This window comes from Streptomyces sp. CRN 30 (genome assembly GCF_034105845.1).
This window is the reverse complement of the sequence record NZ_JAVRHI010000474.1, coordinates 1-48,756: the sequence shown is the minus strand read 5'-3', so window position 1 is coordinate 48,756 and position 48,756 is coordinate 1. Positions and strand designations below refer to the sequence as shown.

Annotated in this window: 38 protein-coding genes, 1 tRNA gene and 1 pseudogene; 22 read left to right on the top strand and 18 right to left on the bottom strand. The window is 73.6% G+C overall.

Annotation, left to right across the window (positions count from 1 at the left end):
* On the top strand, positions 1-463 hold a 463-nt coding region (locus tag UW392_RS53665), incomplete at its 5' end, for a DUF2087 domain-containing protein (RefSeq protein ID WP_320782753.1).
* Between the two features lie 38 nt (positions 464-501).
* Here UW392_RS53665 and UW392_RS53660 read toward each other — a convergent pair.
* Entirely contained in the window at positions 502-1,461 is a 960-nt protein-coding gene (locus tag UW392_RS53660; RefSeq protein WP_320782752.1) for a D-2-hydroxyacid dehydrogenase family protein, read from the bottom strand.
* A 37-nt stretch (positions 1,462-1,498) separates the two neighbouring features.
* A tRNA-Arg gene (locus UW392_RS53655) sits at positions 1,499-1,574 on the bottom strand.
* A 321-nt stretch (positions 1,575-1,895) separates the two neighbouring features.
* Between UW392_RS53655 and UW392_RS53650 the strand changes: the two genes are divergently transcribed.
* The 6 genes from UW392_RS53650 to UW392_RS53625 all read left to right on the top strand — a co-directional run bounded on the left by UW392_RS53650 (position 1,896) and on the right by UW392_RS53625 (position 9,672).
* Positions 1,896-3,503 carry a dynamin family protein gene (locus tag UW392_RS53650; protein ID WP_320782751.1) on the top strand — a complete coding sequence of 536 codons (1,608 nt, stop codon included), beginning with the start codon at positions 1,896-1,898 and terminating at the stop codon, positions 3,501-3,503.
* Positions 3,504-3,506: 3 nt separating this feature from the next.
* Entirely contained in the window at positions 3,507-5,696 is a 2,190-nt protein-coding gene (locus tag UW392_RS53645) for a YfjP family GTPase (RefSeq protein ID WP_320782750.1), read from the top strand.
* A 169-nt stretch (positions 5,697-5,865) separates the two neighbouring features.
* The gene (locus tag UW392_RS53640; RefSeq protein ID WP_320782757.1) at positions 5,866-6,375 is read left to right on the top strand and encodes a single-stranded DNA-binding protein; all 510 of its coding nucleotides are present in this window, start codon (positions 5,866-5,868) and stop codon (positions 6,373-6,375) included.
* A gap of 271 nt (positions 6,376-6,646) precedes the next feature.
* On the top strand, positions 6,647-8,062 hold the full coding sequence (locus tag UW392_RS53635) for a TQXA domain-containing protein (RefSeq protein WP_320782749.1): 1,416 nt from the start codon (positions 6,647-6,649) through the stop codon (positions 8,060-8,062).
* 45 nt (positions 8,063-8,107) lie between these two features.
* Positions 8,108-8,578: a hypothetical protein gene (locus UW392_RS53630; protein WP_320782748.1), complete on the top strand. Its 471-nt coding sequence runs from the start codon at positions 8,108-8,110 to the stop codon at positions 8,576-8,578.
* A gap of 371 nt (positions 8,579-8,949) precedes the next feature.
* Positions 8,950-9,672 (top strand): alpha/beta hydrolase, encoded by a 723-nt coding sequence (locus tag UW392_RS53625; RefSeq protein WP_320782756.1) that lies wholly within the window; start codon positions 8,950-8,952, stop codon positions 9,670-9,672.
* A 29-nt stretch (positions 9,673-9,701) separates the two neighbouring features.
* Here the strand turns inward: UW392_RS53625 and UW392_RS67185 are convergent, their stop codons facing one another.
* Positions 9,702-9,827: a hypothetical protein gene (locus UW392_RS67185; protein WP_414497565.1), complete on the bottom strand. Its 126-nt coding sequence runs from the start codon at positions 9,825-9,827 to the stop codon at positions 9,702-9,704.
* Between the two features lie 278 nt (positions 9,828-10,105).
* On the opposite strand from UW392_RS67185, the gene ettA reads away from it, so the two are divergent.
* From ettA to UW392_RS53605, 3 genes are read left to right on the top strand one after another with little or no spacing between them, the layout of a single operon-like run.
* On the top strand, positions 10,106-11,770 hold the full coding sequence (gene ettA, locus UW392_RS53615; protein WP_320782747.1) for an energy-dependent translational throttle protein EttA: 1,665 nt from the start codon (positions 10,106-10,108) through the stop codon (positions 11,768-11,770).
* Between the two features lie 6 nt (positions 11,771-11,776).
* The gene (locus UW392_RS53610) at positions 11,777-12,226 is read left to right on the top strand and encodes a thioesterase family protein (RefSeq protein WP_320782746.1); all 450 of its coding nucleotides are present in this window, start codon (positions 11,777-11,779) and stop codon (positions 12,224-12,226) included.
* Positions 12,223-12,894: a hypothetical protein gene (locus UW392_RS53605; protein WP_320782745.1), complete on the top strand. Its 672-nt coding sequence runs from the start codon at positions 12,223-12,225 to the stop codon at positions 12,892-12,894. The genes UW392_RS53610 and UW392_RS53605 overlap by 4 nt, the downstream gene beginning before the upstream one ends.
* A gap of 14 nt (positions 12,895-12,908) precedes the next feature.
* On the opposite strand, the gene UW392_RS53600 is transcribed toward UW392_RS53605, so the two are convergent.
* Positions 12,909-13,313: a globin gene (locus UW392_RS53600; protein ID WP_320782744.1), complete on the bottom strand. Its 405-nt coding sequence runs from the start codon at positions 13,311-13,313 to the stop codon at positions 12,909-12,911.
* An 83-nt stretch (positions 13,314-13,396) separates the two neighbouring features.
* Here UW392_RS53600 and UW392_RS53595 point away from each other — a divergent pair, with 83 nt between their 5' ends.
* Positions 13,397-14,404, top strand: a complete 1,008-nt coding sequence (locus UW392_RS53595) for a methyltransferase domain-containing protein (RefSeq protein WP_320782743.1) — start codon at positions 13,397-13,399, stop codon at positions 14,402-14,404.
* 65 nt (positions 14,405-14,469) lie between these two features.
* On the opposite strand, the gene UW392_RS53590 is transcribed toward UW392_RS53595, so the two are convergent.
* The 8 genes and pseudogenes from UW392_RS53590 to UW392_RS53555 form a co-directional block, all read right to left on the bottom strand.
* Entirely contained in the window at positions 14,470-15,849 is a 1,380-nt protein-coding gene (locus UW392_RS53590) for an FHA domain-containing protein (protein ID WP_320782742.1), read from the bottom strand.
* Between the two features lie 72 nt (positions 15,850-15,921).
* Positions 15,922-17,268, bottom strand: coding sequence for a VWA domain-containing protein (locus tag UW392_RS53585; protein ID WP_320782741.1), 1,347 nt, complete (start codon positions 17,266-17,268; stop codon positions 15,922-15,924).
* Between the two features lie 109 nt (positions 17,269-17,377).
* Positions 17,378-18,865 (bottom strand): protein phosphatase 2C domain-containing protein, encoded by a 1,488-nt coding sequence (locus UW392_RS53580; protein ID WP_320782740.1) that lies wholly within the window; start codon positions 18,863-18,865, stop codon positions 17,378-17,380.
* A 3-nt stretch (positions 18,866-18,868) separates the two neighbouring features.
* Positions 18,869-21,379 (bottom strand): annotated as a pseudogene (locus tag UW392_RS53575) (tetratricopeptide repeat protein); the annotation flags it as partial.
* Positions 21,380-22,038: 659 nt separating this feature from the next.
* Positions 22,039-23,346: a hypothetical protein gene (locus tag UW392_RS53570; RefSeq protein ID WP_320782739.1), complete on the bottom strand. Its 1,308-nt coding sequence runs from the start codon at positions 23,344-23,346 to the stop codon at positions 22,039-22,041.
* 84 nt (positions 23,347-23,430) lie between these two features.
* A complete protein-coding gene (locus UW392_RS53565) occupies positions 23,431-24,483 on the bottom strand; it encodes a glutamate ABC transporter substrate-binding protein (protein WP_320782738.1) in 1,053 nt (350 codons plus the stop codon).
* A 29-nt stretch (positions 24,484-24,512) separates the two neighbouring features.
* The gene (locus tag UW392_RS53560; RefSeq protein WP_414497564.1) at positions 24,513-25,934 is read right to left on the bottom strand and encodes a hypothetical protein; all 1,422 of its coding nucleotides are present in this window, start codon (positions 25,932-25,934) and stop codon (positions 24,513-24,515) included.
* Positions 25,935-26,181: 247 nt separating this feature from the next.
* Positions 26,182-27,294, bottom strand: coding sequence for a mechanosensitive ion channel family protein (locus UW392_RS53555; protein ID WP_320782737.1), 1,113 nt, complete (start codon positions 27,292-27,294; stop codon positions 26,182-26,184).
* A 304-nt stretch (positions 27,295-27,598) separates the two neighbouring features.
* Between UW392_RS53555 and UW392_RS53550 the strand changes: the two genes are divergently transcribed.
* Positions 27,599-28,135 carry an HNH endonuclease gene (locus tag UW392_RS53550; protein ID WP_320782736.1) on the top strand — a complete coding sequence of 179 codons (537 nt, stop codon included), beginning with the start codon at positions 27,599-27,601 and terminating at the stop codon, positions 28,133-28,135.
* 51 nt (positions 28,136-28,186) lie between these two features.
* Here the strand turns inward: UW392_RS53550 and UW392_RS53545 are convergent, their stop codons facing one another.
* Together UW392_RS53545 and UW392_RS53540 are read right to left on the bottom strand one after the other, a co-directional pair.
* Positions 28,187-28,771 (bottom strand): Uma2 family endonuclease, encoded by a 585-nt coding sequence (locus UW392_RS53545; RefSeq protein ID WP_320782735.1) that lies wholly within the window; start codon positions 28,769-28,771, stop codon positions 28,187-28,189.
* Between the two features lie 33 nt (positions 28,772-28,804).
* Positions 28,805-28,966: a hypothetical protein gene (locus tag UW392_RS53540; RefSeq protein ID WP_320782734.1), complete on the bottom strand. Its 162-nt coding sequence runs from the start codon at positions 28,964-28,966 to the stop codon at positions 28,805-28,807.
* A gap of 157 nt (positions 28,967-29,123) precedes the next feature.
* Here UW392_RS53540 and UW392_RS53535 point away from each other — a divergent pair, with 157 nt between their 5' ends.
* From UW392_RS53535 to UW392_RS53520, 4 genes are all read left to right on the top strand, one after another.
* A complete protein-coding gene (locus UW392_RS53535) occupies positions 29,124-29,396 on the top strand; it encodes a hypothetical protein (protein ID WP_414497563.1) in 273 nt (90 codons plus the stop codon).
* The gene (malQ, locus tag UW392_RS53530) at positions 29,397-31,487 is read left to right on the top strand and encodes a 4-alpha-glucanotransferase (RefSeq protein WP_320782733.1); all 2,091 of its coding nucleotides are present in this window, start codon (positions 29,397-29,399) and stop codon (positions 31,485-31,487) included. It abuts the gene before it with no gap.
* Between the two features lie 72 nt (positions 31,488-31,559).
* On the top strand, positions 31,560-31,847 hold the full coding sequence (locus UW392_RS53525) for a hypothetical protein (protein WP_320782732.1): 288 nt from the start codon (positions 31,560-31,562) through the stop codon (positions 31,845-31,847).
* 110 nt (positions 31,848-31,957) lie between these two features.
* Complete coding sequence (locus tag UW392_RS53520; protein WP_320782731.1) at positions 31,958-33,430, top strand: FAD-dependent monooxygenase; 1,473 nt, start codon at positions 31,958-31,960, stop codon at positions 33,428-33,430.
* Between the two features lie 73 nt (positions 33,431-33,503).
* Here UW392_RS53520 and pepN read toward each other — a convergent pair whose 3' ends face one another.
* Positions 33,504-36,074: an aminopeptidase N gene (gene pepN / locus UW392_RS53515; protein ID WP_320782730.1), complete on the bottom strand. Its 2,571-nt coding sequence runs from the start codon at positions 36,072-36,074 to the stop codon at positions 33,504-33,506.
* Positions 36,075-36,152: 78 nt separating this feature from the next.
* Entirely contained in the window at positions 36,153-37,181 is a 1,029-nt protein-coding gene (locus UW392_RS53510) for an aspartate-semialdehyde dehydrogenase (RefSeq protein WP_320782729.1), read from the bottom strand.
* Between the two features lie 384 nt (positions 37,182-37,565).
* Here UW392_RS53510 and UW392_RS53505 point away from each other — a divergent pair, with 384 nt between their 5' ends.
* Complete coding sequence (locus UW392_RS53505; RefSeq protein ID WP_320782728.1) at positions 37,566-38,069, top strand: sigma-70 family RNA polymerase sigma factor; 504 nt, start codon at positions 37,566-37,568, stop codon at positions 38,067-38,069.
* A gap of 1 nt (position 38,070) precedes the next feature.
* A complete protein-coding gene (locus tag UW392_RS53500; protein WP_320782727.1) occupies positions 38,071-38,769 on the top strand; it encodes a hypothetical protein in 699 nt (232 codons plus the stop codon).
* Positions 38,770-38,836: 67 nt separating this feature from the next.
* Here the strand turns inward: UW392_RS53500 and UW392_RS53495 are convergent, their stop codons facing one another.
* A complete protein-coding gene (locus UW392_RS53495; protein ID WP_320782726.1) occupies positions 38,837-42,145 on the bottom strand; it encodes a S8 family serine peptidase in 3,309 nt (1,102 codons plus the stop codon).
* Between the two features lie 298 nt (positions 42,146-42,443).
* Here UW392_RS53495 and UW392_RS53490 point away from each other — a divergent pair, with 298 nt between their 5' ends.
* Both UW392_RS53490 and UW392_RS53485 read left to right on the top strand, forming a co-directional pair.
* Entirely contained in the window at positions 42,444-42,923 is a 480-nt protein-coding gene (locus UW392_RS53490) for an NUDIX hydrolase (RefSeq protein WP_320782725.1), read from the top strand.
* Positions 42,924-43,132: 209 nt separating this feature from the next.
* Positions 43,133-44,899, top strand: a complete 1,767-nt coding sequence (locus UW392_RS53485; RefSeq protein ID WP_320782724.1) for a TIGR03767 family metallophosphoesterase — start codon at positions 43,133-43,135, stop codon at positions 44,897-44,899.
* Between the two features lie 27 nt (positions 44,900-44,926).
* On the opposite strand, the gene UW392_RS53480 is transcribed toward UW392_RS53485, so the two are convergent.
* Positions 44,927-45,682, bottom strand: coding sequence for a hypothetical protein (locus tag UW392_RS53480; RefSeq protein WP_320782723.1), 756 nt, complete (start codon positions 45,680-45,682; stop codon positions 44,927-44,929).
* A gap of 245 nt (positions 45,683-45,927) precedes the next feature.
* Between UW392_RS53480 and UW392_RS53475 the strand changes: the two genes are divergently transcribed.
* Complete coding sequence (locus tag UW392_RS53475) at positions 45,928-46,656, top strand: Crp/Fnr family transcriptional regulator (RefSeq protein ID WP_320782722.1); 729 nt, start codon at positions 45,928-45,930, stop codon at positions 46,654-46,656.
* Positions 46,657-46,815: 159 nt separating this feature from the next.
* Positions 46,816-48,756: ATP-binding protein (locus UW392_RS53470; RefSeq protein WP_320782721.1), on the top strand; the 1,941-nt coding region annotated here is incomplete at its 3' end.

The window sequence follows — 48,756 nt, the reverse complement described above, 5'->3', positions numbered from 1 at the left end:
GCGCGAGGCGGGCACGGTGGTCCCCGCCGCCGACGGGGGCCTCGTGGTGGCCCACGACCGCTTCCGGGACGCCGCGCGGGCGGCCCGCCCGGCCCCGGCCGCGGACGACGGGGACCGCGCCGACATGGTCGTACGGACCTTCGTACGGGACGGACGGCTGGTCCGGCTCCCGGCCCGCTGGACCCGCAAGAAGCTGGTCCTGCGCCACATCGCCGAGCGGACGTTCGCGCCCGGGGTGGAGTACCCGGAGCGCACGGTCGACGAGAAGCTGCGCGCCTGGACGGAGGAGGGGGAGGTGGACCATGTGACGCTCCGGCGCCACCTGGTGGACCTGGACCACCTGCGCCGGAGCGACGGGGTCTACTGGCGCCCGAGCCACTCTCAGGAGACGGACACGGAGACGGCGGCGGAGACACGGCCACAGAAGCGGACCGCGACGGCGACGGCGACGCAGACCGCCTGAGGGCTGCTCCTCTGCCCCTCCGGAAGCCCGCGCTCAGGTCAGGGCAGTCGGCGCACCGGCGCACCGGCCAGATACGCCCGGACGGCCTCGACGGCCTGCCCGTAGTACGTGGCGTAGTTGCCCCGGGTCACGTAGCCCAGGTGGGGCGTGGCGAGCAGGCGCGGGGCGCTGCGCATCGGGTGGTCGGCGGGCAGCGGCTCGATGTCGAAGACGTCGACCCCCGCCCCGGCGATCCGGCCCTCGCGCAGGGCGGCGAGGAGCGCGTCCTGGTCGACGATGGCGGCGCGCGAGGTGTTGACGAGGTAGGCGGTCGGCTTGAGGAGGGCGAGTTCGGCCGCGCCGAGCAGGCCCCGGGAGCGGTCGCCGAGCGCCAGGTGGACGGAGACGAAGTCGCTCTCGGCGAGGAGCGTCTCCTTGTCCGGTACGTACTCGACGCCGACCTCGTCGGCCCGCTCCGGGGTGAGGTTCCGGCTCCACGCGCCGACCTTCATCCCGAAGGCGAGGCCGACCTGCGCGACGCGGCTGCCGATCTTGCCCAGGCCGAGCAGCCCGAGGCGCCGTCCGTGCAGATCGGCGCCGACCGTGCGCTGCCAGGGACCGCCCTCGCGCAGCCCGTTGCTCTCCTCGACGAGACCGCGGGCGAGGCCGAGGAGCAGTGCCCAGGTCAGCTCGACGGGCGGCGTGGAGGAGGAGGCGGTACCGCACACGGTGACGCCGTGCGCCTCGGCGGCGGCGTAGTCGATGACGCTGTTGCGCATCCCGGAGGCGACGATGAGCCGCAGTCGCGGCAGCCGGGCGATGACGGACGCGGGGAAAGCCACCCGTTCGCGCAGCGTGACCACGATGTCGGCGTCGGCGAGCGCCGCGACGAGCGCGTCCTCACTGCCGGGATGCGCGGCGAGCGACACGACGTCGACGTCGTCCGCGACGGGCGTCCAGTCGGCGACCTCGGTCGCCACCCGCTGGAAGTCGTCGAGAACGACACACCGCAGACGCACCTGGTGGGTTCCTTCGCCATCGGTCGACAACGGGCAGTGGCGCCCCCGGCAGGACTCGAACCTGCGGCCAAGCGCTTAGAAGGCGCCTGCTCTATCCACTGAGCTACGGGGGCCTGGTGTGGTGGCCTCTGTCGTGGTGCCCGGGTCAGGGCTGATCCGTGACGTTGCCGGGGACAAGGATAGGGCTCCCGGCTCCGTGTCCCTGTTGCTTCCCCTCCGTGGCTCGATGTGGAGGTTCGGTGAAGCAGCATCGATAATCGCAGGCAGGTACGAATCGTGCATCGCTTTTGGCATCTTGCGCATCGGGTGTTGTGCACTCGTTATGCCTGGACTGTGTTCCCGTCCCACTCGCCCCTTCCGTCCCAAGTGTCAGGTCGGCGCGCAGACATACTCATATGCTTCAGAATTCCCCTAAAATTGGGCATTCTTCACACGTGGTGACCTTGGACGTACGGCCTCAGCTGCTCGACGCACTCTCCGCCCTGCGCGACCGTGTCGCGGCCGCACGCTTCCCGCTGCCCCTGGCGGGGGCCCCACGCGCGCGTGCCAACCGTGACGAACTCCTCGCCCAGCTCGACGACTATCTGGTGCCCCGGCTCAGAGAGCCCGAATCGCCGCTGCTCGCCGTAGTGGGCGGCTCCACCGGGGCCGGGAAGTCCACGCTGGTGAACTCGCTCGTCGGCAGACGCGTCAGCGAGGCCGGCGTGCTGCGGCCGACGACCCGGACCCCCGTGCTGGTCTGCCATCCGGAGGACCACCACTGGTTCAGCGGCATGCGCGTGCTGCCCGACCTCACGCGCGTGTGGGTGCCCCACCAGGAGCCGGGCGACGACCTGCTGCTCCCCGGCGAGAACCCCGCGCGCGTACTGCGCATCGAGACCGCCGACACCCTGCCGCCGGGCGTCGCCCTGCTCGACGCGCCCGACATCGACTCCCTCGTCGCCGACAACCGCACCCTGGCCGCCGAGCTGATCTGCGCCGCCGACATCTGGGTGATGGTCACCACGGCCGCGCGGTACGCCGACGCCGTGCCGTGGCACCTGCTGCGCACGGCCAAGGAGTACGACGCCACCCTGGTCACCGTGCTCGACCGGGTGCCGCACCAGGTGGTGTCCGAGGTGTCCCGGCAGTACGCGGCGCTGCTCACCAAGGCCGGACTGGGGGACGTACCCCGGTTCACGGTGCCCGAGCTGCCCGAGTCGGCCTGGGGCGGCGGACTGCTGCCCGCCACCGCCGTCGCCTCGCTGCGGACCTGGCTCGTGCACCGCGCGCAGGACCCCGCCGCCCGCCGGCACGTCATGGCCCGTACGGCGTACGGCCTCCTGGACTCCCTGAAGTCCCGGATGCCCGAGCTGGCCGGTGCCGCCGCCGCCCAGTACTCCGCCGCCCTGCGGCTCACCTCCGCCGTCGACGCCTCGTACGACAGCGAGCACGCGCGCGTACGGGGCCGGCTCCAGTCCGGCGCCGTGCTCGCCGGGGACGCGCTCAAACGCTGGCGCTCCTTCCCGCTCGACTGCGCCCCCGGGGAACTCCTCGACTCGCTCGTGGAGAGCCTGAGCGCGCTGCTGCTGTGCGCCGTCACCGCCGCCGACGAGCGCGTCGACGAGGCGTGGCGGCGCGAACCGGCCTCCGCCGCCCCCGCCCTGACGGTTCGTGACCCCGATCCGGACGGCGCCGAGCACCGGATCGGCCTGGCGGTGCGGCGGTGGCGGCGCGAACTGGAGGAGTACTCCGAGGAGGAGGTCCGCGAACTCGACCGCAGCCTCGCCCCCGACCCCGAGGTGATCGCCGCCCTCGTCGCCACCGTGCTGCTCGGCGGACGCCGCGCGCGGACCGCCGGGGAGGGACTCGCCGAGCGGATCGGCGCCCATGGCGCGCTGCGGCTGCGGGACCGCGGCGGGAGCCTGCTCAGCGAGCACGTCGACCGGATCATGCACACGGAACGCGAGCGCCGGCTCGCCCCGCTGGACGCCCTGGACGTCCACCCCGAGCCGCAGGCCGAACTGATCGCCGCGCTGTCCCTACTGCAGAAGGAGAGGTGACCGGTGACCGCCGTCACTGATCAGGACCCCACCGAGCACACCGATCACCCGGGGGGCGAGGGCGGAGCCGACGCCGGTGACAGTCGTGGTGCCGCCGCGTCCGAGGAGCACTCCGAGAGCAGGAAAGGGCTGCGGGCCTTCCTGCGCCGGGACGGCTCGGGGGGCACCCGCGGCCGTACGGGCTCCGCGCGACGTCCGGACGAGCACGCGGACAGGCACACGGACGGGCACGCCGACAGGCCGGGAGGCGGGCATGCCGACCGGCAGCCGGGCGGGCACGACGGGCCGCTGGACGGGCCGGTGGACGGGCGGGTGGACGGGCGGGTGCGCAGGCACGCGGGCCGGCCCGCGGACGGGCACGCCGACGGGCGCGTGGACGAACCCCACGCGCGCGTGGAGCGCCGTGAGGACCGCGCGGAGGACGAGGAAGGCGCCTGGGACGACGGACTGATCGCGCGGCGCGTGACCGGCGCCGACGAGGGCACCACCGCGATCGTCGGCGGGATCGGCGCCGCCGAACCCTTCCCCGTCACCGAGCCCCGTACGTCCTCCGGCGTCCCGTCCGTGACCCCGCTCGCCTACGACGGCCCGCTCCGCTCCCGGCTCGACGCGATGCGCGAACTGGTGGGACTCTCCCGCACCCGCCTCGACAGCAGGACCCTCGCCGAGGCCGGCCGGGTCCTCGACGAGGCCGCCGCGCGGCGACGGCTCTCCGGACAGCACACCGTCGTCGCGCTCGCGGGCGCCACCGGCAGCGGCAAGTCCCAGCTGTTCAACACGCTGGCCGGGGTGAACATCTCGGAGACGGGCGTACGCCGCCCCACCACGGCCGCGCCCATCGCGTGCAGCTGGAGCGACGGCGCCGCGACCCTCCTCGACCGGCTCGGCATCCCCGGCCGCCTCCGCAGACGGCCCGTGCAGCCGCCGGACGGCGACACCCAACTGCGCGGACTCGTCCTGGTGGACCTCCCCGACCACGACTCCGCCGCCGTACAGCACCGCGAGCAGGTGGACCGCGTCCTCGCCCTCGTCGACGCCGTCATCTGGGTCGTCGACCCGGAGAAGTACGCCGACGCCGTACTGCACGAGCGCTATCTGCGTCCGCTCGCGGGCCACGCCGAGGTCACCTTCGTCGTCCTCAACCAGGTGGACCGGCTGCCCGGCGAGGCCGCCGAGCAGGTCCTCGACGACCTGCGGCGCCTGCTCGACGAGGACGGCATCGCGCTCGGGGAGTACGGCGAGCCGGGCGCGACCGTACTGGCGCTGTCCGCGCTCACCGGCGACGGCGTCGGCGAGCTGCGCGAGGCGCTCGGCCAGTTCGTGGCGAGCCGCGAGGCACCGGCGCTCCGCATCGCCGCCGACGTGGACGCCGCCGCCTGGCGGCTCCGCCCCGTGTACGTCACCGGCCGGCGCACCGGCCTCAGCGAGGAGGCACGGGAGGAGTTCGCCGGGCGGCTCGCGGACGCGGTGGGCGCTACCGCCGCGGGCGAGGCCGCCGAACGGGCCTGGCTGCGCAACGCCAACCGCGCGTGCGGCACGCCCTGGCTGCGGCTGTGGCGCTGGTACCACGACCGGCGCGAACCCCCCACGGGCCGGCTTCCGCTGCGCAACCAGGCGGACGAGGAGGCCACGGCCCGCCAGCGGGTGGAACAGGCGGTGCGTACGGTGGCCGACCACGCGTCGACCGGACTGCCCGCGCCGTGGGCGCAGGCGGTGCGCGAGGCGGCGGTCCGCGGCTCCCAGGGGCTGCCCGAGGCGCTCGACGAACTGGCGGCGCGTTCGGGTCTGCCGCCGGGGCGTCCGCCGCGGCCCGGCTGGTGGCCGATGGCCGTGCTGGCGCAGGCGTCCATGACGTTGCTGCAGGTGGTGGGCGGCCTCTGGCTGCTCGGCCAGATCATCGGGGTCATGTCGCCCAACCTGGGCGTGCCGGTGCTGCTGATGGTGTGCGGCATCGTCGGCGGCCCGCTCATCGAGTGGAGCTGCCGCATGGCGGCCCGCGGCCCGGCCAGACGGTACGGCCAGGACGCCGAGCGGCGCTTGCGGGAGACGGCGGCCGGGTGCGGGCGGGCCCGCGTCCTGGACCCGCTGGCGGCGGAGCTGCTGCGGTACCGGGAGGTACGGGAGCAGTACGGGCGGGTGACGGGGGCGGGCGGACAACTCACTCTTACGGGTGACGAAGTTATCCACAGGTGAGAGGTGGTCCACAGGCCCCGGCGGGTTCGCCGGGGCCTCGGCATTCTGGCCGTGCGGCGATCGCGACGGACGCGGTCGGCACGGCCGTACGGGACTGTCCCGTCGGCCCGCTCGCCCGGTGCCGAGCCGGTGGTGGCCCGGCGCACGGGTGGGGGAGGGGATGGCGAAGATGAACGAGACGACGGTGTGCGTGGTGGGGAACGTGGCGACGCGACCGGTCTACCGGGAGCCGGCGAGCGGCCCGTCGCTGAGGTTCCGGCTAGCGGTCACCGCCCGCTACCGGGACCGCGAGAAGAACGCGTGGACGGACGGCCACACCAATTTCTTCACGGTGTGGGCCAACCGGCAGCTCGCCGCCAACGCGTCGGCGTCGCTGGAGGTGGGGGACCCGGTCGTCGTGCAGGGCCGGCTGAAGGTGCGCAGCGACGTGCGCGAGGGACAGAGCTGGACGTCGGCGGAGATCGACGCGGTGGCCGTCGGCCACGACATGGCCCGCGGGACGTCGGCCTTCCGGCGGGCGAGCCGCCCGGAGGGCGCGGCCGTGCCACCGCGCCCCGAGCCGGACTGGGAGACACCGGAGGGTGGCGGTGGCGGTCGTGACGGCGGTGGTGATGGCGACGGGGACGCGGATGCTGCCGTTCCCGGCGCACGGCAGCCGGAGCCCGCGGCGGTGACCTGACTCCCGGATTCCCGATTACTGCGAACTGCTGGCGAGTTGGTGGCTTATCGGCGGATGTGAGCCGGCCGAACCGGACCGGATGCGTCGATAAGCCCTGCTCACGAACGGTCTCGCGATAACGATTCCGAGAAGGATCCGTGAGCGTGACGGCCCTACGGGAAAGCACGGTCCGGCAGATCCTTAGGATGCCGAACAGGCCTCGTGGGGCCGCTGATTCTGCAGGTGGGACCGTGCCCCCCATGTCAACAGGTCCTGCTCGAAGGGAAATGTGGTGCTTGCTTCGCTGTCTCACCTGTCCGCGCACCGACGAGGCGCGGCGCGCCTCGCCGCCTCCACGCTGGTGTCCGCGCTGGCCGCCACCGCCGTGGTGACCGGCGCCGGCCGCGCGGCCGCGGAGGAAACGGCACCGCAGGGCCAGGGCGGCGCCACGGCCACCATGGACGGCCTCAAAACGTACGGCACCGCCGTGATCCACGACGACGAGACCGGCGACCAGGAGGTGTCGGCCGGCCTGTTCGAGATGTCCGTGGAGGGCGGCGGCATGCTGCAGACCTACTGCGTCGACCTCCTCAACCCGACGCAGAAGGACGCCAAGTACCACGAGACCGCCTGGAGCGGCACCTCACTGGGCGTCAACGAGGACGCGGGCCGCGTCCGCTGGATCCTGCAGAACTCCTACCCGCAGGTCAACGACCTCGCGGCACTCGCGGAGAAGGCGGGCATCCGCAGCGGGCTCACCGAGGAGGACGCGGCGGCCGGGACGCAGGTGGCGATCTGGCGCTACTCCGACCAGGCCGACGTGGAGGCCCTCGACCCGCAGGCGGAGCGGCTCGCGGACTACCTGGAGAAGAACGCCCGCTCCGTCGCCGAACCGAAGGCGTCCCTCACCGTCGACCGGCCCGCGGTCTCCGGCCGGCCGGGTGAGCCGCTCGGGCCGGTGACCGTGCACACCAACGCGGGGAGCGCCGTCGTGACGCCGCCCGCCGACTCCGCCACCAGCGGGGTACGGATCGTCGACGAGGAAGGCACCCCGGTCACCACCGTCGCCGACGGCGGCCAGGTCTGGTTCGACGTGCCCGAGGACGCGGCGGCCGGTACGGCCACGCTGAGCGTGCACGCCTCGACCACCGTGCCGGTCGGCCGGGCCTTCGCCTCGGACAGCCGCAGCCAGACCCAGATCCTCGCCGGTTCCAGCGAGTCGACGGTCACCGCGACCGCGACGGCGAACTGGGCGAAGGGCGGCGCGATACCCGCCCTGTCCGCGGCGGAGAACTGCACCGCGGACGGGCTGGACATCACGGCGGTCAACGAGGGCGACGAGGCGTTCACGTTCCAGCTGGCGGAGGACGAGTACACCATCGCGGCCGGGGAGACGAGGACGATCACCGTCCCGCTCCAGGAGGACCAGCCCTACGACTTCACCGTCAGCGGCACGGACGGCTTCGAGCAGCGCTTCACGGGTGTCCTCGACTGCCACACCCGCGTCGACACGGCGGGCGACGCGACTCAGACCCTGGGCGAGCCCAGCCCCGTGACGACGGTCGCGGCCCCCTCGGACGTCAACCTCGCCGACACCGGCGGCTCGGAAGTGACCCCGCTGATAGGCGCACTGGCCCTGACCTTGGTCACCGTGGGAGGCGCGACCCTGCTCGTGATACGGCGCAAGGGGGCCCGGTCCGAGTCCTGAGAAAGTTACTGATCGTCCGGGTGTCCCTGTGGCACGATCCGTGCCGTGGAGTGGACGACGCTGGTGGGGACGGGCCTGGGAGCCGTGTTGGGTGTGGGAGCCACACTCCTCGGCGAGCATGTGCGATGGCGGCGCACCGTCAAGGACAACCGGCTGCAGGATCGCCGGAACCTGTACGTGGACTGCCTCGTCTCGCTCCGCAGGGCCCACGAGGCCATGCGGCTGGCGGCCGACGAAGACTACGACACCCCGCAGGCCAGAGCGGTCAAAGTCCGGCAGTTGTTCGTGGAGTCGGGTTGCGACGAGGCGCGTGAGCGGCTGATCCTCACGGCGACCGACGGGGTCATGGCGGCGATCGACGCTTCGTACCACTCGCTCCGGGAGGTCCGCGAAATACTCGCCGCCGGCAGTACGGTCGCGTCGGAGGACTACCAGGTGGCGCGGCAGGCACACGGGGACGCGACTCGGGCCGCCCGGGTCGTGCTCCGGCGGGAACTGAGCGCGCTGGAGGTCTGACGCGTCCGGTCGGGAGCGGTGCGCACCCGTCGGACACACGTAGGCAGGGCGGGTGACGATTGTCGTATCAGCGCTGGGTCGGCGGCAGCGCCGAAGTCGAGCACGGCCTGTTCGCTCCGCCGCTCCGCACGAGCGAACAGAGGAGGCGATCGCCCGGTTCAGCCGCCATCGCCCAGCCGCGGCCGCCGGACCACGCGGAAAACCCGTTGGCCGTCCGCGACGACCCCTGTTAGTTTCTCCCCGGCCGTGCGAGAGACGAGGAGGTGGTACCCGTGAACGCAGTTTCGACATGGGTGCTCCCCTCCGGGGTCACGGTCGGGCGGTAGGTCGTCCGGGAGCGCCGTCGCAGCGCACTCCCGAAAGGCATGACCATGCGCTTCATCTCCGAACAGCGGCTCGACGACGCGGTCGTCGAGCGTGACTTCACCCTCGGCGAGATCCCCGGCACGCTGTGGACGCCGGAATCCATCACGCCGGTTCCGCTGATCCTCATGGCCCACAACAACGGCCTCTCCCGGCGGGAGCCGCGGCTGGCTGCTCGCGCCCGGCACGCCGTGGCGCAGGGCTACGCGGTGGCGAGCATCGACGCGGCCGGCTGCGGCGAACGGCCCCGGACCGCCGCCGAGGAGCAGGCCCGCGCCGAGCTCCGCCGGGCGATGCGGGCAGGCGAGCCGGTGGACGACATCTTCGAGTCCCTCGTCGGCCCGCTGGTCGAGAAGGCGGCCCCGGACTGGCGCACCGCCCTCGACGCGCTCCTCGCGCTGCCCGGCATCGGCGGCGCGGTCGGCTACTCGGGCTGGGCCGCCGTCGGCATCCGCCTGGCGGCGACGGAACCGCGCATCGCGGCCACCGTCCTCTTCGCCGGGGGTTACGTCCCCCGGGCCCAGCGAGAGGAGGCCCGGACGGTCACCGTCCCCCTCCTCCTTCTCCTCCAGTGGGACGACGAGGGAAACCCCCGCCAACGGGCGCTGGACCTGTTCGACGCCTTCGGCACCGAGGAGAAGACCCTCCACGCCAATGTGGGCGGCCACACCGGCACGCCGTGGTTCGAGACGGAGGACGGGTACCGGTTCTTCGACCGCCACCTGAAGTGAGGCGAGCCCGCCGCGGAGCCGACCCGGTCTCACGTCACTGATGCCACCCAGCCGGCGAGTGCCGCCAGATCGGCGCCGGTGAGCCCGCTCGCCGGGGCGACGCGGTGCAGCAGCGCGGGCCCGGGACGCTCGGCGGCGACCCACAGGTGATCCATGGCGCCGATCTCGTCGTCGACCCAGCCGAACGGACGCCGACCGGCCCACGCGACCAGCGCAGGAGTCTTCCCCTGCAGGCCGCGCGGGCCGTCACCGGGCCGTCCAAGGCCCCCGACGTCGACCAACAGTGACCGACACCGACAGACGACCGTCCGGCCCCCGCCCAGAACCCCCAGGTCAGAGCCTCCCCCCGGAACACGTTTCCGCCCAGGGGTGGCGGTGCGGCAAGATGGGGTGTATCTGCCCACTGCCTGATTACGCTGCCGGACGGTTTCTCTTGGCTGAGTTCATTTACACCATGCGCAAGGCGCGCAAAGCGCACGGCGACAAGGTGATCCTCGACGATGTCACCCTGAGCTTCCTGCCGGGGGCGAAGATCGGCGTGGTCGGCCCGAACGGTGCCGGTAAGTCGACCGTCCTGAAGATCATGGCGGGACTGGAGCAGCCGTCGAACGGCGACGCGTTCCTGTCGCCGGGCTACACGGTCGGCATCCTGCTCCAGGAGCCCCCGCTCAGCGAGGACAAGACCGTCCTGGAGAACGTCCAGGAGGGCGTCGCCGAGGTCAAGGGCAAGCTCGACCGGTTCAACGAGATCGCCGAGCTGATGGCGACCGACTACTCCGACGCGCTGCTCGAAGAGATGGGCAAGCTCCAGGAGGACCTGGACCACTCCAACGCCTGGGACCTCGACGCGCAGCTGGAGCAGGCCATGGACGCGCTGGGCTGCCCGCCCGGCGACTGGCCCGTCAGCAACCTCTCCGGCGGTGAGAAGCGCCGCGTCGCGCTCTGCAAGCTGCTCCTTGAGGCCCCCGACCTGCTGCTCCTCGACGAGCCCACCAACCACCTGGACGCCGAGTCCGTCAACTGGCTGGAGCAGCACCTCGCCAAGTACGACGGCACCGTCGTGGCCGTGACCCACGACCGGTACTTCCTGGACAACGTCGCCGGCTGGATCTGCGAGGTCGACCGCGGCCGCCTGCACGGCTACGAGGGCAACTACTCCAAGTACCTGGAGACCAAGCAGACCCGTCTCAAGGTCGAGGGCCAGAAGGACGCCAAGCGCGCCAAGCGGCTCAAGGAAGAGCTGGAGTGGGTGCGGTCCAACGCCAAGGGCCGCCAGGCCAAGTCCAAGGCCCGCCTCGCGCGGTACGAGGAGATGGCCGCCGAGGCCGACAAGATGCGGAAGCTGGACTTCGAGGAGATCCAGATCCCGCCGGGCCCGCGCCTGGGCAACGTCGTCGTCGAGGTGAACAACCTCAGCAAGGCGTTCGGTGAGAAGGTCCTCATCGACGACCTCTCCTTCACGCTGCCGCGCAACGGCATCGTCGGCGTCATCGGCCCGAACGGCGCCGGCAAGACGACGCTCTTCAAGATGATCCAGGGCTTCGAGGAGCCGGACTCCGGTTCCATCAAGGTCGGCGAGACCGTCAAGATCTCCTACGTCGACCAGAGCCGCGAGAACATCGACCCCAAGAAGACGCTGTGGGCGGTCGTCTCCGACGAGCTGGACTACATCAACGTCGGACAGGTCGAGATGCCGTCCCGCGCGTACGTCTCCGCCTTCGGCTTCAAGGGCCCCGACCAGCAGAAGCCGGCCGGCGTCCTCTCCGGCGGTGAGCGCAACCGCCTCAACCTCGCCCTCACCCTCAAGCAGGGCGGCAACCTGCTGCTCCTCGACGAGCCCACCAACGACCTGGACGTCGAGACGCTCAGCAGTCTGGAGAACGCGCTCCTGGAGTTCCCCGGCTGCGCCGTGGTCGTCTCCCACGACCGGTGGTTCCTCGACCGGGTCGCCACGCACATCCTCGCCTACGAGGGCGAGAGCAAGTGGTTCTGGTTCGAGGGCAACTTCGAGTCGTACGAGAAGAACAAGGTCGAGCGGCTCGGCGCCGACGCCGCCCGCCCGCACCGTGCCACCTACAAGAAGCTGACCCGGGGCTGATCGATCTTGCGGCACATCTACCGCTGCCCGCTGCGCTGGGCGGACATGGACGCGTACGGGCACGTCAACAACGTGGTCTTCCTGCGCTACCTGGAGGAAGCCCGCATCGACTTCCTCTTCCGTCCGGACAAGGACTTCCAGCAGGGGTCGGTGGTGGCGCGCCACGAGATCGACTACAAACGCCAGCTCGTCCACCGGCACCACCCGGTCGACATCGAGCTGTGGGTCACCGAAGTACGGGCCGCGTCCTTCACCCTCACCTACGAGGTGAAGGACGACGACCTGGTCTACGTCCGGGCGTCGACGGTGATAGTCCCCTTCGACTTCGAGGCGCAGCGGCCCCGCCGGATCACCGCCGAGGAACGGGAGTTCCTCGACGAGTACCGCGACGACCGGGCCGGTGACGGCAAGGGCGACGAGGACGACAAGAAGAAGGAGGAGGCCGTCGCCGCATGACGGTCCTCCACCTCGCCGACGAGGGGGAGGCGGCGGACCTCGCGGCCTTCCTCTCCCGGCTGCTCCACTACGACCGCGGGGCCGCCGTCCGGCTCCAGGCGGCCGGCACCACGCTCGCCGTCTTCGGCCGGCCGCCCTCCTTCGAGGTGCTGACCATCCGCGCGGTACGGCTGGCCAAACCGTACGAGGACGGGCTCGACGCCACCCTCGACGTGACCGTCTCCGCCGGTGAACTGCTGGAGGCGGCCGACGAGAAGGCCGCCACCGCCGCCGTGCCCGGCGCGGTCACCGGGCCGCCCTGGGCGGGTGTACTGCCGCCGCGCGGCGGCTGGCGGCCGGAACCGGGGCTGCCGCCCCTCGACGCCCTGCGCTCCCTCGTGGCCGCGGGCGTCGCGGAGTTCCGCGCCCGCACCGGGGAACTCGCCCCCGAGCACCGCACCCGCGCCGAACTCGACCGCATCGGACGGGACATCTGGTCCCGCACGGTGGCCGGGACCCGGCTGCCGGTCCGGGCCGTGCACGCGGCCCAGTCCCTCGGCTTCCTCCGCGCCGGCGAGAGCGGCCTCGGACTGGTCTCCTCCGGCACCTGGCTGCGCCTGCGCACCGCCTACGGCTCCGTCGCCGTACGCCGGATAGGCACCGCCACCCTCGGCATCAGCGTGGCCTGAGCCTCACTGACCGGTCAGCCCGGGGTGTTGACCATGGATGCCGCCGCGTACGTCAGGTAGTTCCAGAGCGTGCGCTCGTGTTCCTCGGAGAGGTCCAGGTCGTCGACGGCGGCGCGCATGTGCTTCAGCCAGGCGTCGTGGGCCGCCTGGTCCACGGTGAAGGGGGCGTGCCGCATGCGCAGCCGGGGGTGGCCGCGGTTGTCGCCGTACGTCGTCGGGCCGCCCCAGTACTGCATCAGGAACAGCACCAGACGCTCCTCGGCCGGGCCGAGGTCCTCCTCGGGGTACATCGGCCGCAGGAGCGGGTCCCCGGCGACGCCCTCGTAGAAGCGGTGGACGAGGCGGCGGAAGGTCTCCTCGCCGCCGACCTGCTCGTAGAAGGTCTGCTCCTGAAGCGTGCCGCGCCGAATCTCATTCACGTTTCCATGGTCTCAGACCAGGGGGACCAGGACCTGGGCCCTAGGACCCGCTCCGTCCCGGCCGCCGACCGTACTGTGGAGACATGGGCGGATACGTTCCCGGAAGCGGGAGGAACGGCGGTGGTGGGGACGCGGAGTCCCTCGCCGGTCCGGCGCGGGGGGCGCTGGTGCGCGAGATCGAGCTGAGCGGCGCCTGGGCGGCCGACCCGGTATGGCGTTCGGCGTTCGCCACGGTCCCGCGCCACCTCTTCGTGCCGTACTACTACGTCGGCGTCGCCGGCGGCTACGAGCGCCGCTGGGAGGGGCACCCCGACCCGGCGGCGCGCGAGCGGTGGCTGCGCGGCGCCTACGCGGACGTGCCGCTGGCCACCCGGCTGCGCGACGGCGAACTGCTCTCCTCCAGCAGCCAGCCCTCCCTCATGGCGATGATGCTGACCGAACTGCGCGTCCGGGACGGCGACCGCGTCCTGGAGATCGGCACCGGCACCGGCTACAACGCGGCGCTCCTCGCCCACCGGCTCGGCGACGACACCCTGGTCACCACCGTCGACCTCGAACCGGAGATCACCGAGTCCGCCCGCCACCACCTCGCCGCCGCCGGACACCGGCCGGCCGTCGTCACCGGCGACGGCGCGCGCGGCGTCCCCGAGCACGCCCCGTACGACCGGATCATCGCGACCTGCACGCTGCCCGCCGTGCCGCGGGCCTGGCTCGGACAGTGCCGGCCCGGCGCCCGGATCCTGGCGCCCTTCGCCACCGGGCTGCTCGCGCTCACCGTGGACGACGCGGACCGCGCGGAGGGACGCTTCCTGCGCACCGCCGCCTACTTCGTCCCGCTGCGCGGCGGCGGCCGGCCCGAACCCCGGGCACCCGGGCTGAGCGGGGTGCCGCGGCGGGCCCGCGAGGACGACCTGTTCCGGTTCCTGCTGGCCCTGACCCGGGGCGGGCTCGACCCGCAGGAGGCGTACGCGCTCTGGGAACGCGAGCGCGCGCCGCGCCGGGAACGGTTCGGAGTCACCGTCCGCGGCGAGCGCGCGTGGGCCTGGCTGGACGACCCGGAGGGGCCGTACGTCTGGCCCCTCCCGAGCTGAGCCGGTTCCCTCCGGCCCCGCGCAGGCCAGCCGCGCAGGCCAGCCGCGCAGGTCGGCCGCGCCGGTCAGCCGCGCCGGATCGTGATCGTCGTCCACGCGCCGACGTGCACGCGGTCCCCGTCCTGGAGCGGGACCGGCACGAACGGCTGGATCGGCTCCTCGCCGCCGTTGACCGTGGTGCCGTTGGTCGAGTTCTGGTCGACGACCGCCCAGCTCCCGTCCGGCTGCTGCACCAGCACCGCGTGCTGGTGCGAGACGCCCGGGTCCTCCGGCGGCACCGACAGGTCGATGTCCGGGGTGTCGCCGGTGGAGTGCCGGCGGCGGCCGATCGTCAGCTGGTTGCCGGTGAGCGGACGCTGCTGCTCCGGCGAGTACGCGGGGAGGTTCAGACCGGCGGCCTCCGGGCCCGAGCGCTGCATCATCGCCATGAAGTAGTCGCGGTCCGGACCGATGGTCGCCGTCCAGGGCCCCTGCGGCTGCTGAGGCGGCTGCGGCTGCTGGGGAAAGCCGGAGGCGGGGGGCGCCTGGTGGCCGCCGGGCTGCGGGTAACCGTAGCCGCCCTGCGGGCCGGGACCGCCGGGAGCACCGGGGCCGGTCGGGCCGCCGCCGGGCGGGGCGATCTGCCAGTCGTCGTCACCTCCACCGCCACCGCCACCGCCGCCGAAGGGCTGCTGCGGCCGGTTGGTCTCCTGCGGGAACGCGGGGGGAGCCGGCGGGCCGGCCTGCTGCTGGAAGGAGGGCGGGGGCGGGGGCGCTGACGGGTTACTCCCCGGACCGGTGGGTCCGCCGCCAGGGCCGCCAGGGCCACCGGAGCCAGGGCCGTAGGGGTTGGGGCCGCCGGGCTGGGGGGCGCCGGGGCCGTAGGGGTTCGGGCCGCCCGGCTGTGGGACGCCGGGACCGCCGGGACCGCCGGGGCCGGTGGGTCCGCCCGGGTTGGTGCCGTGCGGGCCGGGGCCGCCGGGGTACGTCCCGCCGGGGCCCGGCTGGGGCGGGAGCGGGCGGGACGGGTCGCCGCCGAAGCCCGGGGGGCCCGGTGGGATCGGTTCGGCGGGGCGGTTCACCTGGGAGGGGCGTGAGCCCTGGTACTCCGGCGGGCGGGCGCCCGGGTAGGCGTCACCGCCGTACGAGGGCCCCGATTGCTGCTGGAAGTGGGGCGGCGGGGCGGACGCCGGCCGGGGCGCGGCCGGGGTGTACGACGTCGCCGTGTTGGTCAGGAAGTTCCACCGGCACTCCTCGCAGAACGGCGCACCGCCCTCACGGGGCGTGCGGCACTGCGGGCACAGCTCGGGGCCGGCTCCGGGGCCGCCGGGTGCCGGCGGCGGGAAGCCGTACCCGCCCGCCGGGGGCGGCGGGGGAGGCGGAGGCACGGCACCGGCCATGCGGTGACCGCAGACCTCGCACCAGTCGTCGGAACCCGACTGGTGTCCGTTCGGGCAGGTCGGCATGTCGGCGCGTCCCCCTTTCCTGCAGGGTCCTACTACGGCAGCGCGTACGACACTTCGTACGTCACTCGTACGTCACTTCTTTACACGAACAGTCTTTGTGGACCGGGTTTCGAGAGTCATCTCGTCGGCCTCCTCGACCTTCGCCTTCAGTCGCACAGTACCTGCCGCGGCGTCGACCACGTCCACCACCTTCGCAAGCAGTTTCGCAGTATCCGCGTTCCCGGAGGCGCTGGCGAGCTGAACCGCACGGCCCAGTTTGGCCGTTGCGCCGTCGGCATCTCCCGATTTACGCAGATCCAACCCCTGTTGGATGACTTGTGCCAGTTCCGCTTGCCCCGTGTAGTGGGCGACCTGAGGGTTGATGGACGTGGACGCGGCCATGTCGTCCGTCCACACCGCCCGTACGAGACCCTGTGCCCCCAGGTTGTGGACGGACCCGTCGGGCTGCGGTACGACCAGCGCCACCCGCGCCGCCAGCATCTCCTGGCCCAGACCGGCGGCGGAGACCTCCACGCAGACGTGGTAGTCGCGGGACTCGTCGCCCCAGGAACCCGTGGGATAGTCACCGGCCCGCGGTGTCACCTCGGTGCGGCGGGCGGTCAGTTCCTCGACCGTCGGCGCGACCTGTTTGACGAACTTCACGGTGGAGCCGGCCGGTGTCCACAGCCGCAGGGCGACGTCCGCGACCTCCTTGCCCATGGCCGTCTCCATCATCCGCGTGAAGTCGGCGGCGAGACCGGCCGGATCGGCGACGATGTCGGCGGTGCCGAGCAGCGCCGAGGCGACGCCTGTGACTTCTTTCACTTCCCAGTCGGTGCCCACGCCCCGGGCGTCACAGGTGAACCGCCCGGCACAGGCGTCCAGCGTGGCCTTCAGGTCCTCGGCCGACTCGTGCTCGTTGCGGCCGTCGGTGAGCAGGATGCCGTGCCGGATGGCGACGTCCGCCGGGGACAGCAGCCGGTCGGCCAGCCGCAGCCAGGTGCCGATCGCGGTGCCGCCCCCCGCGCTGAGCTTGCGCAGGGCGAGTTTCGCCTGCTCGCGGGTAGTGGCGTCGGCGACCGCGAGGCGCCCGCCGCCCGGGTAGACCTCCTTGGCGACGTGGGTGCCGCCGATGACCGAGAAGTGCGTCCCGTCGCGCAGGGTGTCGATCGCGGCGGCCGTGGCGTCGCGCGCGTTGCGCATCTTGGTCGGCGGGTAGTCCATCGAGCCCGAGCAGTCCACCATGACCGCCACGGCCGCCGACGGGCCCTGGCCGGGTGCGTACAGGTGGGGCGCCCCGACCGCGGTGCCGACCGTGCCGCCGCCGGTCGCCGACACCGTCACGATCGCGTTGACCTCGCGGCCGCCCTCGGGCAGGTACTCGTTCTGGTAGACGTCCACCGAGAACTGCGGCACGTTCGACTTCGAGAAAATGGCCATGCCCGTTCGCATCCCCCTCGACGACATCCCCACCGAGGTGGGGCGGTGGCGTTGAGCGGACCGCCCCCTGCGGCCCGCGAGGCCCCGGGCACGCGGACGGGCCGGTGCCTCAGGCCGATCCTGCCCCCTGCCGCGGGAGCGGGAACGGCACCACCGCCACTGTTACGTTGTCGTGGCCCCCGCCGTCCAGGGCGTGACCGACCAGGACGCGGGCGCTGTGCAGCGGGCGGTCGGCGGCGTCGGGCGGCACGGCCTCGGCCATCTCCCGTGCCGACTCGGCGTAGTTCCACAGCCCGTCGGTGCAGACCACGACCACTCCTGGGCGGTCCGGCTTGAACGACGCGGTGTGCGGCTCGAGCTCGTAGGCGTCCGCGCCGAGCCAGCCGGTGATCGCGTGGGCGCGCTCGTCGGCGTACGCCTCGGCCTCGCTCATCAGGCCCGCGGCGACCATCTGGGCGGCCCAGGAGTCGTCCTCGGTGAGCCGGGCGGCCGGTGCGGTGCGGTCCGCCGGGACCCAGTAGACGCGGCTGTCGCCGACCCAGCCGACGACCAGCAGGCCGGCGGCGACGACGGTGCCGACGAGGGTGCAGGCCGGGGCGTTCTGGTGCGGGGAGTGCTCGCGGGCCTCGGCGGGCTCGTCCGCCAGCGCGTCGACCGCGTGCGCGGCGGCGACGATGGCGTCGTGCATGGCCTGCTGCGGGTGGGTGCCGCGGGGCAGGGCGGCCAGCAGGGTCTCGCGGGCCGCGCGGGACGCGGCGAGGGACGCCTCGTCCGGGCGGGTCGCCGAGGAGACGCCGTCGCAGACGATCGCCACGGAGGCCGGGGTGCCGTCGGGCAGCGCGGTGTGGCCGATGCCGAAGGCGTCCTCGTTGCGGTGGTGGCGCAGGCCCCGGTCGCTGACGGCGGCCAGCGGGCCGCACTCCTGCTCCATGTGGTCGCGCTCGCGGGGCTGGGCGTGCCCGCAGTTCTCGCAGTAGCCGTCGTCGTCGACCCGTCCGGCGCGGCAGGCGACGCACAGCGACTCGGCGGCGACGGGGGTGCTCGCACCGACGGGGGCGCTTTCGCCGGCGGGAGTGCTTCCGCCGACGCGCGGGTCGGGTGCCTGGAGGAGGTACTCGTCGGGTTCCTGCGCCCGGCCGGCCCGTTCCTCGGTCCCGGTTCCCGTCCCGGGCGGCACCGTCACCGGAGCCACCGACGGCAGCGGCGGGACCGTCGGCATGGGCGGAGCCCCGGCGGGCAGCGGACCGCCGGCCGGGGCCTGCCGGGGCAGGGAGCCGTTGTCCGGCCGCTCGGGGGGCAGGGAGCCGTCGTCCGGGTGCTCGGGAGGCAGCGGGCCGCCCTCCGAGTCCGTGCCCGGGAGGTCCGTCGGGCGGTGGGGTGGTTCGGGGCGGGCGGGGGCGGTGGCCGGGGGCCAGTCCACGTTCTCCGGCGGCCCAGGGGGCGCCGCGCCGTTCATGACGATCGTGGGGCTGTCCGTCGCGGCGGGCGCGGCGGACAGGTCCACCCCGCACGCACCGCAGAAACGGTCCCCCGATTCCAGGGGCTCCGCACAGCTGGGACACTTCGGCACAGCGGCCTGCCGGGGCATCTGCGACATCAACTACACCCACGTCCGGGGGCGGTAACGGTTGGCACGTTCCACCAGGTCGATCCTCTCCTCGCCGCCTCGGGCCAGCCGGGCCAGCGTGCGGTACGAACGCTCCAGCCCGAAGCGCAGGCCCCGCTCGTCCAGACTGCTGCCGAGCAGCGACCGGTCCCCGTCGGCGTCGCCCGGGGAAGAGGCGGAACCCCTGCCCCCGGAGAGTACCCAGTCCAGGGCGGAGCCGAGGACTTCGGCCGACAACTGTTCCCGGCGCGCCGGGTCAAGACCGTACTGGTCCAGCGCCTCGACCTGCCGGGCGGCGGCCGTCAGGTCCGCCAGGAACGGTACGTCGCCGGCGGTCGCCGTCCGCTGCCGCAGCCGCGCCCGCACGGCCGCCATCCGCGCCGCCGTGTAGTGGATGGACGACTCCGGCACCGACTCCAGCGTCCGTACGGCGCCCTGCCGGTCACCCGTCGCCAGCCGCACCCGCGCCAGGCCGAACGCGGCGCTGACGTAGCTCGGGTCGGTCGACCAGACCAGCCGGTAGTACTCGGCGGCGTTGTCCAGCTGCCCCAGCACCTCGGCGCACAGCCCGAGTCCCAGCTTGGGCGCGGTCTCGCCGGGGAAGGCGTCGTAGATCGCGTCGAAGGAGAGCGCGGCGACCTCGCGGTCGCCGGTGACCAGCGCGGCCACGCCCCGGTACCAGACCACCCGCCAGTCGTCGGGCCGTTCCGTCTCCAGGACGGCCAGCGACGCCAGCGCGGCGGCGGCCTCGCCCTGCTCCAGGCGGGCCCGGATCTCCCGCAGCCGCGTCTCGACCGACGGAGCGGGCGCGGCGGCCAGCGCCCCCAGCAGCTCACCCGGCGCGGAGGTCATCAGCCCCGCCAGGAAACCGGCGTTGGGATCGGTGGGGTCGACCCGCGGGACGGGCAGCGCGAGCGCGGCCTGCGGGGAGTCGGCCTCCTTGACCAGGCGGGGCGCCGGGGGAGGACCCGGCGGGGCGGACCGGTCCCTGGGCCGCGGCGGGCGGGTGCCGAGGCGCGACACCTCGCCGTCCAGCTTCGGGAACAGTTCGGTGTCGGTGATCCGCAGCTCGGGTCCGAAGAGGGTGGACAGGGCGGGCCTGGCCCGGCCCGACTGGAGCGAGACGACCTCCCGCAGCACCCCCGTCAGCTGCTCCGACATCTCCTGCGCGGAGGCGAACCGGCGGGCCGGGTCGGGGTCGGTGGCCCGCACCAGCAGCCGGTAGAAGGACTCGTACCGGCGGAAGACGTCGATGGTGTCGGGGTCGGGGAGGGAGTCGGCGTACACGTTGGTGTAGCCCTGGAAGTCGAAGGTCAGCACGGCCAGGGTGCGGCCCACCGTGTACAGGTCGGAGGCGAGGGACGGGCCGGTCACCGCGACCTCGGGCGCCTGGTAGCCGACGGTGCCGTAGATCGCCGACTCCTCGTCGTCCATCCGCCGGACCGCGCCCATGTCGATCAGCTTGAGCTGGTCCTCGGTCTGGATGGCGTTGTCGACCTTGAAGTCGCAGTACAGCAGGTTCCGGCTGTGCAGGTGCTCCAGGGCGTCGAGGGTCTCGATGCCGTACGCGCAGGCCTGTTCGACCGGCAGCGGGTCGCGCCGGCCCTCCGGGGTGCGCCGCGCGTTGGCGATCTCCTTGAGGGACTTGCCGCCGACGTACTCCATGACGATGTAGCCGTCGAGGGAGCCCGTGCGCTGGTCGAGGTGTTCGACGAAGTTGTAGATCCGCACGATGTTGGCGTGCTCGATCTCGGCGAGGAACCGGCGCTCGGAGATCGCCGCGGCCATCGCGTCCTGGTCGCCGGTGTCCAGCAGGCCCTTGAGGACCACCCAGCGGTCGGAGACGGCCCGGTCGACGGCGAGGTAGATCCAGCCGAGCCCGCCGTGCGCGAGGCAGCCGACCACCTCGTACTGGCCGTGCACCACGTCCCCCGAGACGAGCTTCGGCACGAACGAGTACGGGTGGCCGCACTTGGTGCAGAACCCCTCGGTACGGCCCGGACGGGCGGCCCGGGACCGGCCGACCGGCGCCCCGCAGTCCGCGCGCGAGCAGAACCGCTTGCGCTCGGGCACCTCCGGGTTCTCCAGCACCATCGACCGCGGGTCGGGGCGCGGGATCGCCGGCACCTGCACCAGCCCGGCGCCGAGCCGGCCGCGCGCGGAGGACCCGGCCGACGAGCCCGAGCTGCGTACCGACACCGAGCGGCTCGTGCGGCCCGACACCGAACGGGAGAGCCGGCCCGACACCGAGCGCCGGGACTTCGAGGACTGCGACGACGTCCGTGAACTGCCGCTGCCGGAGCGGCCGGAGCCGGGGCTGCCGGAGCCGGGGCGGCGCGACCCGTGCGAGCCGCTGCCCTCGGCGGTGACGCCGGTGGGTGTCGAGCCGACCAGCCCGGACGGGGAGACCACGGGCGCCAGTCCGCAGGTGTCGCAGTAGAGTTCGCCGCCGCCGACGTCCTCGTAACTCCCGTCGCAGCCGGGACGCTGGCAGGCGCGTGGCGCACTCGGTGAGACGGCGCTTCCCGAAGCGGGGCTGCCCGGAGCGGCGCTGCCCGGAGCGGCGCTCCCCGAAGGGGCGCCTCCGGGAGCTGCGCTCCCCGAAGGGGCGCCTCCGGGAGCTGCGCTCTCCGACGCGCTGGGCTCCGAGGAGACGGGCCCCGTACCGTCGGGCCCCGTACCGTCGGGCCTCGCGCCGTCGGGCTCCGCGCCGTCGGGCCGCGCGGCAGCGGGTTCCGAAGCGGCGGGCTCCGACGTACCGGGCCGCGGCTGCTGCCCCGCCCCGCCCGTCGGGGACTGCCCCGCTCCGCCCGTCGGGGGCTGCTCCGCTCCGCCCGTCGGGGGCTGCTCCGCCCCGCCCGTCGGGGTCTGCCCCGCCCCGCCCGTCGGCGGCCGCTTCGTCCCGACCGCCGCGAGCCCGCAGGTGTCGCAGTAGAGTTCGCCGCCGCCGACGTCCTCGTAGGCGCCGTCGCAGCCGGGGCGCCGGCAGGCGCTCCCCGCCCGGTCCGGTGCCTTCGTCCGCGACCCGCCCGCCTCGCTCATCTCCCCGTCGCCCCCTCGTCGTCCGCCCCGTACACGCGCCCGGGGTCGCTCACGCGCGCGGTGCCGTCCACGCGCGCGGTGCCGTCCACGTGCCCGGTGCCGCTCACGTGCCCCGGGGCCGCTCACGCGCCCGGCCCCGTCCCCTGTGTCCGGTCCGCCGGGCCGTTGGGCTGGCCGGGGACCTGGGGGGCGGCCAGCAGTTCCACGGCTGCCCACTGGTAGCGCAGCACCGTCTCCTCGGCGACCCGCAGGTCGCAGGGGGCGCTCCAGAGCATCCGGCGGGCCTTCTCGTACTTCTCCACCAGTTCGGGGTCCTCGGCGAGTCCGTGCCGGGCGACCTTGGCCTTGTAGGCGTCGAGCCGGCCGCGCAGCTCGGCCCGCACGGCGAGCGGCGCGGTCACCGCGGTCAGCGACTCCCGGGCCCGGATCAGCTCGTCCTCCGCCTTCTGCTCCAGGGATTCGAGGAGCGGGGAGAGCCGGTGCCACTGGGCGTGCCGGCGGTACTCGGCGGCCGCCGCGAGCTGCTCCTGGAGCACGGTCGGCGGGCCGCTGACCACCGGCACCTCCGTGGCCGCGATCTTCGCCAGGACCTCGCCGCGCGCCGTGCGGGCCTCGGCGAGGGTGCGGTCGGCGCGCGAGAGCACGTCCCGCAGCCGTACGATCCGCTGCTCCGCGTCCTGGCGGACCGTCAGCACCGCGTCGATCTCCCGGCGCACGTCCTCCAGGGCGCGCGCCTCGCGGTCGTAGACGGTGGTGTCCGGACGGCCGCCGCCGGGCGCCGAACTGCCCTCGGCGGGGACCCAGTAGGCCAGCGGGTCGGAGATGACCTGCTCGCGCAGCCGGGTCAGGGTGTGGGTGATGCCCTCCAGGTCGTCGCCGGCCGGGTGCTCGCCGGGCCGGACGCCCACGGAGTGCGCGAGGCGCCGGGTGCGCTGCAGTTCGGCGGAGAGCAGGTCGATCCGGGCGGGCAGCGCCGACCAGACGGCGTCGGCGGCGACCACCATGTCCAGGGAGGACGCGTACAGCTCGTTCATCCGGTCCACGAGCGCGGCCAGTGAGAAGTGCTCGCTGAGCCGTCCGTCCCCCGCGCCGGCCAGCGTCACCGACTCGCCGCGCAGCAGCTCCGTCAGCTCCACCAGGTCCTCGCGGCTGGACCAGCGGCGCCGGGCGCGGACGTCCCGGGCGGTGCGCAGGGCGGCGGCGTAGGCGTCGAAGTACGACCACAGCAGGGTGATCGACGCGTCCGTGTCCTTCCAGCGCTCCGCGGTGACGCCCGTCAGCTCGGCGCCCTCCAGTAGTCTGCGGCCCGCGTGGTCCTGGAGGGCGAGGAGCGAGGTCTCGATCGCCTCGTGCTCCGCGCCGAGCCGGGCCAGCGCACGGTCCACCTCGTCCCGGTCCATCACCGGCCCGGTGGGTCCCGTGACGCCCATCGATCACCCCTCGCTACGGTCGGTCTCGCGGTCTCTCGATCTCGCGGTCTTGCGGTCTCGGTTGACGGTTCGGCTGCCGGTCGGTCAGTTGTCGCGCAGGTACTGCGGCTCCGGCGGCTCCGACTTCGCCATGTCCTCGTCGGTCCCGCCCAGTGTCGCCGACAGCCAGCGCTCGTACGAGCGCTGCCAGCCGTCGGGTTCCTCGCGGAAGTTCACCAGGACGCTGTTCACCCGGCGTACCAGGTCGTCGGCGTCCTTCCGCATCGCCACGCCGTAGTACTCGGTGGTGAACGCGTCGCCCTTCAGCTCGACCGTGGGGTCCTGCGCGGCCTGGCTCGCGGCGAGCGCGCCGTCGGTGACCACCGCGTCGACCTGGCCGAGCTGGAGCCGTACGAGGCAGTCGAGTTGGTTGGGGACGGTGGTGTCCAGGTTCGCGGACGCCACCAGGTCGCCGTCGGCCCTGTCGGCCTCCAGCGTCTCCTGCGCGGTCGAACCGGCCGCCGTGCAGATCCTCTTGCGCGCGAGCGTCGCGTCGTACCCGGTGATGTCGGAGGACTTGGGGGCGAGGAGCTGCTGCCCGGTGCGGAAGTACGGGGCGGAGAAGGCGACGTCCTGGAGGCGGTCGCAGTTGATGGTCATCGTGCGCACCACCATGTCGACGCGGCCCTCCTGGATCGCCGGGATGCGCTGGTCGGTGGGGATCGCCTTGAACAGCACGGCGTCCGGGTCCCCGAGGATCTCCTCGGCGATGCGGTGCACCAGGTCGATGTCGAAGCCCTCCAGTGCGGCGGTGCCGCCGCTGTTGGGGTCGCGGTAGCCCCAGCGGTAGCTGTTCTGGTCGACGCCCACGACCAGCTTGCGCTTCTCCGCCGGGCGGCTCTTGATCTCCTCGATGGTCGGGCCGTCGGCGTCGGACGGGGAGAGGGTCTGCTTCTCCGGGTCCGCGCACTCCGCCGCCGCGCGCGCCTGGCTGCCGTGGGAGACCCGGGAGGAGCCGCCCGTGCCGCCCGTCCCGCGGTCCTCGGACCGCACCTCGGGCAGCAGCAGCGCGAAGAGCAGCGCGAGGGCGCAGCCGATGGCCATCGCGCCCACGCCGCCCCAGCCCTTCAGCCGGGCCCGCAGAAGTCGTGCTCGCATCCTCGCGCCCCCTCTCCGGTGTCCGCCGCTCACCGGTACTCCGACAGCCTGCGGCCTATGCCGAGGACCGCACCGGCCGCGCCCAGCACGGCCAGCGCGGCGGAGCCCTCGGGCAGGCCGGTCAGGGCGCCGAGGCCGTCCCCGGCCGCCCGCTCGAACTCCTTCTCCTCGTGCGTCAGGGCCTGGGCGAGCCGGGTGTCGACGCCGTCGAAGCACTCGGCCGTGGCGCCGTCGCCGCCGATCACCAGTTCCAGGGCCCGCTGGTAGTCGCCGTTCTCGTCCTCCGCGCGGGCGGCCTTGTGGCGTTTCTGCCACTCCGCCATGTTCCCGGCGGCGGCCACCACCGGGGCGCGGCCCGCGGTGTCGTCGGCGAGCCGCCGGGCCGCGGTCAGTCCCTTGTCGAGGCTTCTCATGTTGGCCTGGTAGTCGAAGTCGTAGGCGTCGACGCTCTTCCCGCCCACATCCTTGCTCTCCGCTCCGCGCGCCACCAGGGTCAGGTTCTCGTTGCCCCGGGCCTTCAGGGAGGCCAGCCGCGCCTCGTGCAGCACGTTCAGCGAGCGGACGCCGTGGTCGTAGGAGCCGTCGAGGTTCGAGCGGGCGACGGTGTGGCCGACGGCCAGCCAGATCAGGACGACGCCGGTGGCGGCCGTCGCCGCGACCAGGCCGTGGTTGAGGACCCGGTTGGTACGCCGGTAGCTGCGGTGCTGGGCCCAGGCCAGCACGGCCAGCGCGAGGACGCCGAGGGCGATCGCGGCCCAGGGGCGGCTCTCGGCGTCGCCGTAGTCGTCGTTCAGCCGGTCGTTCTCGGTGAGGTAGAGGGTCTCCGCCTGGGGGAGCATCTTGGTCTGCATCGTCTCGTTGGCGTAGCGCAGGTAGGCGCCGCCGACGGGGAAGCCCTGGCGGTTGTAGGTGCGGGCGCGCTCTATGAGGCCCTTGTACTCGGGCAGCAGGCGGTTCAGGTCGGCGATCGTCGCCGCGGACGCGGAGCCGGGCTCGGAGTTGGCGGCGGCTGTCACGAGCCCCTCGGCGGCGGTGCGGATGCCGCGCTCGTAGTCCTCACGGGACTCCTCCGTCTCCTGGCCGCCGGCGAGGAACCCGGTGGAGGCCGCGGTGTTGGCCTCGGCGAGGGAGCGGTAGACGGCGGCGGCGTCGGAGGTGAGCGGCTGGCTGCGGTGGAGCACGTCGTCGGCGGCGCTCGCCCGCTCCGTGGTCTGCCAGGCGGTGACGGCGCCGAACGCGACGACGAGGAGGGCGAGGAGCGCGCCGATGGCGCGGAGCCGGCCGGGTTCGGTGACGGCGGCGTCCCGCAGCCGCTCGACGCCCTCGGCGAAGGCGGTGCGGCGCGGCGGTACGGGGCCGGGCGGGACCGGCGGCGCGGGAGGCTGCGCGGGCACGGGCGGGGGGAGCACGGCCGGGCCCGGCGGCGCGCTGCCGTTCGGCGGTCGAGTCACTGCTGACCTCCCCCATGGTCATCCGTCGCCGCAAGTATCGCTGTCCGGGCCGGGAAGCGCACCGGCCTTCACACGATCTTGTACGGCCCCTCCCGGCCACGACCGTTCGCGTGCTCGCTCGCGTACTTGCTCGCGTACTTGCGTGCGTGCTCGCTCGCATGCTCGCGGGCGCCGTTTTGTACCACCCCTGCCCATCAATACGCCCCGGGAACCGGTTCGGTTCCCGGGGCGCAGGGTGGACGAGGGCTCACTTGGCGATGTTCGGGGGCACCAGGGGGGAGGCCGCGGCCGACTGGGGCGAGGCGGTGTTGGAGTAGACGGACGGGGCGGCGACGGCGGCCGTCGGGTCGGGCGGCAGCTCGGAGTGTTCCACCGGCGCGGTGGCCCCGCCGACGATGTCGATGTCGGCGGCGTCGAAGGCCCGCTTGATGCGCCAGCGCAGTTCGCGCTCGACGGTGAGGGACTTGCCCGGCATGGTCTTCGCCGAGACCCGGACGACCATGGAGTCCAGCAGGACCGAGTCCAGGCCGAGAACCTCGATGGGGCCCCAGAGCATCTCGGTCCAGGGCTCCTCCTTGCTCATCCGCTCGGCGACCGCGTCGATGGACTCCTTCACCTTGTCGAGGTCCTCGCCGGAGCGGACGGTGACGTCGACGCCGGCCGTGGACCAGCCCTGGGAGAGGTTGCCGATGCGCTTGACCTCGCCGTTGCGGACGTACCAGATCTCGCCGTTGTCGCCGCGCAGCTTGGTCACGCGCAGCCCGACCTCGATGACCTCACCGGAGGCGACGCCCGCGTCGACGGTGTCGCCGACGCCGTACTGGTCCTCCAGGATCATGAAGACGCCGGAGAGGAAGTCGGTGACGAGGTTGCGGGCGCCGAAGCCGATGGCGACGCCCGCGACACCGGCGGAGGCCAGCAGTGGGGCCAGGTTGATCTGGAAGGTGGAGAGCACCATGAGGGCGGCGGTGCCGAGGATGAGGAAGCTCGCCACCGAACGGAGCACCGACCCGATGGCCTGTGAGCGCTGCCGGCGCCGTTCGGCGTTGACCAGGAGACCGCCGAGCGCCGTGCCGTCCATGGTCTGCACGGTCCGGTTCATCCGGTCTATCAGCTTGGTGATCGCACGCCGCACGACCACCCGGAGGACCGCGGCTATCACGACGATCAGCAGGACGCGCAGGCCGATCGCGAGCCAGGTCGACCAGTTCTCCTCGATCCACCCGGCGGCGTTCGAGGCGCTCTCCTGGGCGTCCTGGAACGAGGGCACCGAGGGGGTCGACGAGGACGGCGACGGGGAGAGCGACGAGGTGGGATCGGCGGCCGCGAGAACGGCGGAGCGGACGGCGGACGGGGACAAGGCGGAACCTCCAGGGGCAAGCGGTCCGCCCTGCCGCGGTGATCCGAGGTCACGAAAAGGTCACTGTGCGGGCGGAGGAACCACACTAACGGGGCACGATGTGCGGACCGGTGGGATGAGCTGAGGAGAGACGGTGCTCACCCGCGCTTGAACTGGTCAGCCACCGGGGGATGTATCGGATGTGGTCGAAAACACTCCCAGCCCGTTACCGGGACATGCTGGCGCTTCCACCAGGCATGAGGGGAGACTGACTACGGATCGTCCCGGCGCGAGCCACGCGCCGCCGGCGTACAAGGAGGCATCCGTGCCGCATGTCCTGGTCCTCAACGCGTCGTACGAGCCACTCGGCGTCGTACCGCTCCGCCGCGCGCTCGTCCTCGTCCTGGAGAACAAGGCCGTGTGCCTAGAGGAGTCCGGCGCCTTTCTGCACAGTGCGACCGTCACAGTCCCCGCACCCAGCGTGGTCCGGCTCAAACGCTTCGTGCGGGTCCCTTACCGGGGGCCCGTTCCGCTGACCCGCCGGGCGCTGTTCGCCCGCGACGGGGGCCGGTGCATGTACTGCGGTGGCGTCGCAACCAGCGTCGACCACGTCGTCCCGCGCAGCCGCGGGGGCAAGCACGTCTGGGACAACGTGGTGGCGTCGTGCCGCCGCTGCAACCACACCAAGGCGGATCGCCATCTCACCGAGATCGGCTGGCGGCTGCGCCACAAACCCGCCCCGCCCACCGGTCTGGCCTGGCGCATCATCGGCACGGGCCATAGGGACCCGCGCTGGCTGCCGTACCTGCAGCCGTACGGCGCGGACGACGCACTGGCCCGGATCGACGGCATCTCCGCCTGATCGAGATCCGGGCCTTCGTGTACCTGCGACGCCGAGCGGCTGGAGGCGGGTTCAGCGCACCCAGTTCTTCAGCGGCTCGGTGTCCAGGGTGATCCCGACGGGCTCGGGCAGCGCGACCTCCTTGCCGAAGGGCAACGTCTGCACGGTCTCGTACCGCCCGCCGTCGGGCCGGCTGTGCACCTTGACCTCACAGGTGTCCCGGTCGATCAGCAGGTAGACCGGAATCCCGGCCCCGGCGTACGCCCGGGGCTTGTCGACGCGGTCACGCCGGTCGGTGTCGGAGTCGTACGAGGTGACTTCGACGGTCATGAGGACGGGGGTGGGGTCGGCCCATTCGCCTTGGCCGACGAAAGCATCCGCCGGGGCCAGGGAACCGTCGGGACGGGCTCGGCCCTCCCGGTAGGTCTCGACCACCAGTCCCTGTGTGGGGTCCAGCCACAGATCAGGCCGGTGCTGCATGCAGATGCGAGTCAGCCACTGAATGATGCGTCCGTGATCGCCGTCAGGCACTGCTTTTCCCCCGATGTGTCCGCTGATGAACTCAAGCCGGGCGCCTTCTATGCTCCGGGCGGCGTGCCGGGCGAGTTCCTCGAACTCGGTGACAAGCATCTGGGGCCGGTCAGCGGTCACGGTCACAAGGCTCCTCCGGATTCGCGGGGGTCCACGGGTTCAGGGTAGGGGAGACAGGGCCTGGTCGGTGACCGGTCGCGGGCGCGGCAGCCGCTCACCGCGCGGGTCGCTGACCTCGACCCGCAGGGCGCACCGGTCGAGGCTCACCGCCACGCGGACGAGCCATCCCCGGAGGCTGCCGTGCAGCAGGGCGTTGGTCATCAGCTCCGACGAAGTCCTGGGCGCGGTTCGCCGCCTCGGTAGGGTGAGATACCTCGGACGAGTGTGACCAGGGTCACGTTCGCCACGTCAGGGCGTCTGCTTCCGCGCCCTTTGGGTAGGGCTGGATATCCCCGGCCGTCTCGACAAGGAGGCCCACGTGGCCGCACATCTCACCTTTCCCTCTCCCTGCAAACCCGTGGCGGAGGAGTCCGCCGACGCCGAGATCACGCCCCCGTTCGGCACCCCGATGGCGTACGTGGAGCCGCCGCTGACCAGCGAGCCGCCGCTGCCCGACGCCGAACCGCTCACCAGCGAGGCGCCCTTCCCCGACGTGGTGCCGCTGACCAGTGAGTCCTCGCCCGAGCTGACGGCGGTCGTGCCGGAGCAGGGCGGGCCCTCCTTCGCCGTACCGGAAGCCACGAGGCCGTAGGTGACGGGTCCCCGGTCCGCCGAGCCGCCGTCCGAGGAACTGACCCGGCTCGCCGAGCTGCACGGCGTCGCCGCCTCCTACCGCCCGTCCCCCGACCGCGTCGTCACCGCCTCCGCCGCCGCCCTCACCCGCACCCTGGCCGCCCTCGGCGTCGACGCCCGGTACCCCGAGGCCGTACGGGCCGCGCTCGCCGCCCGCGAGGCCGAGCTGAGCACCGCCCTGCTGCCGCCGACCGTGGTGTGGTGGAGCGGCGGACCCCTGCCGGCCGCCCTGGCGGCGCTGCCCGCCGGCACCCGGATCGGCGTGGAGACGGAGGAGGGGGAGCGGCGGGACACCACCGAAGGGCTGCCGGCCGGTGTGCACCGGGTCACCGCCACCGCGCCGGACGGGCACGTCGCGCGGTGCCACCTCGTCGTCGCCCCGCCGCGGCTGCCCACCCCGGCCGCCCGCTCCTACGGCATCCTCGTCCAGCTCTACTCCCTGCTCTCCCGCCGGTCCTGGGGCATGGGCGACCTCGGTGACCTCGGTGAGCTGGCCGCCTGGGCCGGACGCACCCTCGGCGCCGGGTTCGTGCAGGTCAATCCGTTGCACGCCGCTGTGCCCGGGGCTCCGACCGACCCCTCTCCCTACCGGCCCTCCTCCCGGCGCTTCCCCGATCCGGTGCATCTGCGGGTCGAGGCGCTGCCCGAGTTCGCGTACGCCGACGACCCCGGGCCCCTGCGCGACCTGCTGGAGCGGGCCGGGCGGCTCCGGGAGGACGTCACCGAGCGCGACGCCCTCATCGACCGGGACGCGGTGTGGGAGCTGAAGCGGGAGGCGCTGCGAACGCTGCGCGAGGTCCCGCCCGGTCCCGGGAGGCGTGCCGCCTACTGCGACTACCTCGCCGAGCAGGGACAGGCCCTGGAGGACCACGCCACCTGGTGCGCCCTCGCCGAGGTGCACGGCTCCGACTGGCGGAGCTGGCCCGCCGGCCTGCGCGACCCGCGCTCCGGGGAGACCGCCCGCGCCCGCGCCGAGCTGATGGACCGCGTCGACTTCCACGCCTGGCTCACCTGGCTCACCGAGGCCCAGCTCGCCGACGCCCAGCGCACCGCCCGCGAGTCGGGCATGGAGCTGGGCATCGTGCACGACCTCGCGGTGGGCGTCCACCCGGTCGGCGCCGATGCCTGGGCGCAGCGGGAGCACTTCGCCGCCGGCATGTCGGTGGGCGCCCCGCCGGACGCCTTCAACGCCCGCGGCCAGGACTGGGGCCTGCCGCCCTGGCGCCCGGACCGGCTCGCCGAGTCGGGCTACGCGCCCTTCCGCGACCTGCTGCGCGGCCTGTTCCGCTACGCCGGCGCCCTGCGCATCGACCACGTGATGGGCCTCTTCCGGCTCTGGTGGGTCGCCGAGGGCCACCCGCCCACCGAGGGCACCTACGTCCGTTACGACGCCGAGGCCATGCTCGCCGTGCTGGTGCTGGAGGCGTCCCGGGCGGGGGCGGTCGTGATCGGCGAGGACCTCGGGACCGTGGAACCCGGGGTACGGGAGACGCTGCGCGAGCGGGGCGTGCTCGGCACCTCCGTGCTCTTCTTCGAACGGGACTGGGAGGGTGACGGGCGCCCGCTGCCCGCCGACGCCTGGCGCGCCGACTGCCTGGCCACCGCCACCACCCACGACCTGCCGCCCACCGCCGCCCGCCTCACCGGCGAGCACGTCGGCCTCCGCGACCGCCTCGGGCTGCTCACCCGGCCGGTCGAGGAGGAGCGGGCCGAGGCGGCGGCGGACGCGGGGGAGTGGCTGGACCTGCTGGCCCGGCTGGGGCTGCTCCGGGGCACCGGCGGCGGCACCGACCCCGCCTCCGAGGAGGCCGGCGTCCAGGCGCTGTACCGCTTCCTGCGCGCCACCCCGGCCCGCATGGTCGGCGTCTGGCTGCCCGACGCGGTCGGCGACCGCCGCCCGCAGAACCTGCCCGGCACCTGGGACCAGTACCCGAACTGGCGGCTGCCGGTCGCCGACGCCGAGGGCCGCCCGGTGACCCTGGAGGAACTGGCGGCCTCCCCCCGGCTGCACGCCCTGTTCGACGCCGTACGCGCCGGCCCCGGCCGGTGAACGCCGCCCGCCCGGGGCCCCGTACGGCACCCCGGGCGCGCGGTGTCGATCGGCGTTCGCTAACTTGGGGACGTGGACAAGAAGAACGCCTTGCGCGCCGGCACCCTGGCGGCCGGTACGACGCTGATGATGCTGCTCATGTCGTCCCCCGCGCTCGCGCTGACCCGCGACGACGGTGACGACCCCGGCTCCGGTCTCAGCGTCATCGAGACGCTGGGCCTCTACGTCTTCGCCCCGGTCGTGCTCTTCGCGGTGATCGCGGGCCTCGTCATGGTCCTCGACCGCTCCAAGGAGGAGCACCGGGTGACCACCCGCAACATCAAGACCCGGGAGACGATGAAGGCCGACGCGAAGGCCTGAATCCGCTTCTCCTCGCCGAGGGCGTCCGCTGGGAAAGCGGGCGCCCTCGACGCGTGTGCCGATACCTTGGCGGCCGGCGTACTGTCCCCGGCACCGTCCAGGAGGCTCAGATGCACGGCACCGAGATGTCCACCGCGGCCGCAAGCTCCGTGATCGTCGTCGGCGCGGGTCCCACCGGTCTGCTCCTGGCCGGGGACCTCGCCGCCGCCGGCGTCCCCGTCACCCTCGTGGAGAAGCGCCCGCCGGGGATCAGCAACCTCTCCCGCGCCTTCGTCGTGCACGCCCGCACCCTCGAACAGCTCGACGCCCGGGGCCTCGCCGACGACGTGGAGACCGTCGGCCGCCGCCTGGACCGCATCGGCTTCTTCGGCAGCCTCACCGTCGACCTCTCCGTCCTGCGCTCCCGCTTCCCGCACCTCCTCGTCGTCCCGCAGTACGAGGTGGAGAAGGTGCTGCACCGGCGGGCCGCCGAGGCGGGCGTCGAGTTCCGCGACGAGACCGAGGTGACCGGGCTCCGCCAGGACGCGGACGGCGTCACCGTCGAGGTCCGGGGGCCCGGCGGCGCGGCGGGCGAGCTGCGCGCGGCGTACGCCGTCGGTACGGACGGGATGCGCAGCGCCGTACGGCAGGCGGTCGGGCTGCCCTTCCCCGGGCGCTCGGTGATCCGCTCCGTGGTCCTCGCCGACGTACGCCTCGCCGAGGAGCCCGGACAGCTGCTCACCGCCAACGCGGCCGGCGGCACCTTCGCCTTCCTCGCCCCGTTCGGCGACGGCTACCACCGGGTGATCGGCTGGGACCGCGCCCGGAACGTCGCCGACACCGAACCCCTCGACCTGGACGAGATCCGGGGCATCACCCGGACCGCGCTCGGCCGGGACTACGGCATGCACGACGCCCGCTGGATGTCCCGCTTCCACAGCGACGAACGGCAGGCCCCGGCCTACCGCGCGGGCCGCGTCTTCCTCGCCGGGGACGCCGCGCACGTCCACTCCCCGGCCGGCGGCCAGGGCATGAACACCGGACTCCAGGACGCCGCCAACCTGAGCTGGAAGCTGGCCGCCGTGCTGCGCGGCCACGCCCCCGACGGCCTCCTCGACACCTACCAGGCCGAACGGCACCCCGTCGGCCGGACGGTACTGCGCAGCAGCGGCGGCATCGTCCGGCTCGCGATGGCCGACCGCCCCTTCACGCGCGGGCTGCGGGCCGCCGCCACCACCGTCCTGGACCACGTGGGCCCTGCCCGCCGCAGGATGGCCGGGCAGGTCACCGGCGTCGGCGTCCGCTACCCCGCGCCGCGCGGCGCCCACCCCCTCACCGGCGCCCGGGTCCCCGACGTGGCCCTCGCGGGCGGCGGCCGGCTCTACGAGGCGCTGCGCGGCGGCCGGTTCGTGCTGATCACGCCGGACTACCTGAAGAGCGACGACATGCGCGGAGAGGGCCACGACGGCCGGCTCGCGGTACGGCACTGGGTCAGCGGCCGGCGTACCGCGCTGCTGGTGCGGCCCGACGGGTACGCGGCCTGGGCGGCCGACGACGCGGAACGGGCGGCGACGGAGGCGGCGGTCAGCCGGTACGTGGGCTGAGCGGACGGAGACGACGGGTACGGGGAGGGGCGCCCGGAATGCTCCGGGCGCCCCTCCCCGTACCGGAGAACCGTCAGCTCGCCGCCGCGTCCGCCGCCTGGGCGCGCAGCGCGCGCTCCACACCCGAGCGGGACTCCGAGACCAGCCGGCGCAGGGCCGCGCTCGGCCGGGCGGAGGCCAGCCACGCGTCGGTCCTGCGCAGCGTCTCGTCGGTCACCTGCACCGCCGGGTACAGGCCGACCGCGATCTGCTGGGCCATCTCGTGCGAACGGGAGTCCCAGACGCCCTGGAGCACCTCGAAGTACCGGTCCGTGTACGGCGCCAGCAGCTCGCGCTGGTCGGTCTGGACGAAGCCGGTGATCACCGCCTCCTGCACCGCGTTCGGCAGCTTGTCGGAGTCGACGACCGACGCCCACGCCTCGGCCTTGGCCTGCTCGGTCGGCCGGGCGGCCCGCGCCGCCGCGGCGTGCCGCTCACCGGCGGCGGTACGGTCCCGCTCGTGCTCGGCGGCGATCTCCGCCTCGTCGAAGCGGCCCACCGCGGCGAGACGGAGCACGAACGCCCAGCGCAGCTCCGTGTCGACGGCGAGGCCCTCCACGGTCTGCGTCCCCTCGAGGAGGGCGTCCAGCAGGTCGAGCTGTTCCGGGGTGCGGGCCGTCGCCGCGAACGCCCGCGCCCACGCGAGCTGGTGGTCGCTGCCCGGCGTCGCGGCCCGCAGGTGCGCGAGGGTCGCCTCGGTCCAGCGGGTCAGCAGCGTCTCGCGGGCGGCCGGGTCGGCGTAGCTGTCGATCGCCAGCTTCACCTGCCGGTGCAGCGACTGCACGACGCCGATGTCGGACTCCTTGCCGATGCCGGAGAGCACCAGGGCGAGGTAGTCACGGGCGGCCAGCTCCGCGTCCCGGGTCATGTCCCAGGCCGACGCCCAGCACAGCGCGCGCGGCAGGGACTCGGCGAAGTCGCCGAGGTGCTCGGTGACGAACGCCAGCGACCGCTCGTCCAGGCGGACCTTGGCGTAGGACAGATCGTCGTCGTTGAGCAGCACCACCGAGGGGCGGCGGGCGCCGACCACCTGCGGCACATCGGTCAGTTCGCCGTCGACGTCCAGCTCGAAGCGCTCGCCGCGGACCAGCTTGCCGGCCGGGTCGAGGTCGTAGAAGCCGATCGCGATGCGGTGCGGACGCAGCGTCGCCTCGCCCTTCGCGCCGGCCGGGAGCGGCGGCGCCTCCTGCCGGACGGCGAAGGAGGTGATGACGCCGTCCGCGTCGGTGTCGATCACCGGGCGCAGGACGTTGATGCCGGCCGTCTCCAGCCACGCCTTCGACCAGGACCTCAGATCCCGCCCGGAGGTCTCCTCCAGGGCGCCCAGCAGGTCGGACAGGCGGGTGTTGCCGAACGCGTGCCGCTTGAAGTACGCCTGCACGCCGCGGAAGAACTCGTCCTCCCCGACGTAGGCGACGAGCTGCTTGAGGACGGAGGCGCCCTTGGCGTACGTGATGCCGTCGAAGTTGACGAGCACGTCGTCGAGGTCGCTGATGTCCGCCATGATCGGGTGCGTGGAGGGCAGCTGGTCCTGCCGGTACGCCCAGGTCTTCATCTGGTTGGCGAACGTCGTCCAGGAGTGCGGCCACTTCGAGCCGGGCGCGTACGCCTGGCAGGCGGCCTCCGCGTAGGTGGCGAACGACTCGTTCAGCCACAGGTCGTTCCACCAGGTCATGGTGACCAGGTCGCCGAACCACATGTGGGCCAGCTCGTGCAGGATCGTCGCGGCCCGGCCCTCGTACGCGGCGTCCGTCACCTTCGAGCGGAAGACGTACTGGTCGCGGATGGTGACCGCGCCCGCGTTCTCCATCGCGCCCGCGTTGAACTCCGGCACGAAGAGCTGGTCGTACTTCTCGAACGGGTACGCGTAGTCGAACTTCTCCTGGAACCAGTCGAAGCCCTGCCGGGTCACCTCGAAGATCGCGTCCGAGTCGAGGTGCTCGGCGAGCGAGGGACGGCAGTAGATGCCGAGCGGCACCGTGCGGCCGTCCTTCTCGTACACGCTGTGCACCGAGTGGTACGGGCCGACGATCAGCGCCGTGACGTACGTCGAGATCCGCGGCGTCGGCGCGAACACCCAGAGGTTGTCGCGCGGCTCGGGGGTGGGCGAGTTGGAGATCACCGTCCAGCCCTCGGGGGCCCGCACGGTGAACTGGAAGGTGGCCTTCAGGTCCGGCTGCTCGAAGGAGGCGAAGACCCGGCGGGCGTCCGGCACCTCGAACTGGGTGTACAGGTAGGCCTGCTCGTCGACCGGGTCGACGAACCGGTGCAGACCCTCGCCGGTGTTGGTGTAGGCGCAGTCGGCGACCACCCGGAGGATGTTGCGGCCCTCCAGCAGGCCGGGCAGGGCGATCCGCGAGTCGGCGAAGACCTCGTCCACCGGGAGCTGGTCGCCGTTGAGGACGACCTCGTGCACGGCCGGCGCCACCAGGTCGATGAAGGAGGCGGCACCCGTCTCGGTGACGTCGAAACGCACCGTGGTCACGGACCGGTACGTGCCCCCCTCCTGCGCGCCCGAGAGGTCGAGATCGATCTCGTACGCGTCAACGGTGAGCAGCTTCGCCCGCTGCTGCGCCTCTTCGCGGGTCAGGTTTGTGCCAGGCACGCGGTCATCTCCTCGTATGTGTCGTTTCCGCCATCCTTCCACGGGCGGGCGGCGCGGAAGGACGGCGGAACCGAGGAATTACTCGCCGGCCTTCCCGGACAGCTCCGCCGCCACCAGCTCCGCGATCTGCACCGCGTTCAGCGCGGCGCCCTTGCGCAGGTTGTCGTTGGAGACGAACAGCGCCAGACCGTTGTCGACGGTCTCGTCGCGCCGGACGCGGCCGACGTAGGAGGGGTCCTGGCCGGCGGCCTGGAGCGGGGTCGGGACCTCGGTGAGGGCCACGCCGGGGGCGCCGCCCAGCAGCTCCTTGGCGCGCTCCACGCTGATCGGGCGGGCGAAACGGGCGTTGATCTGGAGGGAGTGCCCGGTGAAGACGGGGACGCGCACGCAGGTGCCGGAGACCTTCAGCCCCTCGATCTCCAGGATCTTGCGGGACTCGTGGCGGAGCTTCTGCTCCTCGTCGGTCTCGTGCAGACCGTCGTCGACGATCGAACCGGCCATCGGCAGCACGTTGTACGCGATCGGCGCGACGTACTTCTCCGGCTTCGGGAAGTCGGCGGCACCGCCGTCGTGGGTCAGCTTCGGCGCGTCCTCGCCGACCTTCTTGACCTGCTCGAACAGCTCGTCCACACCGGCGAGACCGGACCCGGACACCGCCTGGTACGTGGCCACCACGAGGGCTTCGAGACCCGCCTCGGCGTGCAGCGGCCGCAGCACCGGCATCGCGGCCATCGTGGTGCAGTTCGGGTTGGCGATGATGCCCTTGGGGCGGGAGGCGATCGCGTGCGGGTTGACCTCGGCGACCACCAGGGGCACCTCGGGGTCGCGGCGCCAGGCCGAGGAGTTGTCGATCACGACGGGGCCCTGCGCGGCGACCTTCTCGGCCAGCGCCTTGGAGGTGGCGCCGCCCGCGGAGAAGAGCACGATGTCCAGACCGGAGTAGTCGGCGGTCGCCGCGTCCTCGACCGTCACGCCGTCCAGCTCCCGGCCCGCGGACCGGGCGGAGGCGAACAGGCGCAGCTCGGTGACCGGGAAGGCCCGCTCGTCGAGAATCCTGCGCATGACCGTGCCCACCTGACCGGTGGCTCCGACGATTCCGACCCTCACGGCGACTCCCTTTCGTACATGCGTGCGCCCGACCTGTGCGGCCGGGACTTTTCCATCATGCGGTCATCCCGGGCCCGCCTGTCCACCGCATTGCCCGGCGGCGGGGCGAAGGCGACCGCGGCGGCTCGGGCGGCGGCCGGTGTCCCTGCGGCCGCGCCCCCGCCGAGCTGCAGGAATTCACCCGCAACGGCGTCCGCGCCGCAAGCTGTGCTGCCTCGACCCTGCCCCTTTCGTTCCGGACCACACCAGGTGTGACGTACGCCTCTGCCCCACCGGTCCGCCCGGCGCCGAACGTTTCCGCCCCCTGCGGCGTCATAGGGGAAACGCGGCGAGGGGAGGGGTGGCGTGCTGCGCGTGAAAAGACGCCGCGGGGCGGCGAGGTCCATGGGCGGGCCCCCGGGTGACGATCCGCTGGACGCGGCGCAGGAACGCCGGGTGCGGGCGGTGCTCGCGCTCGGCGGGGTGCCGCAGGCGGACCTGCCGGACGGGGTGCAGCAGGTCCGCCTGCGACTCCTGGAGCGGGCCGCGAACGGGCAGGAGGCGCCCCGGGACGTCTCCGCGTGGGCGGCGGTCGTCGCCTCCAACCTCGCCATGGACTGGCACCGGGCCCGGCGCCGCCAGGAGCGGATCGGCGAGCGCCTCTCCGCGCTGCGCCAGAGCGACCTGCCCTCCGGCGAGGAGACCAGCCTGCTCTCCCTCGCCGTCGCCCGGGGCCTGGACGAGCTGCCCGACGCCCAGCGCCAGGTCGTCGTGTTGCGCTTCTACGCCGATCTGCCGGTGCGCGGCATCGCCGAGGAACTGGGCGTCCCCGAGGGCACGGTCAAGAGCAGGCTGCACACGGCGGTACGGGCCCTGCGCGCCCGCCTGCACGAGGACGAGGTGGTGTGACGTGACCGCCGAACGCAAGGGCACACCCGACGGGCGCGCGCCCGACGACGCGCTGATGGCCGCGATCCTGGGCGAGCCGCTGCCGCCGGACTCCGCCGAGGCGGCCGACGTGGCGGCGCTCCGGGAACGGCTGCGGATGATCGGGGACGCGCTGGGCGAGCCCCCGCCACCGCCGGAACCGGTGCCGGCGCGCCCGGCCGCCCGCCCCCGCCCCCGTCGCCGCCCGCTCAGCGTGGCCCTCGGCGCACTCGCCGTGGCCTGCGCCGCCGCGGTCCTGGGCGGCGGGGCGTGGCTGCTGACCCAGGCGGGGGGCGGCTACGCCGAGGACTCCGGGGCCGGGGTGGAGGCCGGTTCCAAGGCGGCCGGCGGGTCCTTCGGCGACCCCCGCTACCTGGCCTGCGCCCGCCTGGTCGCCGAGGCCACGGTGACCGCCGCCGAGGCGGTGCCGGGCGCGGACGCCGAGCGGATCACCGTACGGGTCACCCGGGCGTACGCGCCGCGGGACGGGGCGCCGGACGAGGCCGTCTTCCTGGTGGAGGAGAGCCCCGGCCGCCCGGCCGTCGGCGACCGGGTGCTGTTCGGGCTGTCGCCCGGGGGCGAGTACGTGGACGAGCTGTTCGTCGGCGGGAAGGAGATCGCCCCCCAGCTGCCCCGTCTCCTCGCGTCCGCCGCGGAGGCCCGCGCGCTGACCTGCGACTGACCACCGGCCGCCGGACGTGAAAGGGGGCGGGCGCCGAAGCGTCCGCCCCCTTCCGTGCCGTACCGGACTACGGCACGACCTTCTCGATGGCCACGCTGCCGGTGCCCGCGACCGTGCCGCGGGCGTTCACCAGCTGGACGCGGCCGAAGAACGCGCGGCCCTCCGGCGCGGCGGCCAGCGCGGTCACGCTGCCGGAGACGGTGGCGGACTCACCCGTGGCGAGCGACACCGGGGCGTCGTCCACGGTGACCGCGCCGAGGGTGGCGGCGAAGTACACGTCCCGGTAGTCGTACTCCGTGGAGCCGGCCGGGACGGAGTACGCGTAGACCTCGACGGTGTACGTGCCGGCGGCCGGGTCGGCCACCGAGACGGACTCCTCCGAGTCGCCGTCGGCGCTCTGGCCGACCGCGTCGCCGTCCGCGTCGTAGACCGTCAGGTCGAGGTCGGCGGCGGCGTCCGAGACGCCCCCGATCGCCACGTCGAGCGCGGTCGCGCCCTCGGGGACCTCGACCGTGGTGGTCTGCGTGGCGCCGTCGGCGATGGTGGGACGGGTGGTGAGGGAGGAGCCCAGCGGGCCGCCCACCAGCTTGCCGCCGTCGATCGCGGCGCCCTGGTTCGTCACCGTCCAGGAGGCGTCGACCGGGGTGCCGGCCTTGGCCTCGGGCACGGTGACGACCTCCGGGTCGAAAACCGCCCCGAGCAGGGACACGTCCAGCGTGTACGGGTTGTCGAGCAGCGGCGACGTGCGGCGCGACTCGACCTCGATCTCCCAGACGCCGGGCTGCGGGTCGGCGTACTCACGCACGTCGGGCTTGCAGCCGTTGCCGTCGAGGTAGTTGTTGTAGCAGTACGGCGTGGAGGTGTTGTCGAGCGGGACGCCGTACGGGTGGATCGCGATGAACCGGGTCTGGCTCGCGCCCTTCAGGCCGCCGATGGCGACCTCCAGGGTCTTGGCGCCCTCGGGGACCGTCACGAAGTAGGACGTGGTGCTGTTGCGCTGCACCGTGTCCGACGCCGAGTAGGTGTACTTCTGGGCGGCCGTGAGCGGCGCGGAGACCACGACGGTGGTCATGACCAGCTTGTCGGTGCCCTCGGTCTTCGGGTCGTCGACCTCGAGGATCGCGCTCTTCAGCCCGGCGGACTTGGGCGCGGCCTGGACCTCGACGGTGACCGGCTGGTTCAGGCCGAGCTTCACGGTGTCGTCCCCGACGACCTTGAAGGTGTTCCCGGCGTTGTTCTCGAAGTGCAGCTCGTGCCGGATCGCCTTGTCCGCGCCGGAGGTGCGGGTCAGGGTGATCTCGTACGTCTTCTTCTGCCCGGCCTTCAGGCCGCCCTCGCGGTCGTAGAGGCCGGTGCCGAAGCCCGGGGTCTTCAGCGCGTAGTCGATCGCGGTGTCGACGGGGGCCTTGACCGTGTACTCGTGGGCGGTGGCGCCCTTGCGGATCGACTTCCAGGCGTCCACGACGTTGATCAGGCCGGCGCCCTCCTCGTACGCCTGCACATCCTTGATGTGGTCGGCGGTCGAGGTCAGCGCGGTGCGCAGCTTCGCCGGGGTGAGGTCGATGTGCTTCTGCTTCGCGGCGGAGAGCAGCAGCGCCGAGGCGCCGGCGGCCTGCGGGGACGCCATCGAGGTGCCCTGGAGCATGCCGTAGCCGGCCGGCAGGGAGTAGCCCGCCTCGGCGACCGGGTAGCCCGGCATCCAGGTCTGGATGGTGTTGATCGCCGCGCCCGGCGCGGTGAGCGTCGGCGTGAAGCCGCCGTCCTCACGCGGACCGCGCGAGGAGAACGGCATCATGGCGTACTTCTTGCTGACCGCCGAGCCGTAGTTGACCGCCCAGGTGTCCTTGGAGATGGACGCGCCGACCGAGATGACCTTGTCGGCCAGGCCGGGGTCGCCGATGGTGTTGGCACCGGGGCCGGAATTGCCGGCCGAGATCACCAGCTGGACGCCGTACTCGTCGATGAGGCGGGTGTACAGCTCCGCGCGGGCGTTGTTGCCGTCGTTGAGGGACGGCAGGCCGCCGATCGACATGTTGACGATGTCGACGCCGCGGTTGACGACGAGGTCGATCATGCCCTCGGTCAGCGCGACGTTGGTGCAGCCGCCGGTCCAGGTGCAGGCGCGCGAGGAGACGATCTGCGCGCCGGGGGCGGCGCCGTCCATCTTCCCGCCGAACAGGCCGTTGGCGGCGGTGATGCCCGCGACGTGGGTGCCGTGCTCGGACTCGATGACGCCGATGTTGACGAAGTCGGCCTTCGAACCGGCGGAGTTGTAGACGACGTCCTTGCGGATCTCGACGACGAACGGCTGGCGCTCGGCGACGTCCGTCTTCGGGTCGTCGGTGCCGAAGTACCCGACCTGGAAGCCGTCCTTGTACGGCTTCATCGGGGTGTCGTCGGAGAAGTCGTGGTTGTCGTTCAGGTCGACGCGGACCGTGCCGGCCGCCGCGTCGTAGAGCACGCCCCAGGAGTCGGTGGTGTCGCCGTCCCGGTTGGCGTCACCGGCCGCGTCGCCGCCGGTGGTGTACGACTCCAGGAAGGTGGAGACCTTGTACGAGCCGGCGGGCGCCGTCCAGGTCTGGCCGCCGTAGGTGAACGTGCCCCCGGAGACGGAGGCCGTCATCGGCCGCCAGGTCCGGTCCTCGTCGACGACCGGGTCGGTCGCCGTCACCCAGTCGACGATCTTCCGCTCGCCGGTGGTGGTCTTCTGCAGCGCCGGGTGGGCCAGGTCCACACCGGAGTCCAGGATGCCGATGGTGATGCCGCGGCCGTCCGCCTTCGGGTTCTGCTTCACGAAGTCGACGGCGCCCGTCTCGAAGGACGGGTTGTACGGGTTCTCCGCGGGCGTGTTCTTCCCGGGAGCCTCGGCGGTGGCCGTCGCCTTCGTGGCGGCGCCCTTCGCGGTGTCCGCGCTCGGCGTCGGGTCGTCCAGCTCGATCTCCTCGCGTAGATCGATGCCGTGGACGGAGGAGAGCTTCGCGGCGGCGGCGATCGCCGCGTCGGCCTTCGCGGTGGGGACGGTGGCGCGGACGTAGCCGAGCTCGTCGTAGGCGCGGCCCACCGTGCCGCCCTCGACCGCGTTCAGCTTCTTCGCGACCTCGGCGGTGCCGCCGGGCGCGGTGGCCACCATCATGGTGACGTTCTTCTCGCCGTCGGCCTTGGCCTCGGCGAGCCGGTCCGCGTCGTCCGAACCCAGCTTCTCGGGTGCGGACTTGACGGACGGGTCGGCCGGCGCGGTGGTGGCGGGGCCGTCGGCGGCGAGGGCCAGGGGTATCGGCCCGACGGCGCTGAGCGCGGCGACGAGGCCGGCGGCCACGGCGATACGGGCCGCGCGTCTCGCGCCCGGTATCGGCTCGCGCTGGGGAGTGTGGGTCATCGGCATCCCTCGTGGTTGTTCGGTATCCCTGGTCGGTGCGGCGATGCGGGGACGTACGGGCGGAGTGACCGAGGTCGATCGGGCCTGGCCACTCCAGTCCGGAATGCGATCCCGGACGACCGCTCAGCTTTACGTAAGAGGTCATTGTTTGGGGAGGGATGACCGGGACGGGACGGGACCATGGCGTACTTCCGCCATACGCCACCGGGGACACAACGGGCGGTACATGACAATCCCGCGGTCCCGTCGCCGACGAGGCCCACTGCCGTCCGTCCCGCCGACGGGTTAGCGTCCCGACGTGCGACAGAACCTGCGGGTGGCGGCCTACGCCGTATGCGTACGGGACGGACAGGTACTGCTGGCCCGGCTGTCCGGGAGCGGTCCGGGGGAGTGGACCCTGCCGGGCGGCGGCATGGACCACGGCGAGGACCCGCACGCCACCGTCGTGCGGGAACTGGCCGAGGAGACCGGTTACCGCGTCGAGGTGAGCCGCCTGCTCGGCGTCGACTCCCAGCGGGTCGTCGGACGGCGGCGGTTCGGCCGCTCCGCCGACCACCACGCGCTGCGGATCGTCTACGAGGGCCGGGTCGCCGGCGGCGAACTCCGCCACGAGGTCGGCGGCTCCACGGACCTGGCGGCGTGGCACGCGCTGGAGGCGGTGCCCGCCCTCACCCGGGTGCCGCTCGTCGACACGGGCCTCGCCCTGTGGCGGGACCGTCCGGCGGACGGGAGGGCGGCGAGTCTCTCCCGGGGCCACGGCCCCTACCCCGGCAGATGAACGCCGCGTGACCGCCCACCGGCCACCCGAGGAGCGTTCGCGAACGCGCAGACGGGCGCGTGATCCACGTACGGTGATCGGCGTCACGCGTTGCCGCCCCGTTCACACACAGGTCATCCCCGGTGCCAACGATCCGGTACGAGCGGGTGTTCGCGGATGCGACCGCCCGCGGTCACTGCCGACGCGTTCGCACTCGGGGAGAGAAGCGCATGTCGCGCACACGCACCGTCACCGGCGACCGGCCGGGCGTCCACCGCCGTACCGTCCTCGCGGCCTCCGCCGCCGTCGCCCTCGGCGGGGGCGCCGCCGGCTACGCCCTGCGGCCCGAGGAGGCCCGCGCCACGGCCGCCGACGCCCGGGGCACGGCCCTCACCTCCCGGCAGGCCCCCGCCGCCCCCCTGGCCCCCTACACCCGCGGCACGACCGTCGCCGCCCTCTCCACGGCACGCGACAGCGGTTCCGGCTCCGGCTACCGGCGGCTCGGCGAGGGCCCCGGCTGGCAGCGCGTCGTCCGCGACGGACTCGCCGCCGCCCGCTCCGGCCGGGCCGGCCGCCGCACCCCGCTCGCCGCCTTCGTCCAACTCACCGACCTGCACCTGATGGACGTGCAGCACCCGCTGCGCCTGGAGTACCTGCGCTCCACCGACGTCCACGCCTGGCGCCCCCAGGAGGCCCTCACCGTGCAGGGCGCCGTCGCGCTCGTGGAGCGGGTCAACGCCCTGCGCGGCGCCCCCGTCACCGGATCGCCGCTGCACTGCGCGATCACCACAGGCGACAACACCGACAACAACGCCCGCACCGAGCTGGAGTGGTACCTCACGGTGATGAGCGGCGGCCGCGTCACCCCCAACTCCGGTGACCCCCGGCAGTACGAGGGCGTCCAGAACAGCGGCCTCGCCCGCTTCTGGCAGCCCGACGCGGACCTGCGCGACGCCGACAAGCGGCTCGGCTTCCCGCGCCTGGAGGGGTTCCTCGCCGCCGCGATCCGCGAGGTCCGCAGCCCCGGCCTCAACCTGCCCTGGTACTCCACGGTCGGCAACCACGACGCGATGCCGCTGGGCTGCTACGCCTCCCACGGCGACACGTACCTCACCGAACTGGCCGTCGGCGGCCGCAAGCTGATGGAGCTGTCCGCCGCCGACGCCCAGCGGGTCCAGACGGCCCTGAAGAAGGCCGAGGACCCCCAGGGCGCCCTGTACCGGGAGTTCCTCACGGCCCACGCCCGCGCCATGCGCCCCGTCACCCCGGACGAGCGGCGCGCCCCCTTCACCCCGGCCGAGTACCTGAGGGCCCACCTCGACCCGGCCCACCTCGGCCCCGGCCCGGCGGGCCACGGCTACTCGGCCGCCAACGTCGAGGAGGGCACCCAGTACTACTCCTTCCGCGTCTCCGACGACGTCCTCGGCATCAGCCTCGACACCACCGACCCCGGCGGCCACTACGAGGGCTCGATCGGCGCGGCCCAGCTCGCCTGGCTGGAGCGGACGCTGAAGGAGAACAAGGACTCCTACGCCGTCGTCTTCAGCCACCACACCAGCAAGACCATGGACAACACCCGTCCCGACCCGGCCCGCCCCGACGACGCGCGGCACACCGGCGACGACGTCCTCGCCGTCCTCGGCCGCCACCGCAACGTCGTCGCCTGGGTCAACGGCCACATCCACCGCAACGACATCACCGCGCACACCGACGCCGACGGCGGCTCCTTCTGGGAGATCTCCACCGCCTCCCACATCGACCACCCCCAGCTCGCCCGGGTCGTCGAACTGACCGACAACAAGGACGGCACGCTCTCGGTCTTCACCACCCTCGTCGAGTCCGCCGCCCCCGCCCGCACGGACTTCACCGACCTCTCCCAGACCGGCCTCGCCGCGCTCTACCGCGAGCTGTCCCTCAACGCCCCCGGAGCCCGCACGGACCTCGGCGGCGAACCGGGCGACCGCAACACCGAACTGCTGCTCGCCAAGGGCCGGTGACCGTACCGGACCGGGAGCGGTACCGGCTCAGGAGCGGCGCGTGACGCGGATGTGCTGGTCGCCGTTCTGGTTGGCGTAGACGGTGCCCCCGCCCTTGGCCCGGACGTTCATCGTCGAGGTGACCGGCTCCGCGCGGTCGCGCCGGGCGGGCCGCTCCGGCGCGGGGTCCGGCCGGGGCGGCGTCCACCCGGGGACGTGCAGCCAGGCACCGGCCGCGTACTCCTTCACGGCGACGCCGACCCGGTGGAAGCGGTCCGGCTCGATGCCCTCGTACCCCTGGCGGACGGTCTCCTCGTAGAAGTGCTGCGACATCAGCAGCGACAGGGGGACCGGCCACGGGGCCGCGGCCAGCGCCTCGCGGGCCGCGGGGGCGTCGAGGAGCCGCGCCAGCGTCTCCAGGGGCGTCCCGGCGACCTCCCCGGAGGGGTCCAGGCAGATCTCGCCGGCGTGCAGCGCGACGCGCACGCGGATGCGGGTCCGCGGTTCCTGCGCGGCGTTGTGCGCGATCAGCAGGTCGGTGAGGACCTGCACGAGCGGGTGGACCAGGCTCGCCTTCCGCGTCCCCGCGGGCGCCGTCACCTGGAGGCCGTCACCGAGGTCGGTGCGCCGGCACGCCTCCCAGTCGATGCCGCCGCAGAGGAAGGCGGACCGCAGCATCGACCGGAGCGCCTCGCGGTTGCGCAGCAGCGGTACGTTCCCCCGTCCCGACGACTTCTCGATGTCCACGGCCAGCACGGCGCGGTACTCCCACTGCTCGGCCCGCTGCTCCTGACGGCGTTCCACACGGCGTTCCACATGGTGTTCCACACGGCGTTCCATACGGCCCTTCCCCTGTCCGGTGGTGCGGGGCGCGGCGCGGGGCCCGTGCTTCGACGGGCCCCGCGTCGGCTCCCCCGTGTCCCAGTGTTGCCCGGACGCCGTGCGAACAAGTCGTAGGAATACGGGGAGTGGTGGGGTCGGTGAGGCTTTTCGGTGCGCACACTGGTCCCGGTGGAGCCGGCGGACCCCACGAGGGAGGCGGAGTGGTCATGGACGGGGCGGAGACGGACCGCACGGGGGCGTCGACGGACCGCACGGGGGCCGACTGGCCGCCGACGACCCTGCTCGGCCGCCTCGGCCCGGCCGACCGCGACCTGCTCCTCGCGCTCGGGACCCGGGTGCGGTACCCGGCCGGCCGGGTCCTCATCCGCGAGGGCGACCGCACCGACTCCGTCCTGCTCCTCCTCGGCGGCCTGGTCAAAGTCACCGCGCGGGCCGACGACGGCCGGGACGCCCTGCTGGCCGTACGCGTGCGCGGGGACATCGTCGGGGAGTTCGCGGCGGTGGACGGCGGGCCCCGGTCGGCGACGGTGACCGCCTGCGGGCCGGTCCTCACACGGCGGGTACGGCGGGACGACTTCGTCGCCTGCGTCCGGGACCGGCACCGGATCGCCCTCGCCCTCCAGCAGACGGTGGTGGCCAAGCTCCGCGCGGCCACCGTCCACCGCACCACATTCACCGGCTGCGACGCCGCCACCCGCGTCGCCCGGGTGCTGCACCACCTGGCGATGACCTACGGGGACCGGACCGGCGCGGGCGCCGAGATCCGCTGGCCGATCACCCAGCCCGAACTGGCCACGCTCGCGGGGGCGTCGGAGCCCAGCGTGCAGAAGGCCCTGCGCCGGTTCAGGACGATGGGGTTCGTCACCCCCGGCTACCGCTCGATCCGCGTCGACGACCTCGCGCGGCTGCACGCCGTCGCCTACGCGGAGCCCTGAAGACCACCGGGACCGGAGCGCTCCACCGTCACTTGTGAGGAACCGGTGGCAACGCTGGGGGAGGCGGCCGGGAAACCGTAAATCTACGGGGGCACGGCCGACGCGCGGGACTAGCGTGACGCAGCGTCAGACGGCCGCACGCAGAACAACGGGGTGACGATGGCCGACCACACCGACCACACCGACCACACCGGCGACGCCGGTCCCAGCTCTTGCTCCGGCTCCGGTACGCCCGGCGGCAACCGGGCCGACATCGGCGGCGATGCCCACGGGCCGGTCGTCGTGGGCGCCCACAACTTCGTCATCGGCGCGGACCACGGCTCCACGGTGACCGTGCGCATGCCGGAGAACCGGCCCCGGCCGGAACGCCGCGCCACGGTACGGCTGCTCCCGCGCCGCCAGGGCGCGCCGCTCGGCCGCGAGGCGGAACTCGCCGAGATCGCCGCCGCCGTGGAGGCCGGGCGGACCGTCCAGTGGTGGGGACCGCCGGGCATCGGCAAGAGCGCCCTGCTGCGCTACGCCGCCCGCGCGCTGCCGCCGGGCCGCGACGGCGTGCTCTTCCTCGACGCCGACCGGCGCGAACCCGAGGACCTCGCCCAGGACATGTTCGAGGCGTGCTACGAGAGCAGCGGCTACGCCCCGTCCAGCAGCGAGCTGCGCCGGCTGATGAGCGGTCTGGAACTGACCGTCTACGTCGACAACGCCGACTACTCCGCCGAGCGGCTGCGCACCTTCATGGACGCGGCCCCCGACGCCACCTTCGTGATCGCCTCCCGCGAGGGCCGCCTGCTCGGCGAGGACGGCCGGGCCCGTCGCCTGGCCGGGCTCGGCCGGGACGCGGCCCTGGAACTCCTGGCCCGGGAGCTGGGCCGGCACGTGGTGCGCGACGACGAGGAGGAGACCGCCCTCGCCCTGTGGACGGCGGCGGAGGGCAGCCCCCTGCCGCTGCTGCGGGCGGCGGTCCTCGCCCGTCCGCACCCGTCCGGCGAGGCCGTGCTGCCCCGGCCCGGCGCGGTGGCCGAACTGCTGCCGCCGCTGCTGGCCCGGCTCGACGGACCGCTGCGGCGCGCCCTGCACCTGCTGGCGGTCCTCGACGGCGCGGACCTGGACCCCGGCCATCTCCGGGTGCTCGACGGGGCCGAGGACCCCGGCGCGCTGTACACGGCGCTCGCCGGTCTCGGACTGGCCGAGCGGACGGAGCGCGGCTACCGGGTGGTGGCGGACGTCGTACCGGCGCTGGAGCGGTACGGGGGGCCGCAGCCGTTCTCCGTGGAACAGCTGTGCCGGCACTTCGCCCGGTGGGCGGGGCTGGCGACGACCGCGCCCGCGCAGGTCGCCGCCCACACCGGGGTACTGGAGCGGCTCGGGCGGCTCGCGGAGGGGGCGGGCCGCCCGGACCTCGCCGTCCAGGTCGCTCGGGCCGCGTCCCCGGGTCTCGCCCGCTCCCTGCGGTTCGGCGTCTGGGGGCGGCTGCTGGACCACGGGCTGTCCGCGGCGCGACGGGCGGGGGACCGGCGGGCGGAGGCGTACTTCACCCACGAGCAGGGCGTCCGCGCGATCCTCACCGGCAACCGGGTCGCGGCGGGGGTACTCCTCGCGGGCGCGGCCCACCTCTGGCGCGAACTGGGCGACATCCAGGGCGCGGAGGCGGCCCAGGCGGCCCAGCGGTACGCCCCCGAGCCGGCGTCCCCGGCGGACGGTCCGACGACGGACCCGGCCCCCGACCACACACCGGACACATCGACCACCACCCCGACACCGGCCGACGGGGGAACGACCCCGACCCCGGACCAGGCGTCCGCGCAGGCGGGCGGCCCCTCGACGCCGGACCCGGCGTCCGCGCACGCGGGAAGTCCCTCCGCCCAGGACCCGACCGCCGCGCACGCGTCGAGCGGCTCCGGCACTGACCCGGCGTCCGCGTACACGGGAAGTCCCCCGGGTACGGACCCGGCGTCCGCGTACACGGGGAGCCCCCCGGGTACGGACCCCGCGTCCGCGCACGCGGGTGCCTCCCCGGGGCCGGGGCCCGACCCGGCGGCGGCCCACGCGGGTGCCCCCGCCGGTCCGGACCCCGCGTCCGTCCACGCGGTGAACGCGCCG

Bases quoted from the DNA above. Each gene is read 5' to 3' on its own strand.
- UW392_RS53640 (WP_320782757.1), top strand. From the start codon at position 5,866: ATGAACGAGACGACGGTGTGCGTGGTGGGGAACGTGGCGACGCGACCG.
- UW392_RS53625 (WP_320782756.1), top strand. From the start codon at position 8,950: ATGCGCTTCATCTCCGAACAGCGGCTCGACGACGCGGTCGTCGAGCGT.
- UW392_RS67185 (WP_414497565.1), bottom strand. From the start codon at position 9,827: ATGGATCACCTGTGGGTCGCCGCCGAGCGTCCCGGGCCCGCGCTGCTG.
- UW392_RS53605 (WP_320782745.1), top strand. From the start codon at position 12,223: ATGACGGTCCTCCACCTCGCCGACGAGGGGGAGGCGGCGGACCTCGCG.
- UW392_RS53595 (WP_320782743.1), top strand. From the start codon at position 13,397: ATGGGCGGATACGTTCCCGGAAGCGGGAGGAACGGCGGTGGTGGGGAC.
- UW392_RS53590 (WP_320782742.1), bottom strand. From the start codon at position 15,849: ATGCCGACCTGCCCGAACGGACACCAGTCGGGTTCCGACGACTGGTGC.
- UW392_RS53585 (WP_320782741.1), bottom strand. From the start codon at position 17,268: ATGGCCATTTTCTCGAAGTCGAACGTGCCGCAGTTCTCGGTGGACGTC.
- UW392_RS53580 (WP_320782740.1), bottom strand. From the start codon at position 18,865: ATGTCGCAGATGCCCCGGCAGGCCGCTGTGCCGAAGTGTCCCAGCTGT.
- UW392_RS53570 (WP_320782739.1), bottom strand. From the start codon at position 23,346: ATGGGCGTCACGGGACCCACCGGGCCGGTGATGGACCGGGACGAGGTG.
- UW392_RS53565 (WP_320782738.1), bottom strand. From the start codon at position 24,483: ATGCGAGCACGACTTCTGCGGGCCCGGCTGAAGGGCTGGGGCGGCGTG.
- UW392_RS53540 (WP_320782734.1), bottom strand. From the start codon at position 28,966: ATGACCAACGCCCTGCTGCACGGCAGCCTCCGGGGATGGCTCGTCCGC.
- UW392_RS53520 (WP_320782731.1), top strand. From the start codon at position 31,958: ATGCACGGCACCGAGATGTCCACCGCGGCCGCAAGCTCCGTGATCGTC.
- UW392_RS53505 (WP_320782728.1), top strand. From the start codon at position 37,566: ATGGGCGGGCCCCCGGGTGACGATCCGCTGGACGCGGCGCAGGAACGC.
- UW392_RS53495 (WP_320782726.1), bottom strand. From the start codon at position 42,145: ATGACCCACACTCCCCAGCGCGAGCCGATACCGGGCGCGAGACGCGCG.
- UW392_RS53485 (WP_320782724.1), top strand. From the start codon at position 43,133: ATGTCGCGCACACGCACCGTCACCGGCGACCGGCCGGGCGTCCACCGC.
- UW392_RS53475 (WP_320782722.1), top strand. From the start codon at position 45,928: ATGGACGGGGCGGAGACGGACCGCACGGGGGCGTCGACGGACCGCACG.